We start from the raw sequence: 50400 nt of genomic DNA on the forward strand, positions 1-50400 counted from the left end.
GGGCGAGGCGGAGAAAGAAGCAGACGGCGCCGACGAACCCTCAGCGGAAGCGGAAGCAGCGGCGCAGCAGTCGCGTGAGGCTGCGATCGCCAGGGCGGTGCGCGGCAAGTGGGTGAGCGATTCCGGGCAAGGCGTCGGCGAGCGCGATTACGCCCCCGGTTACGCACATCTGCTGGAAGGCGATCTGGTGTTCGGCGATCCCGATACCGACCCGGACGGCCGCGCCCTGCGCGCACTGCTGCAGGACGCGCAGGCCGTCCACGCCCTGCTCATGCTGGGTGACGGTGACCCTCGCCCTGCCGACGCCAGCGAGGAGGCCGCATGAGCCAACCCATGGATTGGTCCACCTTGCCCCTGCAGGACGGCGGTCGCAGCTTGGTGGAGGCCAGCGCCGGCACCGGCAAGACCTGGACCATCGCCGCGCTCTACCTGCGCTTGCTGCTGGAGCGTCAGCTCTCGCCGCGCCAGGTCGTCGTGAGCACCTTCACCAACGCCGCCGCCGCCGAACTGCGCGAGCGCCTGCGCGGCAAGCTGCTGTGGGCGCTGGCCGAGGCCGACAAGCACCGCGGCGGCATCGCCAGCGACGAGGGCAGGCACTCGGATTGCGGCTGGATCCGCAAGCGCTGGCGCGACCAGCCGGCCGCGCTCGAGAAGGACGTGCAGCGCCTGCAAGCCGCGCTGTCCGAGTTCGACGCCGCGCCGATCTCCACCCTCCACGCGTTGTGCTCACGCATCCTCGCCGACCATCCGTTCGCTGCCGGCGCATTGTTCCGCGGCCGCGAGATGATCGACGGCAAGACGCTGGAAGCCGCGCTGGTCGCGGATCTGTGGCGGGTGATCGCGCAGGGCGATGGATCGGATGAGCTGGTGGTGCTGGCCCGCGCGGCCGGGATCACCCTCAATTCGCTGAAGAAATACGTGCCGGTATTGTTGCAGGCGGATGTGGTGGTGGAGGGGGTGGATCCTGATGCCTTCCGCGATCGCCTTGATTTCCTCGGAGATCCAGATGCGTGGGTGGCCAGAGTGCGTCGGCTTGTCGAAGACGACACCCTGTTCAATGCGGCCTGCACGCTGAGAAAGGCATGGTCCGACGTGGCGTCAGCCATCGCATCCGCGCCAGGCAATCTTAAACAGGCCAAGGGACGCGCGAAGACATTGGCGGATGCCGCCAAGATGACCGGGATCTCAGCAGCAGGAAAGAAGAGCCCGGAGGTTCTCGAACTGGTTTCACAGTCTCCTGCGATAGCCGAAGCCCTCCAGCAGATCCCGGATGTCGAGGTCGATCGCAGCCAGAACGTTGATCTTCGCGAGTTCCTCGCCGCCGCCCGCCGCTGGTGTCGCGCCACCCTGCAGGCGCGGCTGGATGCCGCCAACCAGTCCAGCTTCGACGAGTTGCTGGTCACGGTGCGCGACGCGCTGGCACCCCGCGACGGGCAACGGGTGCTGGCCGATGCGCTGTTCGGCGCTTGGCCGGTGGCGCTGGTGGACGAGTTCCAGGACACCGATCCGGTGCAGTTCGGCATCCTCGATGCGATCTACACCAGTACCGATGGCAGCCCGCGCGGGCGACTGGTGATGATCGGCGACCCCAAGCAGGCGATCTACCGCTTCCGTGGCGGTGATGTTGCGACTTACGAGCGGGCCAAGACGCTGGTCCCGGACGAAGATCGGCTCACGCTGGGCACCAACCATCGCTCCAGCCGTGGCTATGTCGAGGCGGTCAACCAGTTCTATGCGAACACGCGCGCCGAACTGGGGCCCAAGCAGTCGGCGACGTCGATCCGCTATCAGTGCGTCGATCCGAGCGGCCGCCGCGACGGCCAGCCGCTGTGCGGCGCGCGCGACAACCAGCCCGTCAGCCGTCCGCTGGTGCTGCACCGGCTTGCGGCGGGCGACGCCGCGACCGACCTCGAGGCGCACGCGCTGCGGGTGTGCGCGGGGCAGATCGCGCGGGCGCTGTCGGAAGATGGCTATTCCATCGGCGATGACCGGCTCCAGCCCGGCGACATCGCCGTGCTGCTGCCCAGCAACGCACAGATCGCCAAGCTGGCGGTGATGCTCAAGGCGCGCGGCGTGCCCTGCGTGACCGGCTCGCAAAAGAGCGTGTTCGAGATCGCCATCGCCCGCGAGTTGCGCCTGGTCCTGCATGCGGTGCTGCATCCGGAGAATCCGCACACGTTGCGTGCCGCGCTGGCCACGCGCCTGTGCGGGGCCAGCCTCGGCGAGTTGCAGGCATTGCGCCACGATCCAGCGGGTTGGGACAGCCACGCCAGCCGCTTCCATGCCCTGCGTGCCACCCTGGAACGCGGTGGCCCGCTGGCGCTGGTGGCGGCATTGCTGGAGCAGCACGCCGCACGCCTGCTGGACACGGCGGAAGGCGAACGCATTCTCACCGACCTTCGCCATCTGGGCGAGCTGTTGCAGGAGGCCTGGGGCGAAGGTGGCGGTGGCGAGCAACTGCTGGCCTGGTTCGCCGACCAGATGGCCGATGGTGCCGAAGCCAGCGACGCGGCCGATGCGCGCGCGCTGCGGCTGGAATCGGACGCGGCGCGGGTCAAGCTGATGACCCTGCATGCCAGCAAGGGGCTGGAGTTCGGCGTGGTGTTCCTGCCGCTGATGTGGAAGCACGGGCCGATCGACAAGGGTGCGCGCCTGCTTGCCTCGGATGACGGATCCGCGAAGTACCTCGTCGAGGGCCCGGCCAAGGACATCGTCAAGCGGCAGGAGCTCGAGGAGCGCCATCGCATCCTGTACGTGGCGCTGACCCGCGCCATCCATGCCTGCCACGTGTTCGTGCTGCCGACGGGCGACGTGGTGGCCGATGCCATTCGCCGCGCGAGCGCAAAGGACGTGGCACTGAACGACCTGGGGCTGTCCGTGTTCCCGACCGACGAGGCGAACCGCATCCGCGTCATCGACGGCTGGAATCCGCATCACGGCCTTGTCTGGCACGGTAGCGATGAAGTGGCCGCTACCCGCAGCGCCCGTCCCTTGCCCGCAGCTCCGAGCGGGCCACTACCGATGCGGCACAGCTTCACCACGCTCAGCGGCGGTGGTCGCCACCGGGTGCTGCTGGAGGAGGGCGCGGCGGAGGATGAAGCGCAGGCCGATGCTGGGGCCGCTGCGGAAGGGGAGCAGGACCTCGCGATCAGTGGCGAGGGGCCCGTGCCTGGCGTGGGCGCAACGGCCATCGGGGCCATCCGGCATGCCGAACTCGACGCGCTGGCCGGCGTTGCCGGTGCCGACTTCGGTAACGCGGTGCATGCGCTGTTCGAGCATCGCGTGCCGGGGCTGCCGATCACCCGGGACGCCGTGCGTGCCGCCCTGCACGAACATGGCGTGCGTCCGCGCGAAGGCGATCTGGAAGCGCTGCTGTCGCCCCTTGCACAGCGCCTGCAGGCGGTGCTGGAAACGCCGCTGGCCGAAGGCGGCGGTCCACGGCTGGGCGACCTTGCGGGCGTCGACATGCGGGCGGAACTGGAGTTCAACTACCAGCTCGACGGTGCCTCGCTGCGCATCCTGCGAAAGGCCTGCGAGGCGCATGGCGAGCCGGACCTGGTGCCGACGCGGGAACAGACGCTGGTCGGGCTGATGAACGGCAAGATCGACCTGGTGTTCGCCCACGGTGGCCGCTTCCACGTGCTGGATTACAAGGGCAACCAGCTCGCCAGCGGACCGCAAGGCGGCCTGCAGGACTACGCCCCCGCGGCGCTGGAGGAAAAGATGCTGGCCACCGGCTACCGCCTGCAGGCGCTGCTCTACACCATTGCGGTGGAACGCTACCTGCGCGAGCGCCTGGGCGACGGTTACCGACGCGACCAGCACCTCGGCGACTGCTGGTACCTGTTTATCCGCGCAGTCGGCCTGCAGCTGCCGGATGGCACCCGCTGCGGGGTCTGGCGCCACCGGTTCCAGGACGACCTGCTCGATGCCGTGCAAGGCGCGCTGGGGCTGCAACTGGAGGAAGCCGCATGAACCAGTCCGTCGCCGGAGAGGCGTTCGGTTTCGCTCGACGGCTGCGACCTGCGAATTGCCCCCGGGACTGGCGCGACCTGGATCGCGCGGTCTGGCGTTGGGTGATGGCGCATGGTGGCGACGAGCTGACCGCCAGCGGGGCGGCTTGGGCCAGTCATGCCGAAGGGCAAGGACACAGTGCCCTGCCGCTGTCGTTGCCGGACGCCGCCGGTCGGCCGCTGCTGGAGGATGCACACCGCAAGGCGCTGGCGGGCAGCCCGCTGGTGGCCGACCTTGCGGCGTGCGAAACGGCAGAAGGGCGGCCGTTCGTGCTTGATGCCGGCCATCTCTACCTGTTGCGCAACCACCGCGCCGAGGTCGAAGTGGCGCGCGCATTGCGCGGCCGCCGCGATGCCGCCCGCGTGCCGGTTCGCCCGATCGGGGATGACGACCTGCGGACGTTGTTCAACGGGAGCTGGCTGGATGCCGAAGAGCGCCAGCGCGCTGCCGTGCGCCAAGCTGCCGGCCGTCGCCTGATGGTACTGACCGGCGGCCCCGGCACCGGCAAGACCACCACTGTGCTACGCATGCTGCTGGGCCTTTCGCGCGAACATCAGGCCGTCACCGGACAGGTGCCGCAGCTGCGGATTGCCGCGCCCACCGGCAAGGCTGCGCAGCGCCTGGCCGAATCCCTGCGCCAGGGCGCGGAGCGCCTGCGGGGCGGCGCCCAGCCGCTGGGCGAGGAGTGGGCGCCGCACATGGAGGCCGTGCTTGCCGCCGATGCCGCCACCGTGCACCGCCTGCTCGGCAGTCGTGGTCGCCACGGCGGCTATGCCTTCCATGCCGGCGAACCACTGCCGGCCGACATCGTGGTGATCGACGAGGCCTCGATGCTCGACCTCAGCCTGCTGCGCGCCCTGCTGTCGGCGCTGCGTGACGACGCGGTGCTGGTGCTGGTGGGCGATGCCGACCAGCTCACCTCGGTCGGCACCGGCTCGGTGATGATGGACGTGGTGCAAGCGCTTGAGGACGACCCGCGTGGCGACCTGGTGCGTCTGTCGCACTGCTTCCGCGCCGATGTCGCGCTGGTGCCGATCAACGAAGCCGTGCGTGCCGGCGATGTCGCGGCGTTCGATGCCGCCATCGCTGCCGCCGCTGGCACCGCTACCGTGCATCCGGTGCCCGACGCGGCAAGCCTGCGCCGCCGGCTGTCCGCGTGGGCGCGCGACCTGCTGGCCACGCTGGAGGCGGTGGGCATCCACAGGCCGGTGGTTGCGCACGATTCGCACGCATTGGCTGCCCGGCTTGCGGTCCTGCGCCGGCAGCAGCTGTTGTGCGCGCTGCGGGAAGGCCCGTTCGGCGCAACCCGGGTTGCCGCGTCGATTGCCGCCCGCCTGCGCGCATGGGACCAGCTGTCGGCATGGGCGGGCGCCGCGTGGTATCCGGGCCGCTGCGTGATGGTGACCCGCAACGACCACGCCGCGCGGCTCTACAACGGCGACGTCGGCGTGTGCGTGCTGGTCGATAGCGGCGACGGCAGGCCGCTGCTGCAGGTTGCGTTCGAACGCACGCCGGATGTGTCCGCCGTCGCCAGCGACCCCTCCGGCGCGGGCGTGCGCCTCCTCGATCCCAACACCCTGCCGCCGCACGAGGACGCATTTGCACTGACCGTGCACAAGAGCCAGGGCTCAGAGTACGACCGCGTGGCAGTTTTGCTGCCGCCGGATGCCGAATCGCCCATGCTGGTGCGGCAGATGCTCTACACCGGCATGTCCCGCGCCAAATCCGCCATCGAGTTGTGGGCGATGCCGGATGTCACCGGGAAAGCCTTGTCCACGCGGCTGGCGCGGCATGGCCGTTTGGCGGAACGGATCGGCGGCTAGGTGTCATCACACCCGCACTCGCTTCGGCTGGCCCGGTCGCCACCGCGCCAGCCCCGCACGTGCCGCCAAGCGGGCCAGCAGGGTAAGTTCAAGCGCGTGAATGTCGCTGCGCCGCATCATTTGTTCCAACTGGGGCAGCGCGACGTCTCACAGCGCGGTGGCCGCGCCGATGGCTAGACCGGATTGCTCCTGCCCGATCTGCAGGCCGCCCCGCAGCGTGGAGCCCGTTTCCGCGTCCGACCCGTTCCGGCTTCGAACAGCCCACGGTCATCGGAGCTGCTGCCGCAGGTGCCATGCGGCGTGTCGGTCTCTGCGGTCTTCATGCGGGTTACGTCAGCCTGTGTTCCGACTGGTCCGTCATTGCGCCGCGGTCGGGCCGGCCGCCGCGGGGGCAGGCACCCTGCCCCTGATGGCCGCCGCCACAGCGCCCCACGCTGGAGGTAGACCAAGAAAAAGGGCCTGCGACTTCATCGCAAGCCCTTGAATTTTGTGGCGCCCGAAGTTGGACTCGAACCAACGACCCCCTGATTAACAGTCAAGTGCTCTAACCGGCTGAGCTATTCGGGCGAGGTCGCGCATTGTATGCGGGTCGCTGCGGTTGGGCAAGCGGTCGCGGGTGAAATTTTGCGGGTTCCGTCGGCGACCGCGGCGGGGCAGCCGGGAGGGTGCCGCGCCGCGGCGTTCAGCGGGGGCAGGGAAGCGCCGCGCTCGGTCTTTCGCTGCGCGGCCGGCCGACATTGTTGACGATGACCCGGGCCAGCAGGTCGCCCTTCGGGCTGCAGATGGAGAGGGTCAGGTTGCTGCCCCCGCTGGTGCCGTCGGGCAGGTAGCGCAGCTGCTGGCGTCCGGCGCTGCTGACGATGCGGAGGTGGCGGCTGGTCGGCTCGCGATCGCCCCGGAGGATCTCGTCGGCCGCGTCGGGCTGCCGGTTGCCGTCGTCATCGACGAACAGCAGCCAGCCGGGGCTCCAGTCCGTGCCGCCGTCACAGTGGGCGCCGTCGCTGCTGGGGCAAAGCACGGCGCGGCGATTGCGGCTGACCGCCGCCATCCGCGCGAGCTGCATATGGGCGATCAGGGAGGATGCGGCTGTGTTGGCCCGGTGTCGCTCCAGCAGCGCGCTCATCGGCGATGCAGCGACCCCGGCGAGGATCGCCACGATGGAGGTGGTGGTCAGCAGTTCGATCAGGGTGAATCCGGCAGGGCGGCGTGTCATGGCGGTGCTCCGGCGGCTGAGTCCAGCCTGCATGGCGCGGCGCGTGGCGAGCATCGGTGCATGGCCGGACGTCAGGTCGGAAAAGTCCCCACTGGGTGTCGGGGTTTTCCGTGACGGCGGCAGCATGGCGGCGGCGTAAACTTGAGGACTGTTTCCTCGCGCGGCACCCGATGACCCAGTCCGTCCCGTCCGACCTCGACCTGACCACCGCATCCGCCGGCTTCGAGTTGGTGTCGCCGTATTCGCCCGCGGGCGACCAGCCGCAGGCCATCGAAAAGCTCGTGGCCGGGTTCGAAAGCGGCCTGGCCAAGCAGGTGCTGCTGGGCGTGACCGGCTCGGGCAAGACCTACACCGTCGCCAACATGATCCAGCAGGTGCAGAAGCCGACGCTGGTGATGGCGCCCAACAAGACCCTGGCGGCGCAGCTGTACGGCGAGTTCAAGGCGTTCTTCCCGCACAACTCGGTGGAGTACTTCGTCAGCTACTACGACTACTACCAGCCGGAAGCCTACGTTCCCTCCAGCGACACCTACATCGAGAAAGACAGCTCGATCAACGACCACATCGAGCAGATGCGGCTGGCCGCCACCAAGGCGCTGCTGTCGCGGCGCGACACGATCGTGGTGGCATCGGTGTCGGCGATCTATGGCCTCGGCGCGCCTGAGGATTACCTCGCCATGCGGCTGATCCTGTCGCGGGGCGAACGCATCGACCAGCGTGAGCTGCTGCGCCACCTGACCACCCTGCAGTACTCGCGCAACGAGATGGCGCTGGATCGCGGCACCTTCCGCGTGCGCGGCGAGACGGTGGACGTGTTCCCAGCCGAATCCGACCTGGAGGCGCTGCGCATCGAGCTGTTCGATGGCGAGATCGAGCAGCTGTCGATGTTCGACCCGTTGACCGGCGAGATCCTGCGCCGGCTGCCGCGCTACGTGGTGTATCCCAAGACGCACTACGCCACCCCGCGCGAGCGCACCCTGAGCGCGGTGGACACGATCAAGGCCGAGCTGCGCGAGCGGCTGGAGCACCTGTATGCCGCCAACAAGCTGGTGGAGGCGCAGCGCCTGCAGCAGCGCACCCAGTTCGACCTGGAGATGATGGCCGAGGTCGGCTACTGCAACGGCATCGAGAACTACTCGCGTCACCTGACCGGGCGCGCGCCGGGCGAGCCGCCGCCCACCCTGTTCGACTATCTGCCGGCGGATGCGCTGCTGGTGATCGACGAATCGCACGTGACCATTCCGCAGATCGGCGCGATGTACAAGGGCGATCGCTCGCGCAAGGAGACGCTGGTGGAGTTCGGTTTCCGCCTGCCGTCGGCGCTGGACAACCGGCCGCTGAAGTTCGACGAATGGGAAGCGCGCGCGCCCCGCAGCGTCTACGTTTCGGCGACGCCCGGCCCATACGAATTGCGCGAGGCCGGCGACGAGATCATCGAGTTGGTGGTGCGCCCGACCGGGCTGGTGGATCCGCCGGTGGAAATCCGCCCGGTGGCGACCCAGGTGGATGACCTGCTGGGCGAGATCCGCGAGCGGGTGGCGCAGGGCGATCGCGTGCTGGTCACCACGCTGACCAAGCGCATGGCGGAGAACCTCACTGAGTACCTGTCCGAACACGACGTGAAGGTGCGCTACCTGCATTCCGACGTGGACACGGTGGAGCGGGTGGAGATCATCCGCGACCTGCGGCTGGGCGTGTTCGACGTGCTGGTGGGCATCAACCTGCTGCGCGAGGGCCTGGACATGCCGGAAGTCTCGCTGGTCGCCATCCTCGATGCGGACAAGGAAGGCTTCCTGCGCAGCACCGGCTCGCTGATCCAGACCATCGGCCGCGCCGCGCGCAACCTGCGCGGCAAGGCGATCCTGTACGCCGACCGGGTCACCAATTCGATGCGCGCCGCGCTGGACGAGACCGACCGTCGCCGCAACCGCCAACTGGAACACAATGCCGAGCGCGGAATCACCCCGCAGTCGGTGCAGCGCGCCGTGCGCGACGTGATGGAGGGCGCGCGGGCCGAGCCGGGCGAGCTGAAGGGCCGCGGCAAGGCTCGGCGCGTCGCCGAGCCGGAGCTGGAGTACCTGCGGATGAGCCCGGCCCAGCAGGCCGCACGGCTCAAGGAGCTGGAGCAGAAGATGCACCAGCACGCCCGCGACCTGGAGTTCGAGGACGCCGCCCGCGTCCGTGACCAGATCCGCAGGCTGCGCGAGGCGAGCCTGTAGGGGAAAGGGGGGGGGCGGAGTGGCCTTCTGCTTGCGAAAAGCCGCTCCGCCCCCTTTTCTCCTCTTTTCGCTTGTCGGCGCACGATCTGTCAGGCTACAATTCGCGCCCCTTAGGGCGGTTAGCTCAGCGGTAGAGCACTACCTTGACATGGTAGGGGTCACAGGTTCGAACCCTGTACCGCCCACCACGCTGGCTCTCAAACATGGAGAGCGGGCGTGGCAACGAAACGGAGACAGGTGGCCCGCGGCAACGCCGGCCGAGCGTGCGACATGGACACTACCGGCGCCCACCGCTGAATCCTGCCGACGCGCTCGCGCTCCCTTCAAGTGTGGATGATCGAAAGGCGCCTCGGCGCCTTTTTTCGTTTTTTCCGTTCGTTCCTGAACAAGCGCCCGGCGATTCGCGGCCGGCCGCTCCAGAAGAGCTAAAGCCCATGATCTCGATCACGCTCCCCGACGGCTCCCAGCGCCAGTTCGACGCCCCCGTGTCCGTGCAGGACGTCGCCGCTTCCATCGGCGCCGGCCTGGCCAAGGCCACCCTGGCCGGCAAGGTCGATGGCCGGCTGGTCGACGCCAGCCACGTCATCGACCGCGACGCCGAACTGTCCATCGTCACCGACAAGTCGCCCGAAGCGCTCGACATCCTCCGCCACTCCACCGCCCACCTGCTGGCGCAGGCGGTGCAGCGCCTGTTCCCCGGCGCGCAGGTCACCATCGGTCCGGTGATCGACAACGGCTTCTATTACGACTTCGCCTACGAGCGCCCGTTCACCCCCGAGGACCTGCCGGCGATCGAGGCGGAGATGCAGAAGATCGTCAAGGAAGCCTTGCCGGTCAGCCGCAGCGTGAAGTCGCGCGACGACGCGATCGCGTTCTTCAAGGGCATGGGCGAGGCCTACAAGGCCGAGATCATCGAATCGATCCCGGCCAACGAGGATCTCTCGTTGTATTCGCAGGGCGAGTTCACCGACCTCTGCCGCGGCCCGCACGTGCCCGGCACCGACAAGCTGCGCGCGTTCAAGCTGATGAAGGTGGCTGGCGCCTACTGGCGCGGCGACCACAACAACCAGATGCTCAGCCGCATCTACGGCACTGCCTGGCTGAACGACAAGGACCTCAAGGCCTACCTGCACCAGCTGGAGGAGGCCGAGAAGCGCGACCACCGCAAGATCGCCAAGGTCCAGGACCTGTTCCACCTGCAGGAGGAGGGCCCGGGCCTGGTGTTCTGGCACCCGAAGGGCTGGAGCATCTGGCAGACCGTGGAGCAGTACATGCGCAAGGTCTACCGCGACACCGGCTACGGCGAGGTGCGCTGCCCGCAGATCCTCGACGTCGAGCTGTGGAAGAAGTCCGGCCACTGGGACAACTACAAGGACAACATGTTCTTCACCGAGTCCGAGAAGCGGACCTACGCGGTGAAGCCCATGAACTGCCCCGGCCACGTGCAGGTGTTCAACCAGGGCCTGCACAGCTACCGCGACCTGCCGATCCGCTACGGCGAGTTCGGCGCCTGCCACCGCAACGAGCCCTCCGGCGCGCTGCACGGCATCCTGCGCGTGCGCGGCTTCACCCAGGACGACGGCCACATCTTCTGCACCGAGGACCAGGTGGAGTCCGAGGTGCGCGCCTTCCACGAGCAGGCCCTGAAGGTCTACGCGGACTTCGGCTTTTCCGACATCCAGATCAAGATCGCGCTGCGCCCGGACTCGCGGCTGGGCGACGACGCCACCTGGGACAAGGCCGAGAACGCCCTGCGCGATGCGCTGCGCGCCTCCGGGGTGGAATGGCAGGAGCTGCCCGGCGAGGGCGCCTTCTACGGCCCGAAGATCGAGTACCACCTGAAGGACGCCATCGGCCGCACCTGGCAGCTGGGCACCATGCAGGTGGACTTCATGATGCCGGGCCGGCTGGGCGCCGAATACGTCGACGAGCACAGCCAGCGCCGCCATCCCGTGATGCTGCACCGGGCCATCGTGGGCTCGATGGAGCGTTTCATCGGCATCCTGATCGAGCACCACGCCGGCCAGTTCCCGGCTTGGCTGGCCCCGGTGCAGGCGGTTGTGATGAACATCACCGATGCCCAGGCGGATGCCGTCGAAGAGGCTAGGAAAACCCTTGCGAATCAAGGATTCCGGGTGGTTTCCGATTTGCGGAACGAAAAAATCGGCTATAAAATCCGCGAGCACACGCTCCAGCGCGTGCCGTACCTGCTGGTGGTCGGGGACCGCGAGAAGGAAAATGGCATGCTGTCGGTGCGTACGCGGGGTGGGGAAGACCTTGGCAGCATGTCCGTTGACGCCTTCGCCGCCAGACTGCGGGAAGAAGGCGCCGGCTGACCGCCGCACCGCTTCGTGCAAACCCGTCCGCCGGTTCCGGAACCGGCGGGCGAACCGGCCCGCAGGGGCCAACCCTTGGAGACAGCCACAATCAGCATCCCTGACAACAAGCAGAACCGGCGGAACGGCGAAATCCGCGTCCCGCGCGTGCGCGTCATCGGCAGCGACGGCGAAATGATCGGCGTGCTTTCGCGCGACGAAGCGTTGCGCATGGCCGAGGATGAAGAGCTCGACCTTGTCGAGATCCAGCCCAACGCGGACCCGCCGGTCTGCAAGATCATGGACTTCGGCAAGTTCAAGTTCGAACTGCAGAAGAAGGCCAACGAAGCCAAGAAGAAGACCAAGCAGGTCGAGATCAAGGAAGTGAAGTTCCGTCCGGTCACGGACGAGGGCGACTACCAGATCAAGCTGCGCAAGATGCGCGAGTTTCTGGTCGACGGCGACAAGATCAAGGTCAACATCCGCTTCCGTGGCCGCGAGATGAGCCACCAGGAGCTGGGCCGCGAAATGGCGGCGCGGATCGAGGCCGATCTGGGCGAAGACATCGTCATCGAATCGCGTCCGCGCCTGGAAGGCCGGCAGATGGTGATGATGATCGCGCCGAAGAAGAAGTAAGGCCCACGGCCGGTCGCCCGCAGGGCGACCGGCGCGATGGCTAGCTGGGCACGGTTCCGGGAGTGTTCAAGCCGCGAAGCGGCCTCCGGCCGGATCCGCCAAGTCGCTCCCCGATACTCGCTTGGTTGGCGGATCCGGCCGGAGGCCGCTTCGCCCGTAGCCGGTTGGCGATTGAGAGTTCCCAGGAAATCCGCCATAATGCGCGGCCCGGTTCGCCGGGTTTGCAGTCAGTTGTATTCATGGACCCGCCCATGATTCGCTTCGGATCAAGGGCTTACCCACCGGTCGGGCAGGATGGAAAGCGTGGCAGCGCCGCAAGACAAAGCCGCCGCCCAGGCCAGTTCTAGATTTCGCAAGGATTCCCAATGCCCAAGATCAAGACCAATCGGGCGGCGGCCAAGCGCTTCCGGAAGACCGCTTCCGGCAAGTACAAGTGCGGCCACGCCAACAAGAGCCACATCCTCACCAAGAAGGCGACCAAGCGGAAGCGCAACCTGCGGCAGACGAACCATGTTCGTGCCGAGGACGCGGGCCGTCTGGACCGCATGCTTCCGTATTTGTGAGGAGATGAGAAATGGCACGAGTTAAGCGTGGTGTCACGGCGCGCCGCCGTCACAAGAAAATCATTGGCCAGGCCAAGGGCTACTACAACGCCCGTCGCAAGGTCTTCCGCGTCGCCAAGCAGGCCGTCACCAAGGCCCTGCAGTACGCCTACATCGGTCGCAAGCAGAAGAAGCGCCATTTCCGCACCCTGTGGATTGCGCGCATCAACGCTGCTTCGCGCGCCAATGGCATGAGCTACAGCCGCTTCATGAACGGCCTGCTGAAGGCCGGCATCACCCTGGATCGCAAGGTGCTGGCGGACATCGCCGTGCACGACGCGGCGGGCTTTACCGCCCTGACCGAAAAGGCCAAGGGCGCTTTGGCGGCGTAAGCCGTCACTCCACAGCAGTTGTAGCGGCGGCCTCGGTCGCCATCACGTGGGGAAGGGCGCAAGTCCTTCCCCATGTCTGTTTTTGCGGTGCCGGTTTTCATGTCGTCCACGCGCGGGCGCGGGGATGAGGATGCAGCGGTCTGGAGTCATCAAGCACATGAGCGATATCGAATCCCTGTCCGCCGCGGCGCTGTCCGAGATCAAAGCCGCCGCGACCCCCGACGCGCTGGAGGCCTTGCGGGTGGGGCTGCTGGGCAAGAACGGCAGCGTCACCGCCCAGCTGAAGGCGCTCGGCGCCCTGCCGGGCGACCAGCGCAAGGCCGCGGGCGAGGCCATCAACCGCGCCCGCGACGCCATCGGGGCGGCGCTTGCCGAGCGCAAGCAGCTGCTGGAAGCGGCCGCGCTGGACGCGCGCCTGGCCGGCGAATCCATCGACGTCACCCTGCCGGGGCGCGATGCCGCCCGCGGCGGCGTGCATCCGGTCAGCCGCACGCTGGAACGCATCAGCGAGATCTTCGGCCGGCTGGGCTACGAGTCCGCCGATGGTCCGGAGATCGAGGACGACTGGCACAACTTCGAGGCGCTGAACTTCCCGCCGCACCACCCGGCGCGCGCCATGCACGACACCTTCTACTTCCCGGACGGCCGCCTGCTGCGCACCCATACCTCCGGCGTGCAGATCCGCTACATGCAGGACCTGCTGGCGCGGGGCGGGCAGCCGCCGCTGCGCATGATCGCCGCCGGCAAGGTGTACCGCAGCGATTCCGACCAGACCCACACGCCGATGTTCCACCAGGTGGAGGGCCTGCTGGTGGACGAGCGCGCCAGCTTCGCCGACCTCAAGGGCACGCTGGTGGAGTTCGTGCGCGCGTTCTTCGAGCGCGATTTCGAGATGCGCTTCCGCCCGAGCTACTTCCCCTTCACCGAGCCGTCGGCGGAAGTGGACATCGCCTGGCAGCAGGCCGACGGCAGCACGCGCTGGCTGGAGGTGCTGGGCTGCGGGATGGTGCATCCGAATGTATTGAAGAGCGTGGGCATCGATCCGGAGACGTACACCGGCTTCGCCTTCGGCCTCGGCGTCGAGCGCTTCGCCATGCTGCGCTACGGCGTGGATGACCTGCGTTCCTTCTTCGACAACGATGTGCGCTTCCTGCGCCAGTTCGCCTGAGGTAGTGCGATGAAATTCTCCGAGAACTGGCTGCGCCAGCACGTCAAGACCACGGCGACGCGCGAAGAGCTGGCTGCCACCCTGACCGCCATCGGCCTGGAAGTCGAGGAGCTGACCCCGCTGGGCGAGGCGCTCGACGGCGTGGTGGTGGCGAGGATCCTGTCCGCCGAGAAGCATCCGCAGGCCGACAAGCTGCAGGTCTGCCAGGTGGACGCCGGCCTGGATGCGCCGCTGCAGATCGTCTGCGGCGCACCCAACGCCCGCGCGGGGCTCGTCGCGCCGCTGGCCACCATCGGCACGACCGTCGGCACGCTGACCATCAAGGCGGCCAAGCTGCGCGGCGTGGAGTCCAACGGCATGCTGTGCTCGGCGAAGGAGCTGGGCATCGACGCCGATGCCTCCGGCCTGCTGGAGCTGCCGGACGACGCGCCGGTAGGCAAGCCGCTGGCCGACTACCTGGGCCTGCCGGACGCGGCCATCGAGCTGAAGCTCACCCCCAACCGCGCCGACTGCTTTGGCGTGCGCGGCATCGCCTTCGACGTGGCGGCGGCGACCGGTTGCGAGGTGGAGCCGCTGCAGGCCGAGCCGGTGCCGGCGGTGATCGACAGCGCGATGGCGGTGGAACTGCACGCGGGCAGCGATGCGCCGCGCTTCGTCGCCCGCGTGATCGAGGGCGTGGACCCGGCGGCAAAGACGCCGGTGTGGATGGCGCAGCGGCTGGTGCGCAGCGGCGTGCGTCCGGTCAGCTTCCTCGTCGACGTTACCCAGTATCTGATGCTCGAGCTCGGCCAGCCGATGCATGCGTACGACCGCGACCTGCTCAAGGGCCCGGTCGGCGTGCGCCATGCGCGCGTGGGTGAAACCGTGGTGCTGCTCAACGGCGACGAAGCGAAGCTGGACGAGGGCTTCCTCGTCATCACCGACGCCGATCGCGTGGTCGGACTGGCGGGCATCATGGGCGGCAACGACACCAAGGTGGGCGACGCCACCCGCAACGTGCTGCTGGAGGCCGCGCACTTCGCGCCTGCGGCGATCATTGGTCGCAGCCGCAGGCTGGGCCTGCATACCGATGCCGCGCACCGTTTCGAGCGAGGCGTGGATCCGGAGCTGCCGCGGATCGCCATCGAGCGCGCCACCCGCCTGATCCTCGATATCGCCGGCGGCAAGCCCGGCCCGGTGCGGGAAGCGGTGCTGACCGAACACCTGCCGCAGCCGCAGCCGGTCCTCCTGCGCCGCGCGCGGCTGGCCCGCGTGCTGGGCACGCAGGTGGCCGATGCGGAAGTGGCGCGCATCCTCACTGCGCTCGGTCTGGCGGTGGAGGTTGTCGCCGAGGGCTGGCAGGTGACGCCGCCGGCGCGCCGGTTCGACCTCGCCATCGAGGAAGACCTGATCGAGGAAATCGCGCGCATCCACGGCTACGACGCGATCCCTGCCACCCTGCCGGGCGGCGCCACCCGTTTGGTCGCGCCCAGCGAAAGCCGCAGCAGCGAGCACGACGTGCGCCGCCAGCTGGTGGCACGCGACTACCTGGAGGCGATCAACTTCGCCTTCGTCGATGCCGATCTGTTGAAGACCTGGCAGCTGGACGCCGGCGGCGTCGCGCTGGCCAATCCGCTGAGCGCCGAGCTGGGGGTGATGCGCACCCGCCTGCTGCCGGGGCTGGTGGCGGCGCTGGCGCGCAACGTGGCGCGCCAGCAGGCGCGCGTGCGCCTGTTCGAGCTGGGCCGCACCTTCGCGGCAACCGGCGATGCGCCCGAAGAGACGCGCCGCGTGGCGGCCGTGGCCTGCGGCAAGGCCATGGCCGAGCAGTGGGGCGTGGCCGAGCGCGCGCTCGATTTCCACGATCTCAAGGGCGATCTGGACAGTCTGGCTGCGCTGTCGGGCGCGGTGCTGGAGTACCGCGCGTCGTGCCAGCCGTTCGCCCATCCGGGGCGCAGCGCCGACGTCTATCGCGATGGCGCATGCATCGGCTGGATCGGCCAGCTGCACCCGCGCCTGCAGCAGGCGTTGGGCCTGGACGTGGATGTCTTCGGCTTCGAACTGGCGCTGGACGCGCTGCTGGCGCGTCCGCTGCCGCGGGCGAGGGCGCTGTCGAAGTATCCGTCCGTCCGCCGGGATCTCGCGTTTGTCGTCCCGGAAGCGGTGACGTGGGGGGCCATGAAGGCGACCGCGGAAGCCGCCGCCGGCCCGATCCTGCGCGAGCTGCGGCTGTTCGATCGCTATGCCGGCAAGGGCATCGAATCGGGTTTCAAGAGTCTCGCCATCGGCTTGATTTTGCAGGATGAATCGCGCACGCTGGAAGATCGTGACGTGGATGCGGTGGTGGCAGCCGTGGTGGCCGCGCTGGGCAAGGAACACAGTGCGGCCATCAGGCGCTGACAGGGGGCGGTAATGGCGTTGACCAAGGCGGAAATGGCCGAAAAGCTGTACGAGGAAGTCGGCCTGAACAAGCGCGAGGCCAAGGAATTCGTGGATGCGTTCTTCGACGCGCTGCGCGGGGCGCTGGAGCAGGGGCGGCAGATCAAGCTGTCCGGCTTCGGCAACTTCGACCTGCGCCGCAAGAACCCGCGTCCGGGCCGCAATCCCAAGACCGGCGAGGAAATCCCGATCTCGGCGCGCACCGTGGTGACCTTCCGCCCCGGCCAGAAGCTGAAGGAACGCGTGGAAGCCTTCGTCGGGGGCGTCCATGCTTGATCCCGGCAGCAACCGCGAGCTTCCGCCGATCCCGGCCAAGCGCTACTTCACCATCGGCGAGGTCAGCGAGCTGTGCGAGGTCAAGCCGCACGTGCTGCGCTACTGGGAAACCGAGTTCCCCAGCCTGGAGCCGTCCAAGCGCCGCGGCAACCGCCGTTATTACCAGCGCCACGACGTGCTGATGGTGCGGCAGATCCGCAGCCTGCTGTACGAACAGGGCTACACCATCGGCGGCGCGCGCCTGCGCCTGGAGGGCGAGGACGGCAAGCAGGAGTCGGCGCTGAGCAACCAGATCGTGCGCCAGGTGCGCGCCGAGCTGGAGGAAGTGCTGCAGATCCTGCGCCGCTGATCCGCCTCGCCGGAAGCGGCGGGCTCAGGTATAATCGCCGGCCAATCTTCGGGGTATAGCGCAGCCTGGTAGCGCACTTGTCTGGGGGACAAGTGGTCGTCGGTTCAAATCCGGCTACCCCGACCAATACAATGTTCCGCATCTGCCCGGAACGCCTCGCGAAACCCCGCCTTTCAGGCGGGGTTTTTGCGTTTGGGCGATACTTGCAAGCTGCATCACAGGGATCGTTCACGCATGACGACATGGCTGGTTACCGGCGGCGCCGGCTTCATCGGTGGCAATTTCGTGCTGGAGGCGGTGGCGCGCGGGGTCAAGGTGGTGAACCTGGACGCGCTGACCTACGCCGGCAACCGCGACACCCTGGCCGCGATCGAGGGCGATCCGAACCACGTGTTCGTGCACGGCGACATCGGCGACCGTGCGCTGGTAGCGAGGCTGCTGGCCGAGCACCGGCCCGACGCAGTGGTGAACTTCGCCGCCGAGAGCCACGTGGACCGCTCCATCGATGGCCCGGCCGCGTTCATCCAGACCAACGTGGTCGGCACGCTGGCGCTGCTGGAATCGGTGCGCGACTACTGGAAGGCCTTGGAGGGCGCGGCGCGGGAAAGCTTCCGCTTCCTGCACGTGTCCACCGACGAGGTCTACGGCACGCTGGGCGAAACCGGCCTGTTCACCGAGACCACGCCGTACGCGCCGAACTCGCCGTATTCGGCGTCCAAGGCCGCCTCCGACCACCTGGTGCGCGCTTTCCACCACACCTACGGGCTGCCGGTGCTGACCACCAACTGCAGCAACAATTACGGCCCGTACCATTTCCCCGAAAAGCTCATCCCGCTGGTGATCGCCAAGGCGCTGGCCGGCGAACCGCTGCCGGTGTACGGCGACGGCAGGCAGGTGCGCGACTGGCTGTTCGTGGCCGACCACTGCGAGGCCATCCGCACCGTGCTGGCCAAGGGCCGGGTGGGCGAGACCTACAACGTCGGCGGCAACGCCGAGAAGCAGAACATCGAGGTGGTGAAGGCGATCTGCGCACTGCTGGACGCGCGCCGCCCGCGCAAGGACGGCCTGCCGCGCGAATCGCAGATTACTTTCGTCGCCGACCGACCCGGCCACGACCGTCGCTATGCCATCGACGCCAGCAAGCTGCGCGACGAGCTGGGCTGGCAGCCGAAGTACAGCTTCGAGCGGGGCATCGCCGAGACCGTCGACTGGTATCTGGCCAATCAGGGCTGGGTGGAGCGCGTGCTGGACGGGTCCTATCGCCTGGAGCGCATCGGGACATCGGGATAAGCGCGATTCCGTCATTCCCGCAGGGGCGGGAATCCCGCCTCCGACTTGGCGGGGACAACGCGAAAAGCCGGGTCCCCGCCTGCGGAGGGACGACGGACAAGAAAACGGACGACTGACATGACCCAACGCAAAGGCATCATCCTGGCAGGTGGCTCCGGCACCCGCCTGTATCCGATCACCCAGGCGGTGAGCAAGCAGCTGCTGCCGGTGTACGACAAGCCGATGATCTATTACCCGCTCAGCGTGCTGATGCTGGCGGGCATCCGCGAGGTGCTGATCATCAACACCCCGCACGAGCAGGCCCTGTTCCAGCGCCTGCTGGGCGACGGCTCGCAGTGGGGCATGAAGATCGAGTACGCGGTGCAGCCGAGCCCGGACGGGCTGGCGCAGGCGTTCCTGATCGGCCGCGAGTTCCTCGCCGGCGGGCCGTCCTGCCTGGTGCTGGGCGACAACATCTTCCACGGCCACGGCCTGACCGAACTGCTGCAGCGCGCCGACGCGCGCCGGGACGGCGCCACCGTGTTCGGCTACTGGGTGCGCGATCCGCAGCGCTACGGCGTGGCCGAGTTCGACGCCGGCGGCTTGGTCGTCGGCCTGGAGGAGAAGCCGGCAAAGCCCAAGTCGAACTATGCCGTCACCGGCCTGTATTTCTACGACGGCCGCGTCTGCGATTACGCCGCGGCATTGAAACCTTCGCCGCGCGGCGAGCTGGAAATCACCGACCTCAACAAGTGCTACCTCGACGACGGCAGCCTCCACCTGGAGAAGATGGGGCGCGGCTACGCCTGGCTCGACACCGGTACCCACGAATCGCTGGTGGAGGCGTCCACCTTCATCGAGACCATCGAGGCGCGGCAGGGGCTGCGGGTGTGCTGCCCGGAGGAAATCGCCTTCTTCAACGGCTGGATCGACGCCGCGCGCCTGCGCGAACTGGCCGAGCCGCTGGCCAAAAACGGCTACGGGCAATACCTGCTGGGGCTGGCGGCGCAGGGTCGCGTCGCGTGAAGATCATCGGGACGGATCTGCCGGGCTGCGTGGTGATCGAGCCGGCCGTGCACGGCGACGCGCGGGGGTTCTTCTACGAGGGCTGGAACGCGCAGCGCTTCGGCCAGCACGGGCTTCCCACTTCGTTCGTGCAGCACAACGTCAGCCGCTCGCAGAAGGGCGTGCTGCGCGGGCTGCACTACCAGTGGCCGGACCATCCGCAGGGCAAGCTGGTCAGCGTGCTCGAAGGCGAGGTGTACGACGTGGCGGTGGACATCCGCCGCGGCTCGCCGACGTTCGGGCGGCACGCGGCCGCCATCCTCAGCGCGGACAACAAGCGCCATTTCTGGATCCCGGAGGGCTTCGCCCACGGCTTCCTGGTGCTGAGCGAGACGGCGTTGTTCACCTATCTCTGTACCGCGCCCTACGACCGCGACAGCGACAACTCGCTGCGCTGGGACGACCCCGCGCTGGCGATCGACTGGCCGCTGGCGGAGGTATCGCTTTCCGCCAAGGACGCGGCCGCGCCTCTGCTGGCCGACATCGCGCCGGAACGCCTGCCGCAGTACGCCGCATGAGGCTGCTGCTGCTGGGCGGCAACGGCCAGGTCGGGCGCGAACTTCGGCGCACGCTGCCGGCGCTGGGCGAGCTGGTGGTGGCGACGCGCGAGGGGGGCGACGGCGAGCCCGCAGCCGATTTCGACGCGCCCGATGCGCTGGGCGAACTGGTGCTGCGCATCGCCCCCGACGTGGTGGTCAATGCCGCCGCCTACACCGCGGTGGACCGTGCCGAAAGCGAGCCCGACGCCGCATTCCGGGTCAACGCGCGGGCACCCGGCGCCATCGCCCAGGCCTGCGCGGCGACCGGTGCGCTGCTGCTGCATTACTCCACCGACTACGTGTTCGATGGCAGCGCCTCGCGTCCGTATCGCGAGGACGACGCCACCGCGCCGCTGGGCGTCTATGGCGCCAGCAAGCTGGCCGGCGAGGAAGCGGTCCGCGCCAGCGGCGCGCGTCACGCGATCCTGCGCACCGCCTGGGTGTACGCCGCGCATGGGAAGAACTTCCTGCACACCATGCTGCGGTTGGCCGGCGAGCGCGACGAGCTGCGGGTGGTGGCGGACCAGGTCGGTGCGCCCACGCCGGCGGCGTGGATTGCCGAGGCCAGCACCCGGATCCTCGCGCATGGCGTGCCCACATCCGGTACGTGGCATCTGGTCGCCGCGGGCGAAACCAGCTGGCATGGCTTCGCCCAGGCGATCATCGACGAGGCGCTGGCAGCGGGCCTGTTGCAGCGGGTCCCGCGGGTGCTGCCGATCGCGTCGGCGGAGTATCCGACCCCGGCGCGCCGGCCTGCCTATTCAGTGCTGGACACCGAAAGGCTGCGCCGGGATTTCGGCATCGCCCCGCCCGACTGGCGCGACGGGTTGCGTGGCGTCCTGAGCGAACTCGCCGCGTCCCGCACCCCGTAAGAGCACCGCAGGGGCGCGATGCTTTTTACGTGATCCGCTGAAAGCAGTCGCGCCCCTGCGGTGCGCCTACGCGGCTTGCTTCGAGCTGGGCGCGAAGCGCCAGTGCCAGGGTTCGTAGACGATGCCGTGCGGGTTGTCGCGCGGATAGCTCATCGAGAACCCGTAGTCGCCAGCGTGCTCGCGCAGCCAGGCGAACGCCGGCGTGCGCTCGAATGATTCCTCCGCCGGGGGTTCGTCGACGGTGCCGATGTCCAGCGCAAGCCCGGAGTGGTGCTCGGAAAAACCGGGCGCGGCGTTGACCGCGAGGATCTCCCCCACGCTCAGCCCGTGCGCCAGCTTCCGCTCGAAGATGCCGAGCTGGTAGGCCTGGCTGCGATAGCCGGAGATCGCCTCCAGCACGATGCCGTCGGCCAGCGCGGCATCGCGCAGGTGCCGCCAGGCGCGGGCGGCGTCGATGCGCAGCCACAGCGGGCGCCGCCAGCGATCGAAATCCGCCAGCGCCAGCCAATCCGGTTCATGGGTGAGGCTCAGGCCGGTCCGCATGGCGTAGCCGTCCGCATCCAGGCCCAGCAGCTGCAGGCGTTGCGCCAGGCGGTGCAGGGGCAGCACCCCGGTGTGTTCGATGCCATTGCGAAGATGCGGCTGATGCGCGTCCAGTGCGCGCCTTGCCGCCGCCATGCCGGGTTCGCGATGCAGGCCGGGTCGCAGCGGGTGCAGGCCATCTTCCAGCTGGGCGGCCAGCCACGCGCCGTCGCGTTTGCGCCGCAGCACGCGGCGGGCGCGGGCGAGCAGGCGGGCGTGGCCATTGCCGCGCGCACGCAGCAGGCCGGCCGGCCACAGCTCGATCTCCGGGGTGTTCAGCAGCGCGACTTTGAGCGGAAGCGGCGGCAGTTGCGGCATGCGATGCAGGATACCTCCGCGGGTCGCTCAGCGCCCGCGCAAGGCGTCCAGCAGGGCCTGCGGCTTTTCCGGGCTGACCAGGATGAGCTTGCCATCGCGCTGCGGCAGCAGCAGGACGTTGCGGCGCGCGGTGAGCAGGCAGAACGCGCGGTTGCGGTTGCGCAGCAGGTAGTGCCCGGCACTGAAACCGGGAAGGCTGAAGCCGCCGAGCTGGAGCATTGGCTTGTACTCGGTGTGTTCGTCCAGATCCAGTATGCGTGCCTTGTCCAGTACCAGATCGGTGACCGGCACCCTGCGGCTGAAGAGCAGGGCGCCCGAGACCTCCAGCTGGCCTGCGCGGAGGGTAATGGCGCGGTGCGCCAGCATCGAGGCGAGTCCGGCCGGCACCAGTGCGGTGCCGAACACCAGCATCAACCACCATGGCACCGGGTTGTGGGGGGACTGCTGGTGCGGGCTGGTCAGGAACGCGGCCAGCAGGAGCACCACCCACAAGCCCAGCACCAGCGGCCAGGTCACATGGTGCAGCGGGGCCGGCGGGAAATCGCGGCTCGACACCGCTTGCCCGGCGGCGCCCGTCCTGGTGTCGGGGTGTTTCATCGCTCAGTGTCTCTTGATCCAGGCCGCGACCTCGTCGATCAGCGTGGCGTCGACATGCCCCGGCTGCTGGTATTCGGCCAGCGACCCGTCGCCGTCGCCGGCGATGCCGAGGTGGTTGAGCCTGTCGAACAGCTTGAATGCGACCGCGGGATCGTCGTGGAAGGCGCCTTTCCAGCGCTGCCAGTCGGCATCCACCACCTGGATGTCGCGCGCACCCTGCAGGACCAGCATCGGCAGATTCACCCGCTGTGCTTCGGCCACCGCGTCCACGCCGTCGGCGCTGCGCCAGTAGCCCGCCGACAGGCCCATCGGCCCCTTCGCCGCGGCATCGGTCGCTGCATCGCGAACGCTGCGCACCTGCTGGACCAGGGCGTTGATCGCGTCGCGCTCGGCATCGCTGGTCTTGCCGTCGTCGAGGACGGCGAGGCGGCGGTTCTGCTCGATCACGATGTCCAGCAGCGGCCGCGCCGGGGCCGCCAGCAGGACCAGCCCGGCGACGTGGCCGGACATCGCGGCGATGCGCGGCGCCATCATCCCGCCCAGGCTGTGGCCGAGCACGAACACCCGCTTGGGATCGATCCCTTCGGCCTTGCGCAGTGCGTCCACCGCGTGCACGGCATCGAAGGTGGTTTCCTCGTCCACCCCGGGTACCCCGCCGGCGAAGTCCTGCGGCCGCGCCCGGGTGCGCTTCTCGTAGCGCAGCACCGCGATGCCCTGCGCGGCCAGGCCGCGGGCGATGTCCAGGAACGGCCGGTTGGGGCCGATGGTTTCGTCGCGGTCGTGCGCGCCGGAGCCGTGCACCAGCACGACGGCGGGGAAGGGGCCATCGCCCTTCGGCAGCGCCAGCGTGGCGGGCAGGGCGCGTTCGCCGGTGCCGACCATCAGTTGGCGCTCGAGGTAGGGCGCATCGGCGGCGACCGCCGGGGCGGGCGTCGCGGCCTGCGCCGGCTGCACCAGGAAGCCGGTGATCCGGCCATCCCCATCGATGGCGAACGTCGCCACCAGTTCCGCTTTTTCGTAGTGCAGCGGGATTCTCACCAGCGTCGCGCCACCCTGCGCGGACACGGCGGGTTCGCCGCGCCCGGTGGCTTTGCCGACCTGCGCCGGCAGCGATTCCCACACCGCCTTCAGTTTGTCCGCCGGCACCGCCGCGGCCATCTTTTCGCCGAACGAGCGTTCCACCTGCGCGTAGTCGCCGGCGTCCATGCGGTCCAGGGCCTGGCGGGCGATCGCCGCGGGATCGGCGGCCTGCGCGCTGGCGCCGGCGGCTAGCGCCAGCGAGGTGGCGAAGGCGAGGGAAAAGAGGGTGCGGCGCATGTCAGGCTTCCTTCTTGAAAACGAGCGTGGGCGAAGACACGGTCGGCGTGGCATGGACGATGTTGACCAGCTCCCAGCCGGAGCGGCCGTGCTTGTCCAGCTCTTCCTGCAGGGCTTCCAGCTTGAATCCGCCCATCAGCCCGGTCTTCACCTCCACCACCAGGTATTTCCAGTTCCTGCTCACGCTTCATCCTCCGGTCTTGTCTTGGGCGCGGGCATCCGCCCGGCCTTGCGCAGCGCGTCGCGCAACACGTATTCGATCTGTGCGTTGAGGCTGCGCAGTTCGTCGTCCGCCCAGCGCTGTGCCGCCGCCAGTACCTCGGCGTTGATGCGCAGCGGATAGGCCTTTTTTTCGGACATGGCTCAGTACAGCGTGCCGGCGTTGACGATGGGCTGGGTGCTGCGCTCGCCGCACAGCACCACCAGCAGGTTGGACACCATCGCCGCCTTGCGCTCCTCGTCCAGCTGCACGACGCCGTTCTTCTGCAGTTCGGCCAGCGCCATCTCCACCATGCCCACCGCGCCGGCGACGATGCGCGTGCGCGCGGCGATGATGGCGTTGGCCTGTTGGCGCTGCAGCATGGCCTGTGCGATTTCCGGCGCATAGGCGAGGTGGCTGATGCGCGCATCCAGCACCTGCACGCCGGCATCGGCCAGCCGCTCCTGCAACTCGTTCAGCAGGTGCTGGCTGATCTCGGCGGCATGGCTGCGCAGCGACAGCTGGCCTTCCTCGTGCTGGTCGTAGGGATAGCTGGTGGCCATCGCGCGCAGCGCGGACTCGGACTGGATATGCACGAAGCTTTCGTAGTCGTCCACGTTGTAGACCGCCTCGGCGCTGTCCTGCACCTGCCAGACGATGACCGCGGCGATCTCGATGGGGCTGCCGTCCAGCTCGTTGACCTTGAGCTTGCCGGATTCGAAGTTGCGCACCCGCAGCGAGATCTTCTTCTTGCTGAAGAACGGGTTGTTCCAGCGCAGGCCGTCGGTCTTCACCGTGCCGACGTAGCGGCCGAACAGGCTCAGCACCGCCGCCTGGTTGGGCTCGACCTTGTACAGGCCGATCAGGCTGAAGAAGGCCAGTGCGCCCAGCAGCAGTCCGCCGAGGATGCGGGTGCCGGAGGCGACGCCGAGGTTGTCCGGGTCCGGGCCGATGCCGGTGGCAACCAGCCAGACCGAAACGGCCGCGGTGGCCAGCACCGCCAGCAGGAACGGGATGCCGGGCAGCGAGGAAACGGGATTCTCTTTCATGGTGGTGCCCCAGTGTTCTTGTGCTTATTTGATATCAAATTGATATCAACTTAGGCAAGAGCTTCCCGACGGACGGTCAGCGCGCCGGCCGGCTCACTGCTGCGGAACCAGGTAGAACAGCGGCGCCGGGACGAATTCGCCGGTCGCGTAGAGCCCGCCGCCGCCAGCGCTCCAGGCCAGCGACTCGGCCTGCGGAATCGGCGGGATGTCATGGGCCTCGGGCGTCCGGGCGGTGGCGGCGGCCCAGCTTTCGCCCTCGCCACGCCGGTAGAACAGCACGCTGCCGTAGGTCAGCACCGCCAGGCTTCGGCGGTTGGGGGCGATGTCCGCGGCGGTCACCTGGGAGAACAGTGCGGCCAGCTTCGGGTCCTTGCGCCGCAGCTCCTCGCCCACCTGCGGCACGCCCGCCAGCCGGCCGATGCGCCGCGCCTCGACCACCGCGCCGCGCGGATCGGCCAGCGGCAGCGAGAACAGCTCCGGCGGCACCCGCTTCTTCGAGATCAACAGCACCTGGCCGGCGGCGGCATCCACTGCCACCGCTTCGCAGTCGCGCGGGCCGTCCGGCCAGCGCGCGCGGATCGTCCACGCCGGCTTGAGCCTGCCATTGGCCAGTTCCGCCGGTTCCTCGAACACGTGCAGGGAAAAACCGCGGCGGCGCCCGCCGTTGTCGCCGGTATCGGCCAGCAGCAGGTAGCGGCGGCCGTCCAGCTCGAAGCTGGCCAGGTCTTCCCAGTCCTGGTTGTCCGCGCTTTCAACCTCGTAACGCGCCAGCAGGCGGCCGCGCCGGCTGATGGCGTACAGGCGGGCCGGGTTGCCGCCGTCGTTGATCGCCCACAGCACCCCGTCATGGGCGTGCGAGGCGGCCAGGCCGCTGATTTCACCAAGCTGCCTGCTGGTCACCAGCCCGGCCAACCGCGCGAACGGCAGCGATGGCGGCGTGCAGGCGGCAATGCCGAGCAGCAGCGCGGCCACGAGCGAGATCCGCGGTAGGGGCGAAATCGGCATGCGCACAGGATCGCATGGCCGGCGCGGGGGACGAAACGCATGTGCCCGTCACCGCAGGTATGCAAGGATGTGGGCATGAACGAATGGTCCGGATATGCCGTGTTCTTCTTCCCGCCGGCGCTGGAAGCGCTGGGCGATGCCGTCAAGCCCTACCTGCAGGAGGGGCCGGCGGGGCCCTTCGTGCAGTGCCGGGAAGTGGATACCGGCGGCGCCTTCATCGAGATGACGCTGGAAGGCCGCGCGCCGGATGGCCGGGCGGTTGCGCTGGAGTTGATGGTGCCCGGCAACATGGTGCGGATGATCGTCTCCGTGCGCAGCGACGCCGAGTTCGGCTTCTACGATCGCAGCCGGGCCGGCATGGTGACGCTGGAGCCGGGCATGCCGCCGGTGGAGGCTGCGGGCAAGCCCTGATTCAGGCTTCCAGCCGCCGCCAGCCGCGGCCGTCGAAGCCTTCCAGCGGGCGGAAGCGGCGCTTGTAGTCCATCTTCGGATGGCCGGCGATCCAGTAGCCCAGGTAGAGGTGGCCGCGGCCATCCCGGGCCGCCCATTCCAGCTGGCGCAGCACGCCGAGGGTGCCGAGCCCGCGCGCCGCCGCATCGGGGTCGTAGAAGGTGTAGACCGCCGACAGCGCATCCGGCGCGAGGTCGGTGACCGCCACCGCCAGCAGCCGGTGGCTGCCGCGTTCGCGCAGCTCCAGAAAGCGGCTCTCGTTCCAGGCGCCGATCAGGAACTGCTCGAACTCCAGCGCGCCGTGGTCGTCCATGCCGCCGCCGGCGTGTCGGGCGGACAGGTAGCGCCGGTACAGCGCCAGGTACTCGTCGGTGCAGGCCGGTGCAACCACGTGCGCCTCGATATCGGCATTGCGGGCCAGGCAGCGCCGCTGGCTGCGGTCGGGGGTGAAAGCGGCCACCGGCACGCGCACCGGCACGCAAGCGCGGCAGCCGCTGCAACCCGGTCGATAGACGATGTCGCCGCTGCGGCGGAACCCCCATGCCAGCGCCATCGGATAGAGCCTTGGGAGGCGCTCGTCGCGCGGGTCCAGCACCAGGTCGCGGGCCTCCCGGTCGGGCCAGTAGCCACAGGGATGCGGCGCGCTGTGGAACAGTCGCAGGTTGTCGTCGTCGCTACCCATGGCGGGAGGATAACGCCGCCGTTCAGCGGCTGGCAGGCTTGGCCGGTCAACCGCCGCGACACCGGGGCGTTTTCCATGGCAAGCCCGGCTGGTGCCGGGAGGAGACGACCCATGAAGAAGCTGCACATCCTGACGCTGGCGATCGCTGCCGCCCTGGTTTCGACCCTGGCATTGGCGCAGACAGCTGCCCCGCGCACGCACGCCAAGCCCGACGCCAACGGCGATGGCGTCATCACCAAGGAGGAAGCCGCGAAGTTCCCGCGCCTTGCGGAGAAGTTCGCGCAGTTGGACAAGAACAAGGACGGCAAGTTGAGCGGCGAGGAGCTGCCGATGCATCGCACCGGCATGCGCGGGCATGCGGGCGGCATGCGTGGCCAGCATGGCGGCATGCGCGCGCTGGATACCGACGGCGACGGCCGCGTCAGCCGCGCCGAGATGCAGGCCGGCAAGAGCGGCATGGACCAGCGTTTCGCGCAGATGGACGTGAACAAGGACGGCTACATCGACAAGGCCGACCGCCAGGCGCGCATGGCCCAGCGACGCGCGGAGTGCTTCGGCAAGGCCGATGCCGACAAGAATGGCCAGCTCAGCCGCGCCGAGTTCGACAAGATGGGCGAGGTGTGCGGCCACGGCCGCGACGGAACAGCAGGGCGGATGTCGCATGACGGCCATCCTGCGCAGATGCAGAAGCGCTGAATCCGCAACACCGGCAACGAAGACGGCCCGCAGCGATGCGGGCCGTTCCTGTTCTGACGGAGGGCGCGTGGATCAGCGCCGGCGCAATACGCGCCAGGCGGCGCCGTTGCGCTCCACTTCGAGCACGCGGGGCTTGCCGCCGCCCACCGTCAGCTGCACCTCGCCGCTGCCGCTGCCGTCGGTGAGGTAGTTGTCCACCGCGATGGCCAGCGTCTCCTTGTCGGGGCATGCCGACGCCGGGAACAGGGCCGCCGGGGTGGCCGGCAGCGCCCGCAGCAGCGCGGGCGACGGATCGCCGCCGTCCACGGCGATGCAGGCGCGCGACGGCTTGCGCCGCTCCAGCGTGTCGGTCACCAGCAGTTTCGCCAGCGCGGTGGGCACATCGATGCGGTGGACCTGCACTTCGGTGATCGCCTCGGGAACCAGCGGCGGCGCCGCCGATGGGGCCTCGGGCGCGTCAGGGGTGGCGACGATGGCCTCCGGCGCCTGCTTGCGTGTGGCAAACACGATCAGCGCGATGCCGGCGGCGATCAGCAACAGCAGTCCCAGCTTGATCCGCTTGGGGCTGAAGAAATCGGGCTTGCCGGTCGCCTCGCCGTGACGGCCGCTGGGCAGGTAGCTCGAAGCCGGGTCGCGCGTGCTTTCCAGCAGGCCCAGCTCCCGCAGCAGCTGGCGGCCGCGCGGCTGGTCCTCGGAGTGGACGATCCAGACCGCGGGGATGTCGTCGGGAATGCGGCGGCTGTCGTAGCTGAAGCCGCCGCGCCGGCGGCCGCGATACGAGCGGCCATTGACGATCTTGACCGCGATGCCTTCGGCGCGCAGCAGTTCGGCCACCGCCTCGACGTTTTCCAGACGCTGGCTGGAGAAGACCTTCCTCACGCGGGCAGCACCCGGATCATGCCTTCCTGCGCGGTGCTGGCGACCAGCCGGCCGCTGCGGTCGAACACCTGGCCGCGGGCCAGCCCGCGCGCGCCCTGCGCGCTGGGGCTGTCGATCGAATAGAGCAACCAGTCGTCGGCGCGGAAACTGCGGTGGAACCACAGCGCGTGGTCCAGTGACGCCATCTGCACGTTCGGCTGGTAGTAGCTGATGCCGTGCGGGAAGGTGGCGGTGCCGAGCAGGTGGAAGTCGCTGGCGTAGGCCAGCAGCGCGCGGTGCAGCTCCGGCGCATCGCCCACCTTCTCGGTCAGGCGGAACCAGACCTGCTGGAACGGCGGGCGCTTGGGCGGGTTCAGTTCGTCGCGCGGATAGACGTGGCGGAATTCGAACGGCCCGGCGCGGTCCAGCCAGCGCTGCACCTTGGTCGGCAGCAGGGCGAGCTTGTCCGGCGGGATCGTCGGCGCGGGCTCCAGGTCCTCGGGCTTGGGGACCTCCGGCATCGACAGCTGGTGCTCCGCGCCGGGCTCCTCGTCATGGAACGAGGCCGCGCAGAAGAAGATAACCTTGCCGTGCTGGATCGCGGTCACCCGTCGCACCGAAAAGCTGCCGCCGTCGCGGGTGCGGTCCACGTGATAGACGATCGGCGCCTCGATATTGCCGGCGCGCAGGAAATAGGCGTGCAGCGAATGCGCGTTGCGCGGCTCGGTCAGGGTGGCCTGCGCCGCCGACAGCGCCTGCCCCAGCACCTGCCCGCCGAACACGTACTTGGTGCCGATGTCGCGGCTCTGGCCACGGAACAGGTCGTCTTCCAGGCGTTCCAGCGACAGCAGTTCGATCAGTTCGGAGACGGGGGCGTTCATGGGCCGGAATTATACGGGGCGGCCGTCGCGCTTCCTTTTGCTGCCGGGCGCGGACGCCGCTAGGCGATGCGCCGCAGCGGCACCGCATCCAGCACGGCCTGCCACGGAAACAGCGGCCCCGGGTCGCGCTTGCGCCGCACCTTCACGGTGGGGTCGTCGCTGGCTTCGACCTCGTCGCGATCCAGGTCCTCGTGGCCGGCGATCTGCGCCAGCGAGGGGATTTCCCCGCACAGCCATTGCAGCAGGGCGGTCAGCGCGGCGATCTGCGCGTCGGTGTATGGCTCGTCCATCGCCTGCCGGCGGGAATCCAGCCAGTGCGGGTAGCGCCCGGTATTGACCAGTTCGATGCCGATGCTGCGCGCGTTCCAGCCGCGGGTGTGGTGGGCGCTGCGGCCCACCGGCACGTATTCCTCGATGCGGCCGTCGCGGTCGATGTAGTAATGGCCGCTGTTGCCGGTACCGGAGTCGTACAGCACGCGCTCGCCGTACGCCCGGGCGGTGGCCAGATCCGGCAGCTCGGTGCAGTGGATGACCACGGTGTCGACGGCGTCCGGCGCGCGTGCGGCCAGCAGCGCCGCATAGGGCAGGTGGCGTGCGTGGATCGGCGGGGCGGGCATGCGCCGATGCTAGCATTCACCCATGAGAGGACATTGCATCCTGTCGCACGGCTTCGAAAGCGGCCCCGATGCGACCAAAGTGACCGCGCTGGCGGATGTGGCCGAGCGCCTGGGTTGGACCCACGAACGCCCCGACTACACCGACCTGGACGCCCGTCGCGAGGTGACGCCGCTGGGCGATGTGGCCGCGCGCATCGCCCGCCTGCAGGGGCTGGCGCAGGCGGCCGCCGCGCGCGGGCCGCTGGTGCTGGCCGGTTCCAGCCTGGGCGCCTACATCAGCGGCCACGTGTCGCGGCAGCTGCCGGTGGCCGGGCTGTTCCTGATGGCCCCGCCGGTGGTGATGGAGGGCGCGCCGCCGATGCAGGCCGCCAGCGTGCCGACCTCGATCATCCACGGCTGGCACGACGAGCTGATCCCGGCCGCGCAGGTAGTGGAATGGGCGGCGGCGCGAAATGCGCGGCTGCTGCTGGTGAACGATTCGCACCGCCTGTCCGACCACGTGCAGGCCAGCGCCGAGGCGTTCGCCGCGCTGCTCGGTGACTTGCGCTGATGCCCGTCTCCACCCGCAGGAGCGCACCGCAGGCGCGCGATGCTTCTTGCCGGACGACGGATCGCGCCCCTGCGGCGCGCTCCTACGATAGAACTCTTCACCCATGAAATTCTTCGCTTCTTGCGGCAAGGGCCTGGAATACCTGCTGGCCGATGAGCTGGTGGCGCTCGGCTGCGCACGCGCCACCGCCACCATCGCCGGCGCCAACGTCGAGGGCAGCCTGCTGGACGCCCAGCGCGCGGTGCTGTGGTCGCGGCTGGCCAGCCGCATCCTGTGGCCCATCGCCGAGTTCGAGTGCGCCGACGAACACGCGCTGTACGCCGGCGCGGCCGCGGTGGACTGGACGCGCCATCTCTCGCCCAGCCACACTTTCGCCATCGATGCACATGTCTCCGGCAGTGCCCTCACCCACGCGCGCTACGCCGCGCAGCGGGTCAAGGACGCCGTCGTCGACACCCTGCGCGCCAGCACCGGCCAGCGGCCGGACGTCGACGTGGACTCGCCGGATGTGCGCGTCAACCTGGTGGTCCGCAAGGGCCGCGCCACGCTGTCCATTGACCTGTCCGGCGGGCCCATGCACCGCCGCGGCTGGCGGCGCGTGCAGGGCACCGCGCCGCTGAAGGAAACCGTGGCCGCCGCCGTGCTGCTGCGTGCTGGCTGGCCGCAGGTGTATGTCGACGGCGGCGACCTGCTCGATCCCATGTGCGGCAGCGGCACGCTGCTGATCGAAGGCGCGCTGATGGCCGCCGACGTGGCGCCGGGGCTGCGTCGCCACGGCGAGGCACCGCCCACGCGGTGGAGCGGCTTCGATGCCGAGGGCTGGAGCGGCCTGTGCATCGACGCCATCGCCCGCGAAGCGCGCGGCCGGGCCACGTTGCGTCCCTGCCTGCACGGCAGCGATGTTGACCCGCACGCGATCCGCGCCGCGCGCGAGAACGCGCAAGTGGCCGGCGTGGACGATGCCATTTCCTTTGCGGTCTGCGACGTCGCCGACCTGCCGCCGATGGAAAACCCGCGCGGCACCGTCGCCTGCAATCCGCCCTACGACGCGCGCCTGGCCGCCGATCCTGCGCTGTACCGCGCGCTGGGCGCTGCGCTGAAACGCGCCGTGCCGCAGTGGCGCGCCGCCCTGCTGTGCGGCGATTTCGAGCTGGCGCGCGCCACCGGCCTGCGCGCGAACAAGCGCTACCAGGTGTTCAACGGCGCGATCGAGTGCAGCCTGATTGCGGTTGATCCCATCGCTCCGCCGCAGCGCGAGGCCAGCGAAAAGCGCGAGCTTCCGGAAGGCGCGCAGATGGTTGCCAACCGCATCCGCAAGAACCTCGACAAGCTGGCGCGCTGGCGGCAGCAGGAGCAGGTCGCCTGCTTCCGCGCCTACGACGCCGACATTCCCGAATACGCCTGCGCCGTCGATGTCTACACAACGGTCGAAGGCGAGACGTGGCTGCACGTGCAGGAATACGCCGCGCCCGCCGAGATCCCGGAGGCCACCACCCGCAAGCGCCTGAGCGACCTGCTGCTGGCGGTGCGCGAGGTGTTCGGCGTGCCGCGCGAGCGGGTGGCGGTGAAGACCCGCAGCACCGGCAAGGGCGGCAGCAAGTACGGTCATTTCGACCACCGCGGCGAGTTCCTCACGGTGGAGGAGGGCGCGGCCAAGCTGCAGGTCAACCTGTTCGACTACCTCGACACTGGCCTGTTCCTGGACCACCGCCCGCTGCGCGCGCGGATGGCGCTGGAGGCGCGCGGCAAGCGCTTCCTCAACCTGTTCTGCTACACCGGCGTGGCCACCGTGCAGGCGGCGGTGCAGGGCGCGGCGCAGACCACCAGCGTGGACCTGTCGGCGACCTATCTGGAATGGCTGGCCGACAACCTGCGCGGCAACGGCATCGGCGGCACCCGCCACCGCATCGCCCAGGCCGACGCGCTGAAGTGGCTGGAAGCCGACGACGGCGAGTACGACGTGATCTTTTGCGACCCGCCCACCTTCTCCAATTCCAAACGCGCCAACGACTTCGACGTGCAGCGCGACCACGTGCGCCTGCTGCGCGCGGCGGTGGCGCGGCTGGCGCCGGGCGGCGTGGCGTACTTCAGCAACAACTTCCGCCGCTTCAAGCTGGATGAGGCAGCGCTGCTCGAGTTCGCGCAGGTCGAGGACATCAGTGCCTCGACCATCCCGCCCGACTTCGCACGCAACGCGCGCATCCACCGCGCCTGGCGGATCGTCGCGCGCGGCGGTTGATCAGCGCTCCGCGCCGGCGCGCTCGCGCCGGTGCATCACGATGCCGGCCACCATCACCCCGACCGCCACCGCGGTAACGATCAGCGTGGCCAGCGCGTTGATTTCCGGGGTCACGCCCAGCTTCACCTTCGAGTAGATCAGCATCGGCAGGGTGCTGGCGCCGGGGCCGGAGGTGAAGCTGGCGATCACCAGGTCGTCCAGCGACAGGGTGAAGGCCAGCAGCCAGCCGGCCAGCAGGGCCGGCGCGATCAGCGGCAGGGTGATCCGGAAGAACACCCGCCACGGGCGCGCGCCCAGGTCCATCGCGGCTTCTTCCAGGCTGTCGTCCAGCGCGGTCATGCGCGAGCGCACCACCACGGTGACGTAGCAGGTGGTCAGGGTGATGTGGGCGATCATGATCGTGCCCATGCCGCGCTCCGGCCAGCCCAGCGCCTGCTGCAGGGTGACGAACAGCAGGAGCGAGGACAGGCCCAGCATCACGTCCGGCATCACCATCGGCGCGGAGTTCATCAGGCTGAGCAGGCCGCGGCCGGGGAAGCGGCCGAACCTCGAGAGCGCCAGCCCGCAGGCGGTGCCCAGGACGGTGGCCGCGCTGGCGGCCACCGCGGCGATGGTCAGGCTGCGCGCCAGCGCCTGCAGGATCTGTTCGTTGGAGAACAGCGCCACGTACCAGCGGGTGGAGAAGCCCGCCCACACCGTGGCCATGCGCGAGGCGCTGAACGAATACACGATCATCGAGATGATGGGCACGTACAGCAGCGCGTAGCCCACCGCCATCGCCGCCCACAGGCCCCAGTTGCGCCGGCTCATGCCTGCGCCTCGCTGCGCTCGCGGCGGTTCTCGACGTATTCGAACAGCAAGGTGGGGATCACCAGCATCAGCAGCATGGCGACCGCAACCGCGGCGGCCAGCGGCCAGTCGCGGTTGGTGAAGAACTCCGTCCACAGCACGCGGCCGATGGTCAGCGCGTCGGGGCCGCCGAGGATGTCCGGGATCACGAATTCGCCCACCGCCGGGATGAACACCAGTAGGCCGCCGGCGATGATGCCGGGCATCGACAGCGGCAGGGTGATCCGCAGGAACGCCTGCCACGGCTTCGCGCCGAGGTCGGTTGCGGCCTCCAGCAGGCCGAAGTCCAGCCGCATCAGCGTGGCGGTCAGCGGCAGGATCATGAAAGGCAGGTAGTTGTAGACGATGCCGATGTAGACCGCGAGGTCGGTGTGCAGGATCGCGGTGCCGGGTTCGATCAGGCCGGCGGCGGCCAGCGCGCCGGTCAACACGCCGTTGGCCTTGAGCATCCCGATCATCGCGTAGGTGCGCAGCAGCGAACTGGTCCAGAACGGCAGGATCACCAGCACCAGCAGCAGCATCCGCCACACCGGGCGCGCGCGCGCGATGCCGTAGGCGATGGGGTAGCCCAGCAGCAGGCAGCACAGGGTGGAGACGCCCGCGAACAGCAGCGACTTCAGGTAGGCGGCCACGTACAGCGGGTCCTGCAGCAGCAGCACGTAGCTGGAGATGTGCAGGCGCAGGCTGGCGGCGCCGTCGGCGGACTGTTCCAGCAGCGGCGTGTAGGGCGGCGCCTGCCCGAACACCGCTTCGGCGAAGCTGATCTTCAGCACGATCAGGAACGGCACCGCGAAGAACAGCAGCAGCCAGAGCATCGGCAGCATGGTGGTGAGCAAGCGCCCGCGGCGGGTGCGGAACTCGGTGCCCACCGCGCGGAACCAGCCGAACAGGTTGCGGACGACCTCCGCCCACAGCTGCGACCAGCCGCCGTTCGGGACGCCGCTCATGCCGCCAGCACCACCGCGCCGCTGGCCGGCCAGCTGAGCCACAGCGTTTCGCCCCAGTCGTAATGCGGCTCGGAGCTGCGCTCGACGTGGGTTTCCTGCACCCGGATCACCGCGCCGGTTTCGGTTTCGACGTGGTAGATGGAGACATCGCCGAGGTAGGCGATGTCGCGCACCTTGCCCACCGCCACGTTGTCGGCCTGCGGGCGCGACTCGTGCACGTCGATCTTCTCCGGGCGCACCGCCACGCTGACGGCGGTGCCTTCCGGCAGCGGATCGGCGTGGCGGGCCAGCAGCGCGCCGCCATCGACCGCATCGCAGGCGATCCGCACCCGGCGCTCGCCGGCATCGAACGACAGCACCCGGCCTTCGAACAGGTTGATGCCGCCGATGAACTCGGCGACGAACCGGGTGGACGGGTATTCGTACAGCGCCGCGGGGGTGGAGACCTGCACGATGCGGCCGGCGTCCATCACCGCGATGCGGCTGGACATGGTCATCGCCTCTTCCTGGTCGTGGGTGACCATCACGAAGGTGGTGCCCACGCGCTCCTGGATGTTGACCAGCTCGAACTGGGTGCGCTCGCGCAGGCGCTTGTCCAGCGCGCCCAGCGGTTCGTCCAGCAGCAGCAGCTTGGGCTGCTTGGCCAGCGCACGCGCCAGCGCCACGCGCTGGCGCTGGCCACCGGACAGCTGGGCCGGCTTGCGCGCGCCTAGCTGCGGCATCTGCACCAGCTCCAGCATCTGCTGCACGCGATCCCTGATCTCCCCCGCGCCCATGCCGTCCTGCTTCAGGCCAAAGGCGATGTTCTGCGCCACGCTCATGTGCGGGAACAGCGCGTAGCTCTGGAACATCATGTTGACCGGCCGCTGGTAGGGCGGCAGCGCGGTGACGTCCACGCCGTCGATCAGCACGCGGCCGCGGTCGGGCGTTTCCAGCCCGGCCAGGATGCGCAGCAGCGTGCTCTTGCCGGAACCCGATCCGCCCAGCAGGGCGAAGAACTCGCCGCGGTACACATCCAGCGAAATGTCGTCGCAGGCGTAGAGCTTGCCGAAGGTCCTGGTGATGCCCTCGATCCGCAGGAACGGTTGCGCCGCCGGGTCCTTCCACGGCTCCAGCGGCGCGGCGGAACGGATGGCCAGCGCCACCTCAGCGTCCGCTCTTGATCGCGGTCCAGGCGCGCACGCGCTGGCGCTGCACGGCTTCGGGCAGGGACCTGGGGTCGACCAGCTTGGCGCGCACGGCCTCCGGCGGATACACGCCGGGGTTGTTGGCGATGTCGGGCTCGACCAGCGCGGTGGCGTCCTTGTTCGGGTTGGCGTAACCCACCGCGTCGGTGATCGCGGCGGTGACTTTCGGCTCCAGCAGGTAGTCGATGAACGCCTGCGCGTTGCCCGGGTGCTTGGCGTCCCTGGGGATCGCCATCACGTCCACCCAGCGGATCGCGCCTTCCTTCGGGATCACGTAGCGGATGTCAGGCGCCGGCTTGCCGGTGGCTTCCGCCGCCTCGGCGGCCGCGTCGGCGGCGCCGAGGATGTCGCCCGAGTAGCCCATCGCCACGCAGACGTCGCCGTTGGCCAGCGCGTCCTTGTATTCGGCGTTGTTGAAGGTGCGGATGTGCGGGCGGATCGCGGCGTACACCAGCTTGACGGTCTCGATCTCGTCGGCGGCGCCGGCGTTCGGGTCCTTGCCCTTCCAGATCAGCGCGGCGCCGAAGGCCTCCTGGTCGTCGTCCAGCACGCTGATCCCGCACTTCGCCAGCTTGGTGGCGTTGGCGGGGTCGAACAGCAGGTTCCAGGAATCGATGGGCGCGTTCTCGCCCAGCACCGCCTTCACCTTGTCCACGTTGATGCCCAGGCCCGTGGTGCCCCACATGTACGGCACCACGTAGGCATTGCCCGGGTCGATGTCGGCCAGGCCCTGCAGGAGCGCCGGGTCGAGGTGCGACAGGTTCGGCAGCTTGGCCTTGTCCAACGGCAGGTACAGGCCGGCCTTGATCTGCCGCTGCGCGAACGGGCGCGCCGACGGGAACACCACGTCGTAGCCGCTGCTGCCAGCGGTCAGCTTGGTCTCCAGCGTCTCGTTCTCGGAATAGACGTCGTAGTTGACCTGGATGCCTGTGGCCTTCTCGAAATCGGCGATGGTGTCCTCGGCCACGTAGTCGGACCAGTTGTAGACGTTGAGGATCTTCTCTTCCGGGCCGGCCGGCGTGGCGCTGGAAGCATCCGTGGCATCGGGCTTGCCGCCGCAGGCGGTGAGCAGCAGCACGGCGCAGGCAAGGGGGGCAAGGCGCAGGGTCACGGCAGTCTCCGGGAGGTCAATCCGCGAATGGTACGCGCAGCAGGGCCGCGAGGAGCCGGTGCCCGCTCAGTGGCCGCGGATGCGCCCGAACAGCCCGGTGGTGCGGGGCGACGCCGGCGGCGCCGCGGCGGGCGCCGGGGCGGGCTCGGCGTACCCGGTCGCCAGATTGGCATTGATGAAATCGATCACCTCTTCCTGGCGCACGCCGCTGGCTTCGGCGATCTCGGCGACGCCGGCGGGGCCCTTCATCATCACCGTGGCGATGCGGAAGTGCTTGGGGTATTCGCGTTCCGTTTGCGGCCATTTCTTCAACAGGTATTGGCCATCGGCGGCGGCACCGGACACGAGTCCACCCAGCCACTGCAGGCGCGGCAGCGGTTGCGCCGGGCCGAGCGCGGCGGCTTCGGCTTCCCAGGCCGCGTCGTCGGGCGTGGCGAAGTCGCTTTCCGGCAGTTCGCCGGCGAAGCAGGCCGCCACGGTTTTGAGCGCGCCAGGGCCGTGCCAGTGGCCTGCCTGCGGATCGATCAGCAGCACCGGTGCGTCGGGACGCTGCAGGCGCACGCGTCGGTGCAGGGCGCCGGGGGTCAGCCACTGCTGCAGCGTGCGCGCCGCCGGTGGCGCCGGCTCGGCTGCCGGCGTCGCTGCGGCGGGGCCTGGCGCAGATTCCGTCTCCGGCATTCGCGGCGGCTCCGGCGCTGGCTGCGATACCGCCGCGACGGCCGGCGCGGATTGCGCAGCGGCTTCCGGCTCTGGGGACGGTTCCGGTCCGCGCGGCGGCACCGCGCCTTCCGAGGCGTCGGCTGCATCCCCGGCGATCTCGCTGAGCAGCACCGCAAGGTCGGTGGCGGTGACCGGCTGCGGCAGCCGGTAGTCGGTCTGCTGGCGGTCGGCGCCGGTCAGGGCGATCACCTTGCGGCCCATGCCGTGCAGGCGCAGCCAGCTCATGGGACCGTACAGGCTGTCCATGTCGATGATCACGTAATCGGCCGCGTCGCCTTCGACGAGGGTCCAGCGGTTGCCGGTTTCCGCATTGGCGATCTTGAACGCGGCGGCAACCTCCGCCTCGGTCGCGCGATCCATTCCGGTAGTCCCAAGCGTCAGCGCCATCCCCGTCCCCACAGCGGTAAACCGGGTTCGAGTGTTGCCAAGCGGGGCGCGTGCGTCAATGCGGGAGCGTGATGCGCCGGGCCTGCGCGGGCAGCTGCCCTCCGGCGATGACGGCGGTCCGAACGCCCGCGCGCTTGCGCGGGCCGGGCATCCGGCAGACCCGCCGGGTCAGCCGGCGCGGCGCGGATGGCGCGGCAGCTGGGCCTTCAGGAAGGCCATCTGGTCGGCCAGGATGTTGCGGTTGGAGAGGATCAGGTGCTCCACCCAGCTGGGCCGGTAGGGCACGGCCAGCAGCGGCATGCCGGCCTGCTGCGGCGTGCGGCTGCCCTTGCGCGAATTGCACGGGAAGCAGGCGGTGACGACGTTTTCCCAGATGTCGCGGCCGCCCTTCGACACCGGCTGCACGTGGTCGCGGGTGAGCGTACCCCGGTGGTATTTGCGCCCGCAGTACAGGCACAGGTGCTGGTCGCGGGCGAACAGCGCCGGGTTGGTGAGCGCCGGCGTGGGATCGATGGCCGCCGGGCGGACGTGCCCGCGCGCGGCGATGATGGGGTGCAGGTGCAGGATGCTGCGCTCGCCGCTGCGGCGGCTGATGCCGCCGTGGATGCTGAGGCAGGGGTCGCCCAGCGTCCAGGCCACTGCGCCGCGGGCATACAGGCAGGTGGCGTCCTGCCAGCTCAGCCAGTCCAGTGCGCGGCCGTGGGCATCCAGCCCGAGCAGGCGCAGATGGGGAGAAAATTCGGTGGCGCCGGCGGCAACGAAGCTGTCCGCGTGCAGGGCAGCGGTGGGGTCGCCGGTATGGGCCGTGCGAAAGGTCGCTGTATCGGTCTCCATCGGGAAACCAGCTTATACGCCTTCGATGACGGTTTGTGTACTTCGACGGCGTTGAAGCAGCGAGCCCGTCATCCCCGCGAAAGCGGGGATCCAGGGACTTCGCTTTTCCGGGCTCAACCGTCCACGGATCCTCGCTTTCGCGGGGATGACGGCTTGTACGCGGCCGCCGTTACGCGCCGAAGCCTTCGTCGGGCATCGCCATCAGCGTGCCCGCGCCGGCTTCGATGGCGGCCTTGTGCGCCAGCGTGCGCGGCAGGACGCGGGCGAAGTAGAAGCGGGCGGTGTCGCGCTTGGCGTCCTTGAACGCCTGCGGGCGGTCGGACGCGTTGGCGGCGGCGACGCTGCGCGCCCACCAGTAGGCCAGCACCACGTAGCCGGAATAGAACAGGTAGTCCGTGCTCGCTGCGCCCAGCTCCTCCGGGTTGGCGGCGGCGCGGGTCAGCGTCTCGATGGTGAGCTTGCCCCACTCGCCGCACTTGGCGCGCAGCGGCGCGATGAACTCGGCCAGCGCGGCGTCGCCTTCGTGCTGCTTCGCGAACGCTTCCACCTCGGCGATGAACAGCTTCAGCCCGGCGCCCTGCGTGGCCGCGGTCTTGCGGCCGATCAGGTCCAGCGACTGAATGCCGGTGGTGCCTTCGTACAGCGTGGTGATGCGGGCGTCGCGGGCGTACTGCTCCATGCCGTGCTCATGGATGTAGCCGTGGCCGCCGAAGCACTGCAGGGCGTTGTAGGTGTTCTCGATGCTCCATTCGGTGAGGCAGGCCTTGGAGATCGGAGTGAGGAAGCTGACCAGCGTGTCGGCGCGCTCGCGCTCTGCGGGATCGGCGGCCTTCTCCGCTTCGTCAAGCAGCGAGTAGGCGTGCATGGAGAGCAGGCGGCCGCCCTCGACCAGCGCCTTCTGGGTCAGCAGCATGCGGCGCACGTCCGGGTGCACCAGCAGCGGGTCGGCCGGCTTGTCGGGGTTCTTCGGGCCGGACAGCGAGCGCGACTGCAGGCGCTCGCGGGCGTAGCGCAGCGCGTTCTGGTAGGCGCGCTCGGACAGGCCCAGACCCTGCACGCCCACGCCCAGACGGGCGGAGTTCATCATCACGAACATCGCCTGCAGGCCCTTGTGCGGCTGGCCGACGAGATAGCCCTCGGCGCCGTCGAAGTTCATCACGCAGGTGGCGGACCCGTGGATGCCCATCTTGTGTTCGATGGCGCCGCAACGCACCGCGTTGCGCTCGCCCACCGTGCCGTCGCGCGCCACCTTGAACTTGGGCACCACGAACAGCGAGATGCCCTTGGCGCCCGGCGGCGCGTCCGGCAGCTTGGCCAGCACCAGGTGGACGATGTTGGGGACGAGGTCGTGCTCGCCGGCGGTGATGAAGATCTTGGTGCCGGTGATGGCGTACTTGTCGTCGGCGACGGGTTCGGCGCGGGTCTTGAGCAGGCCGAGGTCGGTGCCGCAGTGCGGTTCGGTCAGGCACATGGTGCCGGTCCACCTGCCGGCCACCAGCGGCTCCAGGAACACCGTCTTCTGCCAGTCCTCGCCGTAGGTTTCCAGCGCCTTGACGGCACCGTGGCTGAGCATCGGGAAGTTGCCCCAGGCCAGGTTGGCGCTGTCCACCATCTCGGTCAGCACGCCGCCCAGCAGCGCGGGCATGCCCTGGCCGCCGTGCTCGGGCGCGTTGGTCAGGCCGGTCCAGCCGCCTTCCACGAACTTGTCGAACGCGTCCTTGAAGCCGGGCGGCGGGGTGACGTTGCCGGTGGCCTTGTCGTAGCTGCAGCCGATCTCGTCGCCGATCCGGTTGAGCGGGGCCAGCACGGTTTCGCTGAAGCGCGCCGCTTCGTCCAGCACCGCGTCCACCAGCTCGCGGTTGGCATCGGCATGGCCGAGCCTGGCGAACAGCGCTTCTGCGCCCAACACGTCGTAAAGGGCGAAGCGGAGATCGTCGAGGGGGGCCTTGTAGGTGCTCATGCGTGCGGTTCCTGGCATGGGCGGGCCGCCATCCGGCCCGCGGGAACCTCGAGCATACTACAGCGTATGGTGTCGGTGTAATGCCCGCCGCGGCGGGTTCAGCGCAGCGCGCCGGGCAGGCCTGGCACCGGCGACAGCGCGCTCTCGCGCTTGATCTCGTAGCTGCGCGGCTTGCCGTCCACGGGGCCGGCCTGGAGGGTGCCGCGCAGGCTGTAGGACAGCCCGCGGCCGTCGGCCAGCGCGGTGGCCAGACGCGCGCGCCCGGCCGGCGTCGGGGTGACCACGGCGGTATGCACGTCGGCGGATTCGGGGGCCACTTCCAGGTTCGGCTGCAGGTCCAGCCGCGCAGCAGAACCGTTGTCGAAGGCGATTTCCAGCGCGGTGCTGTCGAAGCGCATGGCCACGCTGCTGAAGTTGTTGAGCCGCAATTGCACGTCCCAGCGGCCGTCGGCGCGCACGGTGAGCTGCTGGATGCTGGCCGCGGGTTCGGAAACGCGCCGCACCGGGCTGCTGCCGCAGGCGGCCAGCAGGAAGGCAAGGGCGGCGAAACAGGCAAGCCGGCGGATCATGCGGGGGCTCCGTGGGACGAAGACCGCAGCATACCCGCGCATGTCGCCGACATCAGTAGATCTGCTCGCCGCCGGGCACGGGCAGCTCGCGGATGTAGAGGTCCTTGGCGGCGATGAACGCCTCGGCGCAGCGGTAGGCTTCGCGCCCGAGTTCCATGCGCGCATCGGCATCCAGCGGCGCGCCGCGATGGGCGCCCACCAGCTGGGCAAACAGGGTCAGGGCGATGTCGTGGATGTCCATGCGGGGCTCCCCAGTGCAAGTGGGGAACATACACCCGCAACGCGCGCGCAGGAACCCGCCGGCAGGCGTCAGCCGTGCCGGCGGGGATGGCGCTGCGATGGCGCCGGATCAGCCCTGGCGCGAGTCGCGGCGGCCGGCGCCCGGGTTGTTGCCGCGGCGGCCGTCACGCGGCTGCTTGGGGCCGGTATGCGCATGCGCGTGGGCCTCGGCGGTGCGCGGCTTGCCGTGCGGGCGGCGGTTGCGGGCCGGGCGCGGGCTGCGCGGGGCGTTGTTGAAGGGCTTGGCTTCGCTGCGGATCGCGCGCGAGGGCTCGAAGCCCGGCACGACCTCCATCGCGATCTCGCGGCCCAGCAGCTTCTGGATCTGGCGCAGCAGGTTGGCCTCGTCCGGCGACACCAGCGAGATCGCCTCGCCGGTCGCGCCGTTGCGGCCGGTGCGGCCGATGCGGTGCACGTAGTCCTCGGCCACCATCGGCAGGTCGTGGTTGATCACCAGCGGCAGGTCCGGGATGTCGAGCCCGCGCGCGGCCACGTCGGTAGCCACCAGGATCCGGGTCTTGCCCGACTTGAACTCGTTCAACGCCTTCTGGCGGGCGGCCTGGCTCTTGTTGCCGTGGATCGCCAGCGCCGGCAGGCCGGCCTTTTCCAGTTGCTCGGCCAGGCGGTTGCAACCGTGCTTGGTCTTGCCGAACACCAGCACCTGCTCGGTGTGGCGGCGGGCCAGGATCTCGATCAGCAGGTCGCGCTTCTTGGCCCCGTCCACCGGGTGCGCGTGGTGGCTGATGGTCTCGATCACGGTGTTCTGCGCCGCCACCTGCACCTGCTGCGGGTCCTTCATGAACTCCAGCGCCAGCGCCTTGATGCGCGGCTCGAAGGTGGCCGAGAACAGCAGGGTCTGGCGCTGCTGCGGCACGTGCTTCATGACCCGCTTGATCGACGGCAGGAAGCCCATGTCCAGCATGCGGTCGGCTTCGTCCAGCACCAGCATCTGCACGTTGCCGAGCTTGCAGGTGCCGCGGTCCAGGTGGTCGATCAGGCGGCCCGGGCAGGCCACCAGCACGTCCACGCCGCGGCGGAAGGCTTCCACCTGCGGCTGCATGCCGACGCCGCCGAACAGGGCGGTGACGTTCAGGCGTAGGTGCTTGGCGTAGCTGCGCAGGTTCTCGCTGACCTGCACGGCCAGCTCGCGGGTGGGGGTGAGCACCAGCACACGCGGACGGTGCAGGCCCTCGGGCTTGGGCATCTCGGCCAGCTTCTGCAGTAGCGGCAGGCCGAACGCGGCGGTCTTGCCGGTACCGGTCTGGGCGCCGCCCAGCACGTCATGGCCGGCCAGCACCAGCGGGATGGCCTGCTGCTGGATGGGGGTGGGGGTGGTGTAGTTGTTGTCGGCAAGCGCGCGCAGCAACGCGGGCGCAAGGCCCAGGGATTCGAACGACATGGGGAACTCCTTTGGTGCCCCGCACGGAATACGGGGCGGCCCGGGCGTTCCTGTTGAACCGCGCCGCAGGCAGATGGCACGACGCCGGTGATCCGGGCCGTGTCTGCGCGACGAAAGGCGTACGGGGAAGAAAGCCGCGAAGGGCGGCCGGCTCGATCAGGAAAAACGCACCTTTCGCGGAGGAAAGGCGATCAGCCGTGCGCAGAACAGCCGGCATTCTACGCGAAAAGCCCCGCCACGCCGCGGCGCCCCTTCCGTCGTTCAGGTTGGCATGCCACTCTTCCGGCTTCCCGCAATCACCGATTCCCGCATGAAGCTTGAAGTCCGCCTTGCCCAGTGGCTGCTGGCCGCCGTCTTCCTCGTCGCCGGCGGTTTCCGCCTGTGGCAGGCGCTGCGTGGCGTCCCGATCGGCAACGACACGCTGTTGCTGAGCACTGCCGAAGTCCTGCTGGGCGTGCTGCTGGCTGCCGGCTGGCAGCTGCGCGCGGTGGCCCTGTTTGCCGCCGCCCTGCTGGTGGCCGAAGCGGTGCTGTCGCACCCGTTCTGGCGCCTGTCCGGCGGCGCGCAGGTGGCGCAGCTGCTGCAGTTCATGAAGAACATGGGGCTGGTGGGCGGGCTGGTGCTGCTGTCCGGCGCCGGCGGCGCCAAGCGGCGCTGACGCGGGTTGCGTGCGCGGCGGGCGCGTGTCGCCCGCCTACGCGGACGGGTAGGCCACTTCGATGATCGCGTAACGCACGGTGCCGCCCGGCAGCGGCGCTTCGAACTCGTCGTCCACCCGCTTCTTCAGCATCGCCCGCGCCAGCGGTGCGTCGATGCTGACCCAGCCCAGCTTGGCGTCGGTTTCGTCGGGTCCAACGATGCGGTAGCGCACCAGCTCCCCACTGGCGGTGTTTTCCAGCTCGACCTGTGCGCCGAAGAACACCGCCTCGCGGTCTGAGGGCGCGGCGTCCACCACCTTCAGCACCTCCAGCCGCTTGCTGAGGTAGCGCACGCGGCGGTCGATCTCGCCCAGCTGCTTCTTGCGGTAAGTGTATTCGGCGTTCTCGGAACGATCGCCTTCGGCGGCGGCTGCCGCCAGCGCCTTCACCACTTCCGGGCGCTTCACCCGCCAGAGTTCGTCCAACTCGGCCTTCAGCCGGTCGTGGCCTTCGCGGGTGATCAGCGCCGTGCTTTTCTCGGCGGGGGGACGCCAGCGGCCCATGCGCTCAGCGCTTGCCGCCGAAGATGCCGCCCAGCAGGCCGCGCAGGATCTGCCGGCCCACCTGGCTGCCCACCGTGCGCGCGGTCTGCTTGGCCATGGTTTCGATCATGCCCTGGCGGCGCTTGGTGCCGAACAGCGCGTCCTTCACCGTCTGGCCGAAGCCGTTGCTGTTCTCTGCCGCTTCGTTGTCCGCGGTCTTCGCGGCTGGCGCCTGCGCCTGCACCGCCTTGGCCTCGGCCTTCTGCGCCAGCAGCTCGGCGGCGGAATCGCGGTCGATGCGGGTGTCGTACTTCATCCCCACCGGGCTGCCGGCGCGCACCTGCATGCGCTCGGCATCAGTGATGGCGCCCATCCGGCAGCGCGGCGGCGCGATCAGGGTTTTCTCCACCGGCATCGGCACCCCCTTGTCCAGGAGCATCGACACCAGTGCCTCGCCGGTGCCCAGCTGGCCGATAGCCTGCGCCACGTCCAGCCCGGGGTTGCTTACGAAGGTCTCGGCGGCGGTCTTCACGGCCTTCTGGTCGCGCGGGGTATAGGCGCGCAGCGCGTGCTGCACGCGGTTGCCCAGCTGTCCCAGCACGTTGGCCGGCACGTCGTCCGGGAACTGCGAGCAGAAATACACGCCCACGCCCTTGGAGCGGATCAGCCGCACCACCTGCTCGATGCGCTGCTGCAGCGCGGCCGGGGCGTCGTCGAACAGCAGGTGCGCCTCGTCGAACACGAACACGAGCTTGGGCTTGTCCAGGTCGCCCACTTCCGGCAGGTTCTCGAACAATTCCGACAGCAGCCACAGCAGGAAACTGGAATACAGCCGCGGCTTCAGGATCAGCTGGTCGGCGGCAAGGATGTTGACCACGCCGCGGCCGTCTGGGGTGGTGCGCATCAGGTCGGCCAGCTCCAGCGCGGGCTCGCCGAAGAACATGTCCGCGCCTTCGGCTTCCAGCCGCAGCAGCGCGCGCTGGATGGCGCCGATCGACGGCGCGCTGACCAGCCCGTAGGAAGTGCTGATGTCCTTGCGCTCGTCGGCGATCAGGCCCAGCAGCGCGCGCAGGTCTTCCAGGTCGAGCAGCAGCAGGCCGCGGTCGTCGGCCAGCTTGAACACGATGTCGAGCACGCCGCCCTGGGTGTCGTTCAACTCCAGGATGCGGCCCAGCAGGGTGGGGCCCATCTCGCTGACGGTGGTGCGCACGGGATGACCGGACTTGCCCCACAGGTCCCAGAACACCACCGGCGCCGCTTCGTTGCGGTAGTCGCTGATGCCCATCTGGTCGATGCGCGCCTGCAGTTTCTCGCTGGTGGTGCCCGGCACCGCCAGCCCGGCCACGTCGCCCTTCACGTCGGCCAGGAACACCGGCACCCCGATCCGGCTGAAGCCTTCGGCCAGCGTCATCAGCGTCACCGTCTTGCCGGTGCCGGTGGCCCCGGCCACCAGCCCGTGGCGGTTGCCGTACTTCGGCAGCAGCACCACGTTGCCGCTGGTTTCGGTGGTGATGGCCTTGCCGACGAAAATGGGATCCATTGCGCGCGTCATCCGGGAGGGTCGCCGGATTCTATGCGAACGCGTGCGCATTCATGGATGGCGCGGGTTGCCGCCGCGCAGCGGGCGCGGCTACCCTGCCAGCCCCCTTCGCAAGACCACGCCTGATGTCCCTTCGTCCGTTGCCCGCGATCGCCACGCTCTCCTTCACCCTGCTGGCCGGGCTGGCCGCGCCCGTTGCACAGGCGCAGTCCAAGCGCGAACAGGCGGCGGTGGCGGTGTTGCAGCAGCGCATGGACGCCGCCGAGAAACGCTACCGCGACGCCATGCTGGCGGTGGACGAGGAAGCCGCGGCCGCGGCCACCAGCATCGCGCTGGCGGAAATGAAGGGCGTGGTGGATGCCTGCGCGAAGCAGCACGGCTGCTCGGTGGAAACCATGCTGGCCACCTACGAGCGGCTGCTGAAGGCCACCCCGCAGTTCGACGACGCCACCGCCGAAGACGGCAACGCCGACCCCATCGACGAATCCGACCTCGACGACGTGGACGTGCCCGATTCCGCCAACGCCGCCTCGCTGCTCAGCGAGGAAGGCCAGCGCTTCGTGAAGATGGTGCAGTTCAACCCGGCGGTGCAGGCCGGCATCCGCCGCTGGCTCACCGACATGCGGCCGTCGCTGATGGACAGCTACGAGAACTACCGCTACATGCAGCACCTGATGTCGCCGGCGTTCAAGCAGCACGGCCTGCCGGAAGCGCTGCTGTTCGGGATCATGGCGAAGGAATCCAACGGCAAGGTGCACGTGGGCTCGCGCGCGGGCGCGGTGGGGCCGCTGCAGTTCATGCCCGCTACCGGCCGCCGCTTCGGCCTGGGCTTTGATGGCACCGGCTTCGATACCCGCTACGACCCGCGCGCCTCCGCCGACGCCGCCGCGAAGTACCTGCAGGAGCGCATGGCCCAGCTCAACAACAGCATCGAGCTGTCGCTGGCCGGCTACAACGGCGGCGAGGGCCGCGCCCTGCGCGTGTTCCGCGAGACCGGCGGGCGCAGCTTCTGGGACGTGGACGTGTACAACCAGTTCCCGGCCGAAACCAAGGACTACGTGCCGATGGTGATCGCCGCCGCGTGGCTGTTCCTGCACCCGAGGGACTACGGCATCCGCTGGCCGCGGGTCAGCGCCCGCCCGGCCACCGTCACCCTGTCGCAGCCGGCCTCGCTGTACCAGCTCACCATCTGCCTGGGCAACTGGGGCTCGCGCGACGGCTACCTGCGCGCGCTGCGCAACCTCAACCCGCGCTGGCAGCCCGGCGAACTGCTGCCGGCCGGTACCGCGCTGAACGCCACCACCCGCATCGCCTGGCTGTACCGCTTCAACTGCACCCGCGGCAAGCGGCTGGAGCTGGCCCAGCAGTTGATGGCCAGCGACGTGCGCTCGGCGCTGGTGCGCGTGGGCGACCCCACGCCCGCCAACGGCCCGGCCGCCAGCGACGCGCCGGCCGCCGCCCCCGCGGCGCGCGCACCGGCCAAGCCCAAACCCCGCACCTACAAGGTGCAGCGCGGCGACACCCTCGGCGGCATCGCCCGCAAGCAGCAGTGCAACCTTGCCGATCTGGCCAAGGCCAACCGCCTGAAGAAGCCGAGCTATGCCATCAAGCCCGGCCAGGTGTTGAAACTGGAAGGCTGCGGTTGAGGCCGGCCGCGCGGCTTCGCCGCGCTTGTTGCCCGTCATTCCCGCGAAAGCGGGAATCGATCTTCCCCCGTCATCCCCGCTTTTGGCTCGTCATCCCCGCGAAGGCGGGGATCGCTCTTTGCTCGTCATTCCCGCGAACGCGGGAATCGCTCTCGCCCATACGCCCGCGCTATCGTGGAAGCCCGCCGGCGCCCCCGGCCGCACGCTTCCGCGCCATGGCCACCGACACCGACTTCATCGCCTACATCACAGAACAGGCCGGCCTTGGCGCCCGCCTGACCCACCGCCGCATGTTCGGGGAATACGCCCTGTACGTGGACGAAAAGGTGGTGGCCTTCGCCTGCGACAACAGTCTGTTCGTCAAACCCTCCGCCGCCGCCACCCGCCTGGCCCCGCAGCTGCCGCAGCGCCCGCCGTACCCCGGCGCCAAGGATTACCCGGTGGCCGACGAGCTGCTGGACGACGGCGAACGCCTGCGGGAATTGCTGCTGGAAACGGCGCTGCTGATGCCGGCGCCGAAGGTGAAGAAGGCGAAGGCGGCCGGGAAGGCGAAGAAGAAATAGCCCGGGGATTTGCAGGGGGCTGGTTGGGGCGATATGTTCCGCAAATGGGGCGTTGCGCTGCCGAGGATTTGAGCACGTATGCGCTTGAGAGGGTCGCGGCGCTTCGTTTGGAGCGAACGGGCGGCGGGGTGCCTGCTTCGCGTTGGCGGGGTAGGTGGGGAATTTCATCATCTGGGTTAGGCCTCATTTTTGAGGGCTAATCAGGCGTTAGGCCTTGCAAACAAACGAGATCGCAACGTGAAGATGATTATTGCAGCCGTAATGCTCGTCGCTATTGCCGGACTATGGCAGTACAACAGGAACATCAGCGCGCAAAATGAAAAAGCGGCAATTGCCGCGCGGAACCACAAGCCATTCCGGCCAGTTGGCTCTCACCTAGATCGATCTCCAGCCGCAGCAAACTCATATGCCGCCACACAGCCATCCCCATCTACAAGCGCGGCGCCACAGTCAATCGAGCCCATCCACTCACCGCCGCCTGCGGTTCCCCATCCAACTGCAGCGCAGTACGTCTGCGACGGGCGAACACATTGCTCACAAATGCGGTCATGTGAAGAGGCCATATATTTTATTCAGCACTGCCCCAACACAAAGATGGACGGCAACAATGATGGCGTTCCCTGCGAAAAGCAGTGGTGCAACTAACGGGAGCAAGGCCTAACAATTCGTTCAAGCCGAGACCGCTTCGCGGCCTCGGCGTGGCGTCGTAGACTGTGCCATCGCCGCGGCCGCAAATCGGTCCGGCTTAACTCAGGCGTTAGCTAGCAATGGAAGGTTTCCGTGGCCCACACTGATCAGTCTATCGACACTCTTGTTTCTATCAGTGGAACCCTTGCCAGCATTGGCCTTGCGCTCGTGGCAATTCTTGTTTCAAAGGCTTCGATCGATCATGTAGAGATGATCGCTGACGATCTTTTCCTCTTCTCGTCGCTCGGCTTTCTTTTTGTGGTTGTCCTGGGCTACCTCGCCCAAAAACAACAAGGCACATCAAGATCCGCAAGACTGCTGATTGCCGCCGAATGGACTTTTTCCGCCTCACTCGCAACCATCGTGATCGGTGCGATCGCAATGGTCTATTCAACCGTTTAAAGCGTTGCTAGCTAACAATTCGTTCAAGCCGAGCCCGCTTCGCGGTCTCAGGCGCGACCGGACCGCATCGGGCGGGCCGGCTTAACTCAGGCGTTAGACCGCTAAACATCTATCCGGGAGGCCGTGGTCTATGAATCGTTTGATAGTCGCTGCTGTCGTTTTCTCACTGATGGCGGTGGCAGGTCCGTCGCCGGGACAGAACGCTTCGGAGCCCGGCGCCGTCAAAGACCTTCCCAGTGTTGAGTTACCGCCTGAATTAGATCGAGTGCTTCGTGACTATGAGCGCGCGTGGCGTGCGGGCGACGCCGTGGCTCTGGCTTCGCTATTCGCGCAAGATGGATTCGTGCTGCAAAGCAACCGCCCACCAATTCGCGGACGCGAAGAGATCCTAGCGGAGTACAAAGGCTTAAAGGGTAGTCCACTGCAGTTGCGCGCGCTTGCTTTTAGTTCGGAGGATACGATTGCCTTCATCATCGGCGGCTACGACAGTGATGATCACGGCGACATCGGCAAGTTCACTCTTACACTTCGCCGATCGCCTGGTAAACCGTGGCTGATCTACTCGGACATGGAGAACATGAACTCTGCACCGCAACGTCGCCCACCGGCGGACTGATGTTCATGGGCGCGCGGTCTAACAATTCATTCAAGCCGACGCCGCTTCGCGGCGCGGCTTAATTCAAGCGTTATGCGTCGGTTGGATTGGTTTCAGTGGTGATCTCGCTGCGGCGCTTGGTTGCGCTCAACTGACTGAGGGATGCTGCACTTGTCAGTTGTCGCAAGAGCATCCACGCCGCGACCTGCTCTCGCCCTTCCAACTGGTTCCCGCTTCGGAGTTCTTGTGGAAACAAACCCACCTAGCAAGCGGCTTCGGGTTGCTCTACAGTCACATAACGAGTCATTCAAGCCGACGCCGCTTCGCGGCGCGGCTTAATTCAGCAACTGTCTTGTGATCCAGCCGTTCAGGCCAAGAGCCTGCCATCTGCGCGC

General features: G+C 68.7%; 48 protein-coding genes, 3 tRNA genes and 2 pseudogenes (1 of these 53 only partly in view). 28 read left to right on the forward strand and 25 right to left on the reverse strand.

Annotated elements, in window-relative coordinates:
• The 3 genes in view from recC to recD are tightly spaced (each overlapping or abutting the next) and all read left to right on the forward strand, a layout consistent with a single transcriptional unit that may run on beyond the window.
• Window positions 1-325, forward strand: partial view of an exodeoxyribonuclease V subunit gamma gene (recC, locus tag SPK54_RS03030; protein ID WP_330946448.1) — the 3' end only. Its footprint begins 3425 nt before the window's first position; the window shows 325 of its 3750 coding nt (coding positions 3426-3750); the start codon falls outside the window, past its left edge; the stop codon is at window positions 323-325.
• Window positions 322-3975, forward strand: coding sequence for a UvrD-helicase domain-containing protein (locus SPK54_RS03035; protein WP_330946449.1), 3654 nt, complete (start codon window positions 322-324; stop codon window positions 3973-3975). The genes recC and SPK54_RS03035 overlap by 4 nt, the downstream gene beginning before the upstream one ends.
• Window positions 3972-5837: an exodeoxyribonuclease V subunit alpha gene (gene recD, locus SPK54_RS03040; RefSeq protein WP_330946450.1), complete on the forward strand. Its 1866-nt coding sequence runs from the start codon at window positions 3972-3974 to the stop codon at window positions 5835-5837. Before SPK54_RS03035 ends, recD begins: the two co-directional genes overlap by 4 nt.
• Before the next feature lie 490 nt (window positions 5838-6327).
• Here the strand turns inward: recD and SPK54_RS03045 are convergent.
• Both SPK54_RS03045 and SPK54_RS03050 read right to left on the reverse strand, forming a co-directional pair.
• Window positions 6328-6404: transfer RNA gene (locus SPK54_RS03045), tRNA-Asn, on the reverse strand.
• A 115-nt stretch (window positions 6405-6519) separates the two neighbouring features.
• Window positions 6520-7050, reverse strand: coding sequence for a GspH/FimT family pseudopilin (locus SPK54_RS03050; RefSeq protein WP_330946451.1), 531 nt, complete (start codon window positions 7048-7050; stop codon window positions 6520-6522).
• A 170-nt stretch (window positions 7051-7220) separates the two neighbouring features.
• On the opposite strand from SPK54_RS03050, the gene uvrB reads away from it, so the two are divergent.
• The 15 genes from uvrB (at window position 7221) to rfbD (ending at window position 21110) form a co-directional block, all read left to right on the forward strand.
• On the forward strand, window positions 7221-9269 hold the full coding sequence (gene uvrB / locus SPK54_RS03055; RefSeq protein ID WP_330946452.1) for an excinuclease ABC subunit UvrB: 2049 nt from the start codon (window positions 7221-7223) through the stop codon (window positions 9267-9269).
• A gap of 113 nt (window positions 9270-9382) precedes the next feature.
• Window positions 9383-9457: transfer RNA gene (locus SPK54_RS03060), tRNA-Val, on the forward strand.
• Window positions 9458-9703: 246 nt separating this feature from the next.
• Window positions 9704-11605, forward strand: a complete 1902-nt coding sequence (thrS, locus tag SPK54_RS03065) for a threonine--tRNA ligase (RefSeq protein ID WP_330946453.1) — start codon at window positions 9704-9706, stop codon at window positions 11603-11605.
• A 90-nt stretch (window positions 11606-11695) separates the two neighbouring features.
• Complete coding sequence (gene infC, locus SPK54_RS03070) at window positions 11696-12220, forward strand: translation initiation factor IF-3 (RefSeq protein WP_330946502.1); 525 nt, start codon at window positions 11696-11698, stop codon at window positions 12218-12220.
• 365 nt (window positions 12221-12585) lie between these two features.
• Window positions 12586-12783, forward strand: a complete 198-nt coding sequence (rpmI, locus tag SPK54_RS03075; RefSeq protein ID WP_027083463.1) for a 50S ribosomal protein L35 — start codon at window positions 12586-12588, stop codon at window positions 12781-12783.
• A gap of 11 nt (window positions 12784-12794) precedes the next feature.
• Window positions 12795-13154 (forward strand): 50S ribosomal protein L20, encoded by a 360-nt coding sequence (rplT, locus tag SPK54_RS03080; RefSeq protein ID WP_190281611.1) that lies wholly within the window; start codon window positions 12795-12797, stop codon window positions 13152-13154.
• A 157-nt stretch (window positions 13155-13311) separates the two neighbouring features.
• Window positions 13312-14322: a phenylalanine--tRNA ligase subunit alpha gene (gene pheS / locus SPK54_RS03085; protein ID WP_330946454.1), complete on the forward strand. Its 1011-nt coding sequence runs from the start codon at window positions 13312-13314 to the stop codon at window positions 14320-14322.
• A gap of 9 nt (window positions 14323-14331) precedes the next feature.
• On the forward strand, window positions 14332-16701 hold the full coding sequence (pheT, locus tag SPK54_RS03090; protein WP_330946455.1) for a phenylalanine--tRNA ligase subunit beta: 2370 nt from the start codon (window positions 14332-14334) through the stop codon (window positions 16699-16701).
• Between the two features lie 12 nt (window positions 16702-16713).
• Window positions 16714-17016, forward strand: coding sequence for an integration host factor subunit alpha (locus SPK54_RS03095; RefSeq protein ID WP_330946456.1), 303 nt, complete (start codon window positions 16714-16716; stop codon window positions 17014-17016).
• The gene (locus SPK54_RS03100; protein ID WP_028839025.1) at window positions 17009-17365 is read left to right on the forward strand and encodes a MerR family transcriptional regulator; all 357 of its coding nucleotides are present in this window, start codon (window positions 17009-17011) and stop codon (window positions 17363-17365) included. Before SPK54_RS03095 ends, SPK54_RS03100 begins: the two co-directional genes overlap by 8 nt.
• A gap of 49 nt (window positions 17366-17414) precedes the next feature.
• A tRNA-Pro gene (locus SPK54_RS03105) sits at window positions 17415-17491 on the forward strand.
• Between the two features lie 108 nt (window positions 17492-17599).
• A complete protein-coding gene (gene rfbB / locus SPK54_RS03110) occupies window positions 17600-18655 on the forward strand; it encodes a dTDP-glucose 4,6-dehydratase (RefSeq protein WP_330946457.1) in 1056 nt (351 codons plus the stop codon).
• 117 nt (window positions 18656-18772) lie between these two features.
• Window positions 18773-19660, forward strand: coding sequence for a glucose-1-phosphate thymidylyltransferase RfbA (rfbA, locus tag SPK54_RS03115; protein ID WP_330946458.1), 888 nt, complete (start codon window positions 18773-18775; stop codon window positions 19658-19660).
• Window positions 19657-20217, forward strand: coding sequence for a dTDP-4-dehydrorhamnose 3,5-epimerase (rfbC, locus tag SPK54_RS03120; RefSeq protein ID WP_330946459.1), 561 nt, complete (start codon window positions 19657-19659; stop codon window positions 20215-20217). The genes rfbA and rfbC overlap by 4 nt, the downstream gene beginning before the upstream one ends.
• On the forward strand, window positions 20214-21110 hold the full coding sequence (gene rfbD, locus SPK54_RS03125; RefSeq protein ID WP_330946460.1) for a dTDP-4-dehydrorhamnose reductase: 897 nt from the start codon (window positions 20214-20216) through the stop codon (window positions 21108-21110). The genes rfbC and rfbD overlap by 4 nt, the downstream gene beginning before the upstream one ends.
• 66 nt (window positions 21111-21176) lie before the next feature.
• Here the strand turns inward: rfbD and SPK54_RS03130 are convergent, their stop codons facing one another.
• The 7 genes from SPK54_RS03130 to SPK54_RS03160 all read right to left on the reverse strand — a co-directional run bounded on the left by SPK54_RS03130 (window position 21177) and on the right by SPK54_RS03160 (window position 26177).
• The gene (locus SPK54_RS03130; RefSeq protein WP_330946461.1) at window positions 21177-22010 is read right to left on the reverse strand and encodes a M15 family metallopeptidase; all 834 of its coding nucleotides are present in this window, start codon (window positions 22008-22010) and stop codon (window positions 21177-21179) included.
• Between the two features lie 27 nt (window positions 22011-22037).
• A complete protein-coding gene (locus SPK54_RS03135; RefSeq protein WP_330946462.1) occupies window positions 22038-22607 on the reverse strand; it encodes a PH domain-containing protein in 570 nt (189 codons plus the stop codon).
• 3 nt (window positions 22608-22610) lie between these two features.
• On the reverse strand, window positions 22611-23924 hold the full coding sequence (locus tag SPK54_RS03140; RefSeq protein WP_330946463.1) for an alpha/beta fold hydrolase: 1314 nt from the start codon (window positions 23922-23924) through the stop codon (window positions 22611-22613).
• A gap of 1 nt (window position 23925) precedes the next feature.
• Window positions 23926-24108, reverse strand: a complete 183-nt coding sequence (locus SPK54_RS03145) for a DUF4177 domain-containing protein (RefSeq protein ID WP_330946464.1) — start codon at window positions 24106-24108, stop codon at window positions 23926-23928.
• A complete protein-coding gene (locus tag SPK54_RS03150; protein ID WP_190281600.1) occupies window positions 24105-24284 on the reverse strand; it encodes an Arc family DNA binding domain-containing protein in 180 nt (59 codons plus the stop codon). Before SPK54_RS03150 ends, SPK54_RS03145 begins: the two co-directional genes overlap by 4 nt.
• A gap of 3 nt (window positions 24285-24287) precedes the next feature.
• A complete protein-coding gene (locus SPK54_RS03155) occupies window positions 24288-25172 on the reverse strand; it encodes an SPFH domain-containing protein (protein WP_330946465.1) in 885 nt (294 codons plus the stop codon).
• Between the two features lie 93 nt (window positions 25173-25265).
• Window positions 25266-26177 (reverse strand): hypothetical protein, encoded by a 912-nt coding sequence (locus SPK54_RS03160; protein WP_330946466.1) that lies wholly within the window; start codon window positions 26175-26177, stop codon window positions 25266-25268.
• Window positions 26178-26252: 75 nt separating this feature from the next.
• Here SPK54_RS03160 and SPK54_RS03165 point away from each other — a divergent pair, with 75 nt between their 5' ends.
• Window positions 26253-26588, forward strand: coding sequence for a hypothetical protein (locus tag SPK54_RS03165; RefSeq protein WP_330946467.1), 336 nt, complete (start codon window positions 26253-26255; stop codon window positions 26586-26588).
• A gap of 1 nt (window position 26589) precedes the next feature.
• Here the strand turns inward: SPK54_RS03165 and SPK54_RS03170 are convergent, their stop codons facing one another.
• Window positions 26590-27309 (reverse strand): arginyltransferase, encoded by a 720-nt coding sequence (locus SPK54_RS03170; RefSeq protein ID WP_330946468.1) that lies wholly within the window; start codon window positions 27307-27309, stop codon window positions 26590-26592.
• Window positions 27310-27420: 111 nt separating this feature from the next.
• Here SPK54_RS03170 and SPK54_RS03175 point away from each other — a divergent pair, with 111 nt between their 5' ends.
• Window positions 27421-28005 (forward strand): EF-hand domain-containing protein, encoded by a 585-nt coding sequence (locus tag SPK54_RS03175; RefSeq protein WP_330946469.1) that lies wholly within the window; start codon window positions 27421-27423, stop codon window positions 28003-28005.
• A gap of 72 nt (window positions 28006-28077) precedes the next feature.
• On the opposite strand, the gene SPK54_RS03180 is transcribed toward SPK54_RS03175, so the two are convergent.
• Genes SPK54_RS03180 through SPK54_RS03190 form a run of 3 tightly spaced genes read right to left on the reverse strand, consistent with a single transcriptional unit; the run spans window position 28078 to window position 30361 of the window.
• A complete protein-coding gene (locus SPK54_RS03180) occupies window positions 28078-28884 on the reverse strand; it encodes a hypothetical protein (RefSeq protein WP_330946470.1) in 807 nt (268 codons plus the stop codon).
• Complete coding sequence (gene tesB / locus SPK54_RS03185) at window positions 28881-29744, reverse strand: acyl-CoA thioesterase II (RefSeq protein WP_330946471.1); 864 nt, start codon at window positions 29742-29744, stop codon at window positions 28881-28883. The genes SPK54_RS03180 and tesB overlap by 4 nt, the downstream gene beginning before the upstream one ends.
• Window positions 29745-29803: 59 nt before the next feature.
• Window positions 29804-30361, reverse strand: coding sequence for an N-acetylmuramoyl-L-alanine amidase (locus tag SPK54_RS03190; RefSeq protein ID WP_330946472.1), 558 nt, complete (start codon window positions 30359-30361; stop codon window positions 29804-29806).
• A gap of 22 nt (window positions 30362-30383) precedes the next feature.
• On the opposite strand from SPK54_RS03190, the gene SPK54_RS03195 reads away from it, so the two are divergent.
• Both SPK54_RS03195 and rlmKL read left to right on the forward strand, forming a co-directional pair.
• Window positions 30384-30911 (forward strand): hypothetical protein, encoded by a 528-nt coding sequence (locus SPK54_RS03195; RefSeq protein WP_330946473.1) that lies wholly within the window; start codon window positions 30384-30386, stop codon window positions 30909-30911.
• Between the two features lie 103 nt (window positions 30912-31014).
• On the forward strand, window positions 31015-33150 hold the full coding sequence (gene rlmKL, locus SPK54_RS03200; RefSeq protein ID WP_330946474.1) for a bifunctional 23S rRNA (guanine(2069)-N(7))-methyltransferase RlmK/23S rRNA (guanine(2445)-N(2))-methyltransferase RlmL: 2136 nt from the start codon (window positions 31015-31017) through the stop codon (window positions 33148-33150).
• Here the strand turns inward: rlmKL and SPK54_RS03205 are convergent, their stop codons facing one another.
• The 10 genes and pseudogenes from SPK54_RS03205 to SPK54_RS03250 all read right to left on the reverse strand — a co-directional run bounded on the left by SPK54_RS03205 (window position 33151) and on the right by SPK54_RS03250 (window position 43392).
• Complete coding sequence (locus SPK54_RS03205) at window positions 33151-33960, reverse strand: ABC transporter permease subunit (protein WP_330946475.1); 810 nt, start codon at window positions 33958-33960, stop codon at window positions 33151-33153.
• Complete coding sequence (locus SPK54_RS03210; protein WP_330946503.1) at window positions 33957-34823, reverse strand: ABC transporter permease subunit; 867 nt, start codon at window positions 34821-34823, stop codon at window positions 33957-33959. Before SPK54_RS03210 ends, SPK54_RS03205 begins: the two co-directional genes overlap by 4 nt.
• A gap of 119 nt (window positions 34824-34942) precedes the next feature.
• Window positions 34943-36091: an ABC transporter ATP-binding protein gene (locus SPK54_RS03215; RefSeq protein WP_330946476.1), complete on the reverse strand. Its 1149-nt coding sequence runs from the start codon at window positions 36089-36091 to the stop codon at window positions 34943-34945.
• A gap of 1 nt (window position 36092) precedes the next feature.
• Window positions 36093-37244 carry a polyamine ABC transporter substrate-binding protein gene (locus SPK54_RS03220; protein ID WP_330946477.1) on the reverse strand — a complete coding sequence of 384 codons (1152 nt, stop codon included), beginning with the start codon at window positions 37242-37244 and terminating at the stop codon, window positions 36093-36095.
• 66 nt (window positions 37245-37310) lie between these two features.
• Entirely contained in the window at window positions 37311-38324 is a 1014-nt protein-coding gene (locus SPK54_RS03225) for a hypothetical protein (RefSeq protein WP_330946478.1), read from the reverse strand.
• Window positions 38325-38519: 195 nt separating this feature from the next.
• Window positions 38520-39083, reverse strand: a pseudogene (locus SPK54_RS03230) (HNH endonuclease); the annotation flags it as partial.
• A 271-nt stretch (window positions 39084-39354) separates the two neighbouring features.
• Window positions 39355-41145, reverse strand: a complete 1791-nt coding sequence (locus SPK54_RS03235; protein ID WP_330946479.1) for an acyl-CoA dehydrogenase C-terminal domain-containing protein — start codon at window positions 41143-41145, stop codon at window positions 39355-39357.
• 98 nt (window positions 41146-41243) lie between these two features.
• On the reverse strand, window positions 41244-41714 hold the full coding sequence (locus SPK54_RS03240; RefSeq protein WP_330946480.1) for a hypothetical protein: 471 nt from the start codon (window positions 41712-41714) through the stop codon (window positions 41244-41246).
• 52 nt (window positions 41715-41766) lie between these two features.
• Window positions 41767-41955 (reverse strand): hypothetical protein, encoded by a 189-nt coding sequence (locus SPK54_RS03245; RefSeq protein ID WP_190281580.1) that lies wholly within the window; start codon window positions 41953-41955, stop codon window positions 41767-41769.
• A 108-nt stretch (window positions 41956-42063) separates the two neighbouring features.
• A complete protein-coding gene (locus tag SPK54_RS03250) occupies window positions 42064-43392 on the reverse strand; it encodes a DEAD/DEAH box helicase (protein WP_330946481.1) in 1329 nt (442 codons plus the stop codon).
• Window positions 43393-43702: 310 nt separating this feature from the next.
• Here SPK54_RS03250 and SPK54_RS03255 point away from each other — a divergent pair, with 310 nt between their 5' ends.
• Window positions 43703-44050 (forward strand): hypothetical protein, encoded by a 348-nt coding sequence (locus tag SPK54_RS03255; protein WP_330946482.1) that lies wholly within the window; start codon window positions 43703-43705, stop codon window positions 44048-44050.
• Between the two features lie 36 nt (window positions 44051-44086).
• Here SPK54_RS03255 and greB read toward each other — a convergent pair whose 3' ends face one another.
• Window positions 44087-44593 carry a transcription elongation factor GreB gene (gene greB / locus SPK54_RS03260; protein ID WP_330946483.1) on the reverse strand — a complete coding sequence of 169 codons (507 nt, stop codon included), beginning with the start codon at window positions 44591-44593 and terminating at the stop codon, window positions 44087-44089.
• Window positions 44594-44597: 4 nt separating this feature from the next.
• On the reverse strand, window positions 44598-46112 hold the full coding sequence (locus SPK54_RS03265; RefSeq protein WP_330946484.1) for a helicase HerA-like domain-containing protein: 1515 nt from the start codon (window positions 46110-46112) through the stop codon (window positions 44598-44600).
• A gap of 125 nt (window positions 46113-46237) precedes the next feature.
• Here SPK54_RS03265 and SPK54_RS03270 point away from each other — a divergent pair, with 125 nt between their 5' ends.
• The 5 genes and pseudogenes from SPK54_RS03270 to SPK54_RS03290 all read left to right on the forward strand — a co-directional run bounded on the left by SPK54_RS03270 (window position 46238) and on the right by SPK54_RS03290 (window position 50026).
• Window positions 46238-47758, forward strand: coding sequence for a transglycosylase SLT domain-containing protein (locus tag SPK54_RS03270; protein WP_330946485.1), 1521 nt, complete (start codon window positions 46238-46240; stop codon window positions 47756-47758).
• Window positions 47759-47973: 215 nt separating this feature from the next.
• Window positions 47974-48321 carry a TfoX/Sxy family protein gene (locus tag SPK54_RS03275; protein WP_330946486.1) on the forward strand — a complete coding sequence of 116 codons (348 nt, stop codon included), beginning with the start codon at window positions 47974-47976 and terminating at the stop codon, window positions 48319-48321.
• Window positions 48322-48813: 492 nt separating this feature from the next.
• Window positions 48814-48966 (forward strand): annotated as a pseudogene (locus tag SPK54_RS03280) (excalibur calcium-binding domain-containing protein); the annotation flags it as partial.
• Window positions 48967-49101: 135 nt separating this feature from the next.
• Window positions 49102-49410, forward strand: a complete 309-nt coding sequence (locus tag SPK54_RS03285; protein WP_330946487.1) for a hypothetical protein — start codon at window positions 49102-49104, stop codon at window positions 49408-49410.
• Between the two features lie 130 nt (window positions 49411-49540).
• Window positions 49541-50026 carry a nuclear transport factor 2 family protein gene (locus SPK54_RS03290; protein ID WP_330946488.1) on the forward strand — a complete coding sequence of 162 codons (486 nt, stop codon included), beginning with the start codon at window positions 49541-49543 and terminating at the stop codon, window positions 50024-50026.
• The last annotated feature ends 374 nt before the right edge of the window (window positions 50027-50400 follow it).

Origin of the sequence: Thermomonas sp. LB-4, from assembly GCF_036409385.1 — a bacterium.
GTDB lineage: Bacteria > Pseudomonadota > Gammaproteobacteria > Xanthomonadales > Xanthomonadaceae > Thermomonas.

Excerpts from the sequence above, each read along its gene's own strand:
- SPK54_RS03035 (WP_330946449.1), top strand. The coding sequence starts at position 322 with ATGAGCCAACCCATGGATTGGTCCACCTTGCCCCTGCAGGACGGCGGT.
- recD (WP_330946450.1), top strand. The coding sequence starts at position 3,972 with ATGAACCAGTCCGTCGCCGGAGAGGCGTTCGGTTTCGCTCGACGGCTG.
- SPK54_RS03050 (WP_330946451.1), bottom strand. The coding sequence starts at position 7,050 with ATGACACGCCGCCCTGCCGGATTCACCCTGATCGAACTGCTGACCACC.
- uvrB (WP_330946452.1), top strand. The coding sequence starts at position 7,221 with ATGACCCAGTCCGTCCCGTCCGACCTCGACCTGACCACCGCATCCGCC.
- thrS (WP_330946453.1), top strand. The coding sequence starts at position 9,704 with ATGATCTCGATCACGCTCCCCGACGGCTCCCAGCGCCAGTTCGACGCC.
- rpmI (WP_027083463.1), top strand. The coding sequence starts at position 12,586 with ATGCCCAAGATCAAGACCAATCGGGCGGCGGCCAAGCGCTTCCGGAAG.
- rplT (WP_190281611.1), top strand. The coding sequence starts at position 12,795 with ATGGCACGAGTTAAGCGTGGTGTCACGGCGCGCCGCCGTCACAAGAAA.
- pheS (WP_330946454.1), top strand. The coding sequence starts at position 13,312 with ATGAGCGATATCGAATCCCTGTCCGCCGCGGCGCTGTCCGAGATCAAA.
- pheT (WP_330946455.1), top strand. The coding sequence starts at position 14,332 with ATGAAATTCTCCGAGAACTGGCTGCGCCAGCACGTCAAGACCACGGCG.
- SPK54_RS03095 (WP_330946456.1), top strand. The coding sequence starts at position 16,714 with ATGGCGTTGACCAAGGCGGAAATGGCCGAAAAGCTGTACGAGGAAGTC.
- SPK54_RS03100 (WP_028839025.1), top strand. The coding sequence starts at position 17,009 with ATGCTTGATCCCGGCAGCAACCGCGAGCTTCCGCCGATCCCGGCCAAG.
- rfbB (WP_330946457.1), top strand. The coding sequence starts at position 17,600 with ATGACGACATGGCTGGTTACCGGCGGCGCCGGCTTCATCGGTGGCAAT.
- rfbA (WP_330946458.1), top strand. The coding sequence starts at position 18,773 with ATGACCCAACGCAAAGGCATCATCCTGGCAGGTGGCTCCGGCACCCGC.
- rfbD (WP_330946460.1), top strand. The coding sequence starts at position 20,214 with ATGAGGCTGCTGCTGCTGGGCGGCAACGGCCAGGTCGGGCGCGAACTT.
- SPK54_RS03130 (WP_330946461.1), bottom strand. The coding sequence starts at position 22,010 with ATGCCGCAACTGCCGCCGCTTCCGCTCAAAGTCGCGCTGCTGAACACC.
- SPK54_RS03135 (WP_330946462.1), bottom strand. The coding sequence starts at position 22,607 with ATGAAACACCCCGACACCAGGACGGGCGCCGCCGGGCAAGCGGTGTCG.
- SPK54_RS03140 (WP_330946463.1), bottom strand. The coding sequence starts at position 23,924 with ATGCGCCGCACCCTCTTTTCCCTCGCCTTCGCCACCTCGCTGGCGCTA.
- SPK54_RS03150 (WP_190281600.1), bottom strand. The coding sequence starts at position 24,284 with ATGTCCGAAAAAAAGGCCTATCCGCTGCGCATCAACGCCGAGGTACTG.
- SPK54_RS03155 (WP_330946465.1), bottom strand. The coding sequence starts at position 25,172 with ATGAAAGAGAATCCCGTTTCCTCGCTGCCCGGCATCCCGTTCCTGCTG.
- SPK54_RS03160 (WP_330946466.1), bottom strand. The coding sequence starts at position 26,177 with ATGCCGATTTCGCCCCTACCGCGGATCTCGCTCGTGGCCGCGCTGCTG.
- SPK54_RS03165 (WP_330946467.1), top strand. The coding sequence starts at position 26,253 with ATGAACGAATGGTCCGGATATGCCGTGTTCTTCTTCCCGCCGGCGCTG.
- SPK54_RS03170 (WP_330946468.1), bottom strand. The coding sequence starts at position 27,309 with ATGGGTAGCGACGACGACAACCTGCGACTGTTCCACAGCGCGCCGCAT.
- SPK54_RS03175 (WP_330946469.1), top strand. The coding sequence starts at position 27,421 with ATGAAGAAGCTGCACATCCTGACGCTGGCGATCGCTGCCGCCCTGGTT.
- tesB (WP_330946471.1), bottom strand. The coding sequence starts at position 29,744 with ATGAACGCCCCCGTCTCCGAACTGATCGAACTGCTGTCGCTGGAACGC.
- SPK54_RS03190 (WP_330946472.1), bottom strand. The coding sequence starts at position 30,361 with ATGCCCGCCCCGCCGATCCACGCACGCCACCTGCCCTATGCGGCGCTG.
- SPK54_RS03195 (WP_330946473.1), top strand. The coding sequence starts at position 30,384 with ATGAGAGGACATTGCATCCTGTCGCACGGCTTCGAAAGCGGCCCCGAT.
- rlmKL (WP_330946474.1), top strand. The coding sequence starts at position 31,015 with ATGAAATTCTTCGCTTCTTGCGGCAAGGGCCTGGAATACCTGCTGGCC.
- SPK54_RS03205 (WP_330946475.1), bottom strand. The coding sequence starts at position 33,960 with ATGAGCCGGCGCAACTGGGGCCTGTGGGCGGCGATGGCGGTGGGCTAC.
- SPK54_RS03210 (WP_330946503.1), bottom strand. The coding sequence starts at position 34,823 with ATGCTGCCGATGCTCTGGCTGCTGCTGTTCTTCGCGGTGCCGTTCCTG.
- SPK54_RS03225 (WP_330946478.1), bottom strand. The coding sequence starts at position 38,324 with ATGGATCGCGCGACCGAGGCGGAGGTTGCCGCCGCGTTCAAGATCGCC.
- SPK54_RS03235 (WP_330946479.1), bottom strand. The coding sequence starts at position 41,145 with ATGAGCACCTACAAGGCCCCCCTCGACGATCTCCGCTTCGCCCTTTAC.
- SPK54_RS03240 (WP_330946480.1), bottom strand. The coding sequence starts at position 41,714 with ATGATCCGCCGGCTTGCCTGTTTCGCCGCCCTTGCCTTCCTGCTGGCC.
- SPK54_RS03245 (WP_190281580.1), bottom strand. The coding sequence starts at position 41,955 with ATGGACATCCACGACATCGCCCTGACCCTGTTTGCCCAGCTGGTGGGC.
- SPK54_RS03250 (WP_330946481.1), bottom strand. The coding sequence starts at position 43,392 with ATGTCGTTCGAATCCCTGGGCCTTGCGCCCGCGTTGCTGCGCGCGCTT.
- SPK54_RS03255 (WP_330946482.1), top strand. The coding sequence starts at position 43,703 with ATGAAGCTTGAAGTCCGCCTTGCCCAGTGGCTGCTGGCCGCCGTCTTC.
- greB (WP_330946483.1), bottom strand. The coding sequence starts at position 44,593 with ATGGGCCGCTGGCGTCCCCCCGCCGAGAAAAGCACGGCGCTGATCACC.
- SPK54_RS03265 (WP_330946484.1), bottom strand. The coding sequence starts at position 46,112 with ATGGATCCCATTTTCGTCGGCAAGGCCATCACCACCGAAACCAGCGGC.
- SPK54_RS03270 (WP_330946485.1), top strand. The coding sequence starts at position 46,238 with ATGTCCCTTCGTCCGTTGCCCGCGATCGCCACGCTCTCCTTCACCCTG.
- SPK54_RS03275 (WP_330946486.1), top strand. The coding sequence starts at position 47,974 with ATGGCCACCGACACCGACTTCATCGCCTACATCACAGAACAGGCCGGC.
- SPK54_RS03290 (WP_330946488.1), top strand. The coding sequence starts at position 49,541 with ATGAATCGTTTGATAGTCGCTGCTGTCGTTTTCTCACTGATGGCGGTG.